Below are 45,729 nucleotides of genomic sequence, written 5' to 3' on the forward strand. Positions count from 1 at the left end.
CATTGGAGAGCACGGTCAAGCGCCATGTAAATTCTCTTCTCGGCTTTGGTCGTTGGCTCTTTGATAATAACAGGCCGGGATTTGCTGCTCGGCTTCACGAGGAGTCGCTGGATCCGGATCTCAAGGAGTACGAGAGCAAGAGCGGCTCCTCGGACGTGGCTAGAGCAGTGGGTCATCTCAAGACGTGGGCGGGCGGAGCGCCAGTGCTGGACCGCGCCGCTGTCCGGAATCCCGACCCTGCCGACGCCGCGCTCATCAGAGATTACACAGCGGCTCCCATCAGAGAGTACAAGGCAGCGCCGACCGGGCCGAATCCCGGTACCATTCAGACCTATGGATCTGCTCCTAGACGTTTCAGTGAATACCTGCATGAAAACAACAAGCCGGGGATTGCGGATCGGCTTCACGAGGGGTCGCTGGATGAAGATGCCAAGCGCTATGTGAACTCCGGTGGGATCAGTGCACTAGCTCATCTCCGGAAGCCCGAACTCGGGCGCGAAATTGCCCTTGCTGCTCGTCCGGAAGACGCAGTCGGCATGGAGGCTCGTGCCATTGGGGACGCCGCTGCGCAGCGCAGCGGGCCGCAGGAGGCATTGGGTCGGCCAGAGAAGCCCCCTGGGAAAGCTAAAGACGGGCGGGTGCTCGGCGCATTGGAATTGCTAGGCGACGAACATATCCAGAGGGATTACCAGCTCCTGGAGCAGGAGTTGCAGGGGAACAATCCAGATCTCGCCGCCCGGACGCGGTTCGTGGATCCCCTCGTAGCCAATTATCATCTGCGCTTGGGCTCCGAGAGCGACAGGCTAACCGCATTCCAGCGCATCGTCCATAATCAGAACGGTAACGACACAGCCGACTTCCTGTTCGTGCCAGTGAGCGATGGCGGTAAGACTCTTGCGGAGCGCGGCAAACATTGGTCGCTGCTGTTCGTTGATCGCAGCGACCGGGAACGGCCGGTTGCCTATCATTATGACTCCGTCAGCGGATGGCATGACCCGCTTGCAAAAAAGCTCGCAAAAAATCTGGGCGTCAGCCTGGAGACCCGCGTGGACTCACCCCGCATCGCCCAGCAGAGAAACGAGGTGGATTGCGGAGTCCACGTGGTGGACGGCACGCGGGCGCTGGTTGGGCGATTGCAAAGATGGCAGCCAGACCTGCCAGACGTGAACCTCAACAACCTCGTCGTCAATCGGCAGGCACTACAAACCCGCCTCAGGGGTGACGATACATTCGGAACGGCAAATAATCTCACGAACTTTGAACTCATGGACCGACAGGCCCGAGACGCGGTTAAGGAAAGCCCCGTTGGGACGTTTCCCCAGCAGATCAAGCGGCTCGGCCAGTCAGCGCCAGACGTTGCTCCCGGGGACCCATTTAAATTTCAAAGTCTTGAGAGCAAGGGGGACGCCGCTGCGCAGCGCAGCGGGCCGCAGGAGACATTCAGTTGGCCGAAGAATCTCCCCCCTGGGGAAGCTAATGAAGACGCCGCTGTTCTGCCATCGTCTTTCGTGCCAACTGGGCCCCATCACCAAGCCTCGGATCCCGCAGGGTCCTTTCGTCCCCTGAGCGGGCGCCACGGCGACCAGCGCGCGCTGGACGAGCGGATCGCTGCACAGGACAGGAGCAACCGGCTACCAAGCGAGGAGGTCCTCATCAACCGTGAGCATGATACAGCGGAGTTGAGACCAGCGAAGAGGCAAAGGACCCCGAACAGTCGTCTGCAGGACGTTGCCACTGAGCCGCAGCTGAGCGAGATCGGCAATTCAGGCGCTCGCGTGCTGATGCAGGCCCCCACCCATCAAGTGGGTGCATTGCCATGGGAAGCGCAGCCCATGATGCAAGGGAGCGGACAAGAACACGCCGCGGCGCCGTACGCCGGAGGCAGTGGGTCGATGCTAGGTGCCTCGGTGCTGCAGCCGGGTCACTCAACGGCGCGCCATCATCATGCACCGGATTCGTCAGTGGTTGATCTGAATCCCGCACCGGTCGAGTTGCGTGACCATGCTCGTTCTGTGCCGGCGGCGGTGCAGCCAGATCCTCCAATAGTGGTCTCCGGTCACGACAAGCGTCCTCTTTATTCCAACGATGCGACCGTTGTCGAAGGGCTGAGGTCAGCACTCTATGCCGGTAAGGTCCAGGAGAGCACGGTCAAGCGCCATGTAGATTCTCTTCTCGGCTTTGGTCATTGGCTCTTTAAAAACAACAAGCCGGGATTTGCCGCTCGGCTTCACGAGGAGTCGCTGGATCCGGATCTCAAGGAGTACCAGCGCAAGAGTGGCTCCTCGGACGTGGCTGGGTCACTGGGTCGTCTCAAAACGTGGGCGGGCGGAGCGCCAGTGCTGGGCCGCGCTGTCCTGAATCCCGACCCTGCCGACGCCGCGCTCATCAGAGAGTACACAGCGGCTCTCATCAAAGAGTACAAGGGAGCGCCTGCGACCGGGCCGAATCCCAGTACCATTCAGGTCTATGGGTCTGCTCTTAGACGTTTCAGTCAATGCCTGGTTGAAAACAAAAAGCCGCGGATTGCGGATCGGCTTCACGAGGGGTCGCTGGATGAAGATGCCAAGCGCTATATGAACTCCGCTGGGATCAGTGCACTAGCTCATCTCCGGAAGTTCGCACCCGGGCGCAAAATTGCCCTTGCTGCTCGTCGGGAAGACGCAGTCGGCATGGAGGCTCGTGCCATTGGGGACGCCGCTGCGCAGACCGCGGCACAAGCTCATGGCCAAGCAGGAGAGCAGGGACCCATCTCTCGAGCTCAACAAGTCGCGCCAGCGCCGTTTGAACGGCACTTGGGCAAGAAGCGCGAGGCCCAGGACGGACTGACGAGTACACTTGACAGGAGCAACCTCGTGAACAGCGGGGGCGTCATCATAAACAATGAACATTACACAGCGCTGTTGAGACCGGCGAAGAGGCAGAGGACTGATAATCCGCAAAGCCGCGCCATGGGTCGGCAACTGAGCGAAGCAACCACGACGTCCATCAGCCAAGCCTCCGATCAAGCCCGAGCGGACCTAATGGCTTCCTTCAGAAGCAGGGAGCGCTCCGACGCGGGGCGTTGAGCTCCATGGCTGGGGTCAAATCGCAAACCGACGCAAATTGTCGGACAGGGGAGGCCGCTGAGCCTCCTCCGCTTCGATGAGAGCGGCGTCGGCGGGTTCTGTCGCAAACTTTTCGGAAAGTCATTTGCCGCGAAAAAATCGCTTGCGGCATCGCGACGAGCACTGAAGTCGATCAGCATCCGCAAGAGCCAGTATGTCAGCAACCGGGCTCGAACACATCTCAACCGGTGAAAAGGTTCTCGAAGTCCGCGAGGCCCCCGCGGCGGCCATCATCATGTACGGGCTGCGGCACCTCGAAACCGCTTCCCTTGACGTCGGATCAATCGTGTTGAATCAGCAAGCCTGGCCCCAGGAGGCGGTTTCAGGTGCATGGCGCAGTACTATTCACAAGAGGGTGCGAACGGGGCATAGCGTGCGCACTCGAAGGCGTCAGCGGGAGCGTCAGCTACATAGTCGATAACACGCGCTTTTTACCTCGGTCTCGGCTCGCAACGATGGATTGCTAACGGCGAACTCATGCTGGTCGGCAAGGCGATACTGGCTGGAGCATCAACTCGGCCGACGAGAGTGGCCACACCATCCTAGACAGGATCGGCCAATATGCCCGGCATCGCCGCTCTGCAAAAAGCACAGCGGGCATCCAGACGTTGCCGGGTTGACTATGGGTGTCCGAACCGCGAAAAGAGGCCGCTCTTTCTGAGTGGCGTGCGCCGGCAGTCTAACCCCAAGCCCCCCGCCCGGGCTGCCGGCGCGCTTCTAGGAACATCGAGGTAGATGACGAGACTCCGAACTACATTTCCAAAGCTATCGGTGGATTCACATTTCAAGCCCAATCGATTTCCTACAGCCAGGCGTTGCGGCTGCTCAATGACGAGTAATCTCATCAAGGTCTGCCACCATTAAAATTGAGGAAGGTGCGATATTTTTCGGATCGCATTCTGAAACGCATCTTTGAAAGCCAGACAGGCGCCCTCCCGGAGCCGACGCCCTTGACGAAAGCAGACGGGGGGCTCTCCACAGAATCAACTCGATGAGCCGCTGCGTGGATTGGCGCAGGACTTTGTGAGGCTAGGTATGAACCCGCGAAATAGTAATCCATCCCGTGTAACAGCTTTGTCGCAGGTGCAGGACGCCGGCTTGGAAGACGGGCAAGCGGTCCAGGCCCGGCGAGTGGGCTTTGAGCAACACGTGTCCGAGGCGCTCCGGCCGCTGTTCGATGGTCGAGCTGACGAGCCGCCTACCGGTCCAGAGGAGCTTCTGCGACTGGAACAGGGGTTTCGCGAGGTGCTTCAGCGAGGGCAGGATCATCAAGCCGCCTCGTCTTTTTTCAGCAATCCAAGGATGCCCGCTGGACGGGATGACCCCAAGGGAAGCGTGTCGGACGCTTTCGCAGCAGCCGGCTCTAGGCACGCCGGAGTTGAGGCCGCCGCCTCGCCAGTGTTAGCTGCCAGCCAACAGCAGATCCGGCCCTCGCCAGTTGCGTTTGACCGACCGGTATCATCCTCGGCTGCTGCAGGCGTGCGCTTGTATGCCCCTTCGATGATCTCTCGGAAGACCAGTTCCGAAAACTGCGATCAGTTGCCCGCCTTGTGCTGCCGCCTCGCCGTCGAGGTCGAAACGCCCGCGAATCAATGGAAGGTCAGCGGGCCATGGGGGCAGAGTGCAACGGTGTCTACACCGCCTATTTGAGGGGAGAGGTACACTTGGCTTTCCTGTTCCAGCAGCATCCGGCCGCACACCGACGCGATGGGGAGCTAGAATTCAAATCGGACCTTCGCAAGGCACGCACCGCGGATCAAACGCCGTTCGTTTGGGAAAAATGGCTCAGTACTGACAAAGCTTCTGTAATGGCCCTAGTGGCCTCGGTTGCGCTCTTGGTCGCGATACAGTGGCAAGACCCCCAGATCAACGAGGCGGTCCTAAGCGAACTGCGGACGATTCAGATCAACTACGCATTGCTCCAGCGAGACGTCGCCCGCGCCGACATGGTATTGGACTTCCGTTCCGTTGCTTCTACCGGGCAAGCATTAAAAAAGAACCTTCAAAACTACCAACGCCTTGTTGAGATTTCGCCCAATGAGAGCTCCGGGGTGCACTCCAGGTTGGTTGCACAGCTCAAAAAGTCCCTCGAAAACACAGAAGCTGCCATCTCGGCCTCGGCCGCGCAAAATGAGCTTCTGCAAAGCTCTCTCGTACGCTTTGCTCGCTCGGCTAATCGCCTTCGGGGGGGAGTGTCGAACAGGCCTGAATTTTCCAATCTGATCCTTCAATTTTCGGCCAGACCGGGATTCAGCCTCGCATTACAAATCGATCAGTCTCTCCGCCGACTTCCTCCTAGCCAGGACCAAGTCACGGAGGATGTTGCCCGCGAGGGCCGCGCTATCCTGTCCTCAATGTTGAGGTTGGACCGCGCTGTCAATCGGATCCCATCCTTCGACACGTTCGCCAAGGCTGCCGAATTGGAGCGAGAACACCTGAAAGCCTACAGCTTCGCTAGCGCGCAAGCGCAGCGTACACGACTTTTCTTTGGCTTGGTGTCCATATGCCTCTGCTTGTTTGCGACCATTCGAGCCTCCACGCTGCATGTGCGGACGAACCGGTTGGAAAGGCGGTTAGAGCTTGAAGCGGCGATGAGTGAGATCGAAGCTTGTTTCATCGACAGTCAAGCAACGAAGGCTTCGCGGCGCTTCTCCACCGAAGCAGCGCTTAGACTCATTCAATGCGTTTTCGATGCGGATCAATGCGCGCTTGCTCTGGTGGATCCGAGTATCAGCAGGAATACCGAGTACTTTGTCGCCAACAAGCGCATGCGCGTCTGGAACGCCACGCTAATCCATGAAGTCGTCTCACTTGTACACCCGGAACAGCCAGTGTTTCGCGTCGTTCCGGCGTCGGAAGTGGTTCGGACTGCCGTAGGCACTACCGGTGTTTGTCAAATTGTTGGTTGCAGGGCCTCCGATCAGCAGGCTGCGGTTTGTATCCTTGTTTTTGAAGGAGATCGCTCACCACCCTCCACAGACGACCTCCTGGTTCTGGCGAGCGCTACTGTGCGTTTAGGCAACCATCTTGAAATGCAACGTGTACACACGGAACGTAACCTTTTTGAGAGTCGATGGGAGCATGCGGAAAGGCTGACGGCTGTCGGCACAATCGCAAGCGGCGTTACACATGAATTCAATAATGTTCTAGGAGCAATAGTCGGCTACGCAGAGATGGCTAAAGGTCTTGTGCGCCGCCCCTCGAGAATTCGGGGCCACATCGGCCAAATTATCTTGGCCAGCAACCGAGCCAAACTGATTATTGATCAAATTTTGTCACTAAGCCGAAATCGGAAGCGGGTGACGATGCCTTTCGACGTCTCGGAGAGTGTAATGGATCTCGCGCCATTGCTGCGGGTTACACTTCGTGCGGATGTTCAGTTGAACTTCAAGATCAACGAGTGGCAAACGGTGATCGAGGGCAGCCCGACCGAGATACAGCAGATCCTTATGAATCTATGCAAGAACGCGTCGGAGGCTCTCTTGAATGAGGGCCGTGTCGAGATTAGCGTTTCTCGCGCTCACGTCTGTCAAACGAAGCCCGTGGCTAAGGGCACCTTGAAACCGGGAGATTACGTTCTCCTCTCCATCAGCGACGATGGCCAAGGAATCGCAAGTTCGGTGCTTCCGCATATCTTTGAGCCCTTTTTTACCACGCGCTCTCGCGTCGGCGGGACCGGACTGGGTCTTGCTGCAGTGGACCGCCATGTGAGCGCGCTCGCAGGATGCCTTGACGTCACCTCGGCTGTTGGCCGAGGTACACGCTTCGATCTCTACTTACCGGCCTGCGCTGAGGAGCAGGTCAGAGCTGATAGCGCTTTCGGCCCATGCGATGGATCACTTGGCAACGGAGAAATCATTGCAGTCGTTGACCCCGATCCAGCAGCGTTGGAGATCTACAAGGATAAGATCGCCGCGCTGGGTTATAAGCCTGTCGGCTTCGCGACCTTCGAAAGTCTTTGCGACTGGATCGAGAGCGGGAAGGCAGCCGACCTCCTAATTTTCGATAAAGCGACTTTCCTCGGGCCAGGACAGCCCGAAGCCGTACGTACCACCCTGATGACGGTGCCCATCATCGTCGTTGGTGGAAGCGACCCCATGCCGATCACATCTGGTAATCAGACCTTCGTCCTTTGGCTAGCCAAACCGGTCTCGTCCAGGACGATGGAGCATGCAATTCGTAGGATGATAATGGCATGATGCCGCCGACGCGCTCAGGATACCGAGCTACCGAGGCAGTCGGAGGCGGAGCCGGCTGGGATCCAGCAAATACAAGAGCGTCGGACGATCTCTGCGCACCCGGCTCATGGCGAGTTCCCCTCGAACACTGTCGTCGGCTTCCGCCCAAGGAAGGGCTCCCCGACCACGGCAAACCTGCCGCCGTGCTCGTGACCGTCAAGGACAAGTCGCCGCTCGATGGGGTCTGCGGGCCTCCATGCTTGAAAAGTCACTGCGCGCTGGCGGCGACAGGCGACGGGTAATATAAGGTCGGGACGAGGAGATGGTCGCCAATCGGTCACGCAAGCTGGTTGACGAAATGACTCGAGAGCAAAGCTTGACAATCATCGCCCCATTCACGCCAGACTTCTCCAGTGCGTTCATCATCGGCTACGGCTCCTCGCCTGCCCCGACAAGGCTATCGCCGCCCGGCCGGGCAAGCGATATCCCAGGTTCCGACGTGTTCCTTTCATGCTTGATGGACCTAGGCCCCGGCAGGGCGGGAGCATGAGGCTGGGTTCTCGGTCGCGGATCTGTGAGGCAAGCACGGGGTAAGCGACGGCTCGACCCACCATTGGGAAGGCCGGCTTCGGCACGGAGGTGCGGCCTCGGCGTTGAGAGGCATCGGATCGGGTGTAGCAAGACTTTCGAACTAACTGCCGACAACACACTGGATAGGCTGTTCTCGTCGTTCGGTCCAGTTCACCAACGCCTATGTCGACATTTTACGGCGCTTCACTACTAACCGGGCACCGCACGATGGCAGCTCGTTCTCTCCGGCAAAACACTCCCTGTGTTAGCTTCCGTGTTGGGTGCTTGCCCTCACCTGCGGGATACGTAAGGCCATCCCTAAAAGCATCGAATGCGGCAGCAACAGCGCGAATCCCAAAGCGATGCTCCCGCCGTACGCGGACAAGACCGTTTTCGAAGTCCACTATCCCGTCCTTGGCCAGCATCGCCAAACGCTCATCTGAAGACGGATCAAATCAGATCCGTGGGCGACACAGATTGCCGGCACGTCAGCCTCGAAATCGCACATTAATCGCTCGATGATTGCGGCTCGCACGCGGTCGTCGTCTGTGAGGCGATGGCCCTTCGATGTCGCCAGTCGGCCAGCTGCGATGTGCCGGATGTAGAAATCCCGTGTAACTTCGTTTTGAACGTACCCCTGGCCGATGCGGCCGATAGCCGACGCGCCGAAACCGATCAGGGTTCTGCAGGTATCGGCAGAGTAGCCCAACGAGTTACGTGTTTAAACCTGCCTGTTTTCCACCTCGAACCTGTCTGAGTCCGGCCGATCGTCATAGATCGGCCAAAGCATCGGCCAGATGGCTGCCCCAATTACGGTTTGTGCATAGTTGTCAGTGCGATAGGCCTGCCGAACATCGGCCATGATCATCATCGGCAGCATCGATTTGTGTCCAAGCCTGGCAGCGGTGGCAGTGCCGAGGCCCGCAAGTCCGCATGCCGACGATCGGCCAGAAGATCGGCCAAACAATATGGTCAACTGAAAATTTATGTTTATAATCGCGCATTTGGCGGAACCCAAGATCGGCCAATATGGAAGAGAGCGTACAGCGCATCGAACCGGCACGCCTACCCGATGTATCCGAAACTATCTCGGATGCGCTGGTAGAGCTGTCGGCGACGTCGGCTGTTTTGGGCAAAAGCCTGCACTCGCGTACCGCAGCCAACCTCGCCGATCTCGTGCGCATCATGAACACCTACTACAGCAACCTGATCGAAGGCCACGATACGCGCCCGCGCGACATCGAACGGGCGCTGGTCGGAAATTTCGATCGAGACGTGGCGTGAAAAGCCGAACGGATTACAAGAGCATGATGGATCATGCCGATATGCCCCGCCAGGGTGATCTCGACGGACGTGGCAACCTCTCCGAACGCGCACTCGGCGATTTTACCTTATGGTTCCTGCAGGTGTGTATCGATCAGGTGAGCTTCATGACCGGACTGTTCGATCTCGACACGTTGGCCAAGCGGCTGTATCGGCATGTGGAGCGCAGTGGTCTGAAGCCCGAAGCCGGCCGCCTCGTGGAGGAAGCGCTCACGCGCGGTGAGTTTGACCGCGGCGAGGCATCCCGTATTAGCGGACTACCCGAACGTACGGCGCGTCGAGTGTTCAATGACGTAATCGCGCTCGGACTATTGGCGTCGGAAACGCCAAAGGGCCCAGTGTCCCTACGCTTTCCGGCGGACGCTCTGGACGCGCTGTTTCCGAAGCTTTTTCCGGAAACGTAAGAGCATAGGGCGCTCACGATCTTAGGTCACTTCTCCTCGGAACCGGAAAGATTTCACCGGATCACCGGCGGGTTCGTCATTCCGCGTCTGAGACGCGGGAAAAGCCGGCGCACTAGAGCCGAGGCCGCCGATGCAGACATATTTGGTATCGAGGTAATCCTCGATGCCCTGATGTCCGCCTTCCTTGCCGAGGCCGGATTCCTTGACGCCGCCAAACGGTGCCTCCGGCGTGGAGATGAGGCCTTCATTGACCCCGACCATGCCGTATTTCAGTCCTTCCATCACGCGGAAGGAGCGGCCGAGATCACCGGTGTAGAAATAGCAGGCGAGGCCGAACTCAGTGTCGTTGGCGAGCGCGATGGCTTCCTCTTCGGTCTCGAACTTGAACACCGGTGCGACCGGGCCAAAGATCTCTTCCTTCATGAAGCGCATCTTGGGCGTCGCATTGGCAATGACGGTCGGCTGGAAGAACGAACCGCCGAGTGCATGGCGCTTGCCGCCGGCGACGATCTTGCCGCCCTTGGATGTGGCGTCGGCGATCAGTTCTTCGACCTTCTCGACCGCCTTCTCGTCGATCAGCGGTCCCTGCTGCACGCCGTCCTCGAGGCCGGAGCCGACCTTCAGCCCATTGCTGGCGGCAGCGAGCTTCTCGACGAACTTGTCATAGACACCAGCCTGGACAAGGAAGCGGTTGGTGCAGACGCAGGTCTGGCCGGAATTGCGATACTTAGCGGTGATCGCACCGGCGACCGCACGCCCGAGGTCGGCGTCATCGAAGACAATGAACGGCGCGTTGCCGCCGAGTTCCATCGACACTTTCTTGACGGTGACCGACGACTTCTGGATGAGAAGCTTGCCGACTTCGGTCGATCCGGTGAAGGTGATCTTCGACACCAGCGGATTGGCGCAGATCTCGTCGCCGATCTCGCTTGCCGAACCGGTCAGGATGTTGACGACGCCCTTGGGGAAGCCGACCTCCTCTGCGAGCGCACCCCAGGCGAGGCCCGAATATGGCGTCTGCGAGGCCGGCTTGACCACTGCGGTGCAGCCGGCGGCGAGCGCCGGGCCGAGTTTGCGGGCCAGCATCGAGGACGGTAAATTCCATGGCGTGATGGCGGCAATGACGCCGACGGGCTCCTTGGTCACCAGGATGCGGCGGTCCGCCCATGGTGAGGGCACGACATCGCCGTAGGTGCGGCGGCCTTCCTCGGCGAACCAGAGGATATAGGCCGCGGCCGAGCCGATCTCGCCCTTCGATTCGAACAGCGACTTGCCCTGCTCGATGGTGAGCAGTTCGGCCAACACGTCCTGATTGTCCATCATCGCGTCATGCAGCTTGCGCAGCAGCTTCGAGCGCTCGAGCGCGGTCGTCTTGCGCCAGGTCTTGAAAGCTTCTGCGGCGGCTTCGATGGCGCGGCGGGTCTCGGCCTTGCCCGACTTCGGCACGGTGCCGATCTTGAGGCCGGTGGCCGGATTGTTGACGTCGACCGTCTGGCCGCTATCGGCCTGCACCCACTCGCCGTTTATGAGATTGGCCTGGCGCATGAAATGGCTGGTTTTCTGAAGCATGGTCTGGCCTCCGTTCGGATAAGACAATCAGGATCCTGTATGCTGGCTGCGGCTCCCGCTTGCCCAAGCGCCTTTCGCGCGGCCGGCCGCTCCAGCGATGTCTCGCCGCCTCGCCGGGCGGGTTCATGCCGACTGGTCAGTCCGCGCATGGGCCGCCGCGGTATCATCAAGAGCCGCGCGAATGCCATCAACCATGTAATCGATCTCTTTAGGGGCGATGACGTAGGGCGGGCAGATTGCCAGCACGTCGCCCATGTTGCGGATCATGACTCCGTGCTCGCGGCACCGCCGCTCGACATCGGTGCCAATTCGCAGCTCCGGCGCAAAGGCGCGACGGGTGGCGCGATCCTCGACGATCTGGATCCCCGCTATAAAACCGCGGCCGCGGACCTCGCCGACCAGTGTATGGTCGTTGAGCGCGTCCGCGAGCGCTGCATGCAGATAATCGCCGAGACGGCGCGCCTGGCTCACGAGATCGATCTCGCGGTAGATCCTGATCGCCTCGGCGGCGACGGCGGCTGTCACCGGATGGCCGGAATAGGTGAAACCGTGGCCGAACACGCCGACCTTGTGGGCCTCATCGGCGACGCACTGGTAGACCTTGTCGGAGATAATGACGCCGCCAATGGGCAGATGACCGGATGAAAGCCCCTTGGCGACCGACAGCATGTCCGGTTCCATGCCAAAAGTCTGGCTACCGAACCAGTTTCCGGTGCGTCCGAAGCCGCAGACCACTTCGTCGGACAGCATGAGGATGTCGTATTTGCGCAGCACCGCCTGAACCTTTGGAAAATAACCCTCCGGCGGTACCAGCACGCCGCCGGCGCCCATGATCGGCTCGGCGATCATCGCGGCGATGGTCTCTGGCCCCTCACAAAGGATCAGGGCCTCAAGTTCCCGGGCCAGGCGCGTGGCGTAGTCATGCTCCGCCTCGCCCGGCAGACCATCGAGATAATGGAACGGTCGCGCCGCGAATATGACGGGAAGCGGCGGCAGGTTGAAGGACTTGTGCATGTGCGGCAGGCCACTCAGCGCCGCGCCCATGATTGTACTGCCGTGGAAGGCGCCAAACCTACTGATGATCTTGCGTTTCTCCGGACGCCCCCGCGCCGCCTGGTAATACCAGGCGAGCTTGATCATCGTATCATTGGCTTCCGAACCGGAGCCGACCAGAAAGACGCGCGCGTGGTCGAACGGCGCCAACGCGGTAAGCTGCTCGACGAGTTCGACGGTGGGCTCGTTCGAGCGGTGGTTGAAGGTGTGGTAGACGGCGAGCTTGCGCATCTGGCGGTCAGCAGCGACAGCCAGCCGGCTGTCGCTGAAGCCAAGCGAGGCGCACCAGAGTCCGCCCATGCCCTCGATGTAGCGGTTGCCCGCGTCATCCGTGACGGTCGCGCCTTCGCCGGCCACGATCGTCAACGGACCATGATCCTCATGCAGGCGTGGATCGGTTTGGGAATGAAAGTGCCTGGCCATGTCCAGCACGCGCGATTCGTTGTTCATCAAAATCTCCTTGCGACCAGATAGGCGGTTGCTTCGGCGAGGAATATCTTATAACTTATAAGTTGTCGAGAAAAAATGATCCTCGGAGTCGCGCTCAATGCCCAAGCCACCCACCCCATCAGATATGGCCTTACGACCCGACGCGGAGCGGATCGCCCTGTTGCGCGACAGGGCAGAGTTCGTACGGCTCGAGACGCTGCGCCTCATCCAGATCGCCAAGGTTGGGCATTATTCGTCAGTGTTTTCCTGTGCGGAAATATTCGCCACGCTCTACTACGATGCGATGCGGCTGAGGCGCGGCGAGCCGCAATGGCCGGACCGCGACCGCTTCCTGATGGGCAAGGGACACGCCGCGGTCGGCCTTTACCCGCTGCTGGTCGACTGGGGCTTTTTCTCCAAGGACGTCCTTGATGGCTATACCCGGCTCGGCAATCCGCTCGGCGATCATCCCGACATGCGCAAGGTGCCCGGCGTCGACTTCAGCTCCGGGTCGATCGGTCATGCCTTGTCCGGCGGTCTCGGTATGGTGCTCGGCGCCCGTGCGGCAGACCGGCGCTTCGACGTCTATGTCCTGCTCGGCGACGGCGAGATGCAGGAGGGCCAGGTCTGGGAAGCGGCGCTGTCCGCCGCCCACCATAAGGCCGGCAATCTGATCGCCATCGTCGACCGCAACGGATACCAGCTCGACGGTCAGGTCGAGGACATCATCGGCATCGAGCCGTTGGCCGACAAATGGGCGGCGTTCGGCTGGCAGGTGCACGAGGTCGACGGTCATGACGTCGTCGCGCTCGCGACGCTGCTGCGACAGTTGAAGGCCGAGGCTGATCGCACCCGGCCCGTCTGCATCATTGCCAAGACCTCCAAAGGCAAGGGCGTTGGCTACATGGAAACCGAACCCGGCTGGCATCTGGGCTATCTCGCACCATCGGACGAGGCCTTGGCCGCCAAAGAGATCAAGCGGGGAGGCAAAACACAATGAATGGCCCGATCGATACCAACTCCTGGCAGTACCGCCAGATCAACGCGCGCGCGCCTGGCCTGAGTTATCTGGCCAATGCGCTCATCGAGCTCGTCGAAGAGGGTCATCCGGTCGTGGCCGGTACGGCCGACCTGCAATATTCGAACGGGCTGGTGCGGTTCGCGCAGCGCTTTCCCGAACGCTTCACGCAATTTGGCATTTCCGAGCAGAACATGGTTTCGGCTGCTGCCGGCATGGCCAGCACCGGCGCCATGCCGTTCGTCGCTACATTCGCTTCTTTCCTGGCGCTGCTGTGCTGCGAACAGATCAGAACCGACGTCGCCTATTCGGCGCTGCCGGTGCGGCTGATCGGTCATCATGCCGGTATTTCACTCGGCTTCTACGGGACCTCCCACCATGCGACGGAAGATCTTGCCATCATGCGAAGCATCGCCGACCTCACGGTCGTCGCGCCGGCTGACGGCCCGCAACTGGCGGCCGCCGTCAAGGCGTCTGTCAATCATGCCCAGCCAATCTACTTCCGCATTGGCCGCGGCCAGGAACCGCTGGTCTATGAAGACGACGGCGTCGACTTCCAGTTCGGCAAGGCGATCGTTCACGGCGAAGGATCGGACCTGACCATCATCGCCTGTGGCTCGATGGTTCATCCCTCAAGGGAGGCTTACCGCGCGCTGCGCGCGGCGGGCAAATCCGTCGGACTGATCGACATGCATACGGTGAAGCCACTGGATACGAAGGCAGTGCTCTCGGCCGCGGCTCACTCCCGCTTCATTCTAACCATCGAGGAACACAATATCCTGGGCGGTCTGGGCGGCGCCGTGGCGGAAATCCTGGCGGAGGCGGGCAGCCCGGCACGGTTGATACGCCATGGCATCCGCGACGAATACAGCCTGATTGCGCCGCCAACGCATCTCTACAAGCACTACCGGCTGGACGCGGCGGGAATCGAGGCCACCGTTCTTGAAGCCCTCGGCTGAGCCGGCGGACAACCATAGCCATGCACGGACATTGCGATGACCGATCAGAATAACACCGCCCGACTCATTGAGCGCGCCGGTGCGGTGATGCCGGGCGGATTGCTCAGCCCGAGCCGCAGGCTCGGCGCGCCGCATGTATTTGCCCGGGCGCAGGGTGCGTTTCTCTACGACGTCGATGGACACCAGTACACCGACTTCCACTGCGGCTTCGGCGCCAATGTGCTTGGCCACTGTCATCCGGCGGTGCGTGAACGCATCGGTGCGGTCTCCCAGGACATCGATCTTGTCGGCGCGGGAACGATGCGGCTAGAGATCGAGGTGGCGGAGGCGCTGGTCGACTGCATCCCTTGCGCGGATCTCGTCGCCTTCTGCAATTCCGGATCGGAGGCGACCTATCACGCCCTGCGCCTTGCCCGTGCCGCCACCGGTCGCAAGCGCATCATCAAGTTCCAAGGCGGCTATCACGGCTGGCACGACTATGTCGCCATGAACGTGCAGTCGCACGCGCAGGCGATCGGCAAGTACGATCCCATCAGTGCTGGCATCCTCGATGATGCCGCCCGTCACACCATCGTGCTGCCTTACAACGATGCCGGCGCCGTCGAGGATTATCTCAAGGCCAATCCGGGCGAGGTCGCGGCGATCATCATCGAGCCAATCGCTCACAATATGGGGTCGGTGATGGCGACGGATGTTTTCCTGCGCGACCTGCGTCGCCTGGCCAACGATCATGGCGTCGTGCTGATCTTCGACGAGGTCATCACCGGCTTTCGCCACGCGCTCGGCGGATATCAATCGATCGCCGGCGTCACGCCTGATCTCGCCACCTTCGGCAAGGCGGCTTCCTCAGGCTATCCCGTTGGCGTGGTGGCCGGTCGTCGCGATCTCATGGAGCTTGTCGGTAGGACCGGCGAAGGATCCGTATTCATGGGCGGTACATTCAACGGGACACCGTCGACGCTCGCCGCCATGCAGGCGACGATCGACGAATTGTCGAAACCAGGCTTCTACGACCGTCTTTTCGCCCTTGGCGCTTTCATGCGGACGGAGCTGGATGACATTATCGATCGCCTCGGCCTGCCCGCGCAGAGCGCCGGGTTTGGCTCGGTCTGGCTGATCTATTTCCTCAGCGGTCCGTACCGCGACTACCAGGACTTGCTGCGCAACGACGATGTCTTCGATCTCGCATTCCGCAAGGAGATGGTGGCGAACCGGCTGATCGCTCAGCCGCTTCCGCTCAAGCGTCTCTACCTGTCAGGGAGCCATGACCGGGCCACGATTGAGAAGTCACTGGATGTCATCGAGACAATCCTGCGCAAGCTCTCCGCTGGGAAACCCGCCAGCTCCTAGCCATGTTTCGCAACGGACTTATAGGATATAAGAGCGTCTCGCACTATCCGTTGCCGATTCGGTGCGGCCAAGATTGCAGCGGTGGACCATGAGCACGATGCAGCCAATCGAGCAAGGCAGTCTGTCGGCGAGAACCTATATTTCGCTGCGCGAAGCCCTGATCGCGGGCAATTTCCGGCCCGGTGAAAGGCTGTTGATGCAGGATCTGGCGCAACGGCTGGGCACCAGCGTCACGCCTGTGCGCGAGGCCTGTTTCAGGCTCGTCAGCGAGCAGGCGCTGGAACTGCGGTCAGGGCGGTTCATCACCGTTCCAGAGCTGACCCGGTCGCGTTACTGGCAGGTCCGGCTCATTCGCATCGCGCTCGAGGGACTAGCCGCCGAACTCGCTGTCGAGCATGTTTCGGAGAAGGACATTGCAAAACTGGTCGAGATCCATCGCGATTTCGTGGCCGGCGAAACGTCCGGCGATGCTGACCGCGCCCGTCGCGCCAATCGTGAATTCCACTTCGGCGTCTACCGCCTGTCCAAGATGGATATGCTGATCGCCCAGATCGAAAGCCTGTGGGTCTCGATGGGCCCTATCCTTAACGTGTATTATCTGCAGGCCGAGAACGATTACATCGGCGCGGAGGAGCACGAGACGCTGATCGAAGCGTTCCGGACCCGCAACAAGAAGGTGGCGCGTAAGGCGATCGAACGCGACATCGTGCGCGGTGGCATGAACCTGTTGCGGTATTTCGACGAGCAGGACGCGGCCGCCAAGCGGGCGTGATCCAAGCCGCCGGTCATTTGCTGGCGACCTCTCTTCGCGCTGGCTCAGGCCGCCCGAAGGCGCGCGGTGGCATCCTGGTCGACGACCCAGACGCCCTGCTCGGCGTCCAGCACCAGGGCCACCTTGTAGGATTGGCGAGCCGCTTCGCTCGTCAGCCAGCCGCGACCAACGCTGGCCGCGACACGGCGGACATCGCGCTTGGTCGGGTCGCCATAGCCGCCGCCGCCGCAGGCGACGAACTCAATGCGCTCGCCGGCGCGACACGCCTCCTCATGGAACGCCGGCAATTCCACCAGCTTGCCGTCCGTGCCGCGCTTGGCGCTGCGACTGGCTTTGGCGTCACCGCCGCCGAGCACGCCACGCGGCGGAAAGGTTGTGCCATCGGCCGAATAGACCAGTGTCATCTCGTGGTCGACGGGATAGAAGACACCGCCCACCGCGGGAGCGCCCTCGAACTCGCCAATGCCTTGCGTGTCCGCCACCACACCGCGCGATTCAATGATGATGGGATACATGGATTCGTCCACCTCGACGGAATCCAGCGCAATCAGGCCGCCATTCGCCGGCCCGCAATATGTCAACCAGCCGTCATAGCCGTGACGCGCGCCGCCGCCGGCGTAGCCAATGAAGACCTGGTTGACGTAGGGCTGCCCATCCTTGAACGGGTCCTTGCCTGAAATCACGCCGATCCCCGCCGGCAGGTGCGAGCCGCTCTCGGCCTGGCCATAGGGTTCTCCCATGGTCGAGAACACGCAATTGCCGGCGATGATCAAGCGGTCGTTGACATTGGTGGTCGCCACCGAGGTGCCTACGGGGTAGCGGGGTTTGCCGACCACGCTTCCCTCCCGCATCAACACCTTGATCCGGCTCTTGGCGCCCTCGTTGTGCGGGATGCCGTCGTCGAGATTGTTGAAGACGCCAATGCGGCACGAGCCCGTGCAGGTGTTTTCCGACAGGTTGAGACCGCCAGGGACATTATCCATGTTGTCACGCACGTCGACCGTGATCTCGCCGGCTTCAGGGTCGACATCGATGGTGATCCGGACCGGGATGCCCTCCTCCGCCACGCCGGGGACCGGGTCATGGCGGACCTCGTAGGAGAACTTGCCCTTCGGCAATTTGGCGATTTCGGCCATGGCGCGACGCGCACCGTAGTCGAACCAGTCCTCGACAAAATCCAGCAGCGTGTCGCGGCCGTATTTTTCAAGCAGTTCCAAGAGACGGCGTCGACCGGTCCTGCAGGCGCCGATCTGGGCTCTCACGTCGCCCAGCCAGATGTCTGGAACACGGTTGCGCATCATGCCGATGCGCAGGATGTCCTGCTTCTCCCGGTGCTGTTCGACCACACGCACGCAGGGAAAGTGGATCCCTTCCTCATAAACGTTCTTGGCAAATGGCAGATAGGTCGAAGGTGTCGGCGCGCCAGTATCGGCGTGATGGGAAAGCGCCACGGCCCAGAACAGCGGCTTGCCGTCGAAAAAGATCGGCATCGCCATGATCAGGTCGGCATGATGGGTGCCGCCAGTGTATGGGCAGTTGTTGAGGAAGATGTCGCCGTCGGCGATATCGTCGAACAACTCCGTTATCGGACGGGTCGCCAGATCCATCGACATGACGTGGATCGGCAGCGCGTCCTCGGTGGAAACGAGGCGGTGATCATAGGTCAGGATCGCACAGCTCAGGTCGCGGGCGTTCTTGATCACCGCTGAGCGGCTGGCCCGCATCACGACCAGCGTCATTTCCCGCACCACCGCCTCGAACCGGCTTTTGAGAACCGACATCAGGAACGGATCGACGCGGCGCGTTGGCGTCTCCAGGCGAATGACAGGTGAATTCATTTTACGATGCCTTGTTCGGGAAGGTTTGAGTCTCAATCGACTGTCACGACAATGTTGCCTTGCGGGTCGACGCGCCCGCGATGTCCGTCCTTCAGGAAGGCGGTGAACGTCGTCGCCTCCACCAGGCATGGCCCATCAAGCGCCGCCCCCGCGCCCAGCTGGTCCATGTCGTAGACAGGCAGAGAGCTCGTCCGCCGGGTTTCGTGCAAATAAGCTGACCGATGGGTCTTGGCGACCGGCGCCGTCGCCTGGTCGGCCAGCCTGAAATCCTTCCAAGCATCCTGATTGGCCCGCTTGCCCACCGCGCGCAGCTTCCAGTTGGTGAATTCGACAATGTCGCGGTCGGATCTGATCGAATAGATGCGTTCGTGCATCTGATGAAACGCTTCGACGAGACTTGGGAGTTTTTCCGCTTCGAGGCGCGCCTCATTGGCCTCGAAATGGACCTCGATTTCCCAGGATTGGTACTCGTAGCGACCAAGAAAGGAGAACTCGAAACGCCGGAGATCTGGCTCTACGCCGGCCTGTTCGAGGAATGCCTCGCCCGACACCTTCAACCGCGCCAGGATGTCGGAGACGCCCGCGGCGTCGAAGCGCCGGGTCGAGGTCAGAAAAACCGCGCTTTCCTCGCGCGTGATATCCGAGATCAACCCGCCGAACGCGCTCAGCCCGGCCATGAAGCGCGGGATCATGTAGCGTTTCAAGCCCAATATGTCGGCCATCTCGGCGATGTGGATGGCGGTCGCGCCGCCGCCGCAGACAAAGAAACTGTCGCGTGGGTTTATGCCCTCGCGAATGGTGATTTCCTCGATGGCCCCGACCATGTTGTGGTTGCTGGTGGTCTGGATGGCGTAAGCCGCGTCGAGCAGCGGGATGCCGAGCCGCGTCGCGATGCTCGCGACCGCTTTCTCGGCCAGATCGCGGCTGATCTTGATCCGGCCGCCGAGAAAATAATCCGGGTCAATGATGCCGAGCACGACATTGGCGTCGGTGACCGTCGGCGCGGTGCCGCCCGCTCCGTAGCATGCCGGCCCCGGCCGCGCGCCAGCGCTTTGCGGCCCGACACGAAGCAGGCCGCCATCGTCGACCCAGGCAATCGACCCGCCGCCGGCGCCAACCGATCTCACATCGACTTTCGCGATCCCCAGCGAGTCGTCGTGGATCATGCTGTCCGGGGTGACGATGATCTGGTGGTCACGCAAAGCCGAGACGTCGAAGGTGGTGCCGCCCATGTCACCGACGATGACGTTGGCTTCGTCGCTCAGCGCCAGCGCGGCCATCGGCGCCAGCGTCGGCCCCGACATGACGCTGTAGATTGGCCGCCGCAGCATCTCGGCGGGAGGCATCATTCCACCGACGCAGTTGGCGAGCAGCAGCTCGCCCTGGAAACCCGCCTGCGAAAGTGCTTGCCGCAAGTCCTCGATGTAGGTGCGCACGATCGGATTGATCGACGCGTCGATAGCGGCCGCGATGATGCGCTTGTACTCGCGCGACATCGGATTGACTTCATGGCTAAGCGTCACCGGGATCTCCGGCCATGCCTGCGCGATGATATCGCGCACCGTTGTTTCATGGATGGGATTGACGACCGACCAAAGCAGACCGACCGCTATCGCTTCGACCCCATAGCGCCGGAAGTCGGCTATCGCCGCCTCGACATCGGATCTCGACAGAGGCGTGAGCTCCCGCCCGCGCGCATCGACGCGGCCCCGCGCCGTCTTCGTCAGGTGGCGCGGGACATAGGGCTCGGGATAGTCGAGCCGCCACTGGAAGGCGCCCTTGCGCGGCCCCTCGCGCAGGACGAGGATGTCCTGATGTCCTTCGTTGAGGATCAATCCGACCTTGACGGTCTTGCGCTCGACCAGCGCGTTGGTCGAGACGGTCGAGCCGTGTACGATCAAGTCGATCTTGGTCATGAACGTCGCGGGATCGAGCCCGTATCCGGCCGCCGCCACGTGCAGCACGTTGATGAATCCCTTCTCGAATTCGCCGGGCGTGGTGGGCGATTTGAAGATCGAGATTTTCCCACCGGGCTCGGAAATCAGGCAATCGGTGAAGGTTCCGCCGATGTCGATGCAGACTTGATAAGCCATTTAAGGTCCGAAGCTGTTAGCGTTTCTTGTAATCGCGGCCCAGTATCAGGCTGGCCAGAATGATGAGGCCCAAAAGAACCTGCTGCAGATAGCCGTCGACCTGCATGAGGTTCATGGCGTTGGAAATGACCGTGATGAACAGGGCACCGAGCAGAGCCGCGGTGACGCCTCCCTCTCCGCCGGTGAGGCGCACGCCACCGACCACCGCCGCCGCTATCGATTCCAGGGTCAGGTTGCCGCCGAGATTGGGCTCGCCCGATCCGGTCCGCGCGGTGAGCAGCATGGCGCCAATCGCGGCCAGCAGCGAGCAGACCACGTAGTCGATCGCAACGACGCGTCCGGTGCGAACGCCCGCCGCCTTCGCCGCGCGAGGGTTGGCGCCGATGAGATACAGGCCGCGCCCGAACACGGTGAAGCGCAGGACCAGGAACAGCAGTGCGAAACACAGCGCGGCGAAGAGGATAGGCACCGGAATGCCGATCAGCCGTCCCTCCGCCAAGGCGTCCGTAAAGGCTTCGGGAACGCCCGGCACGGGAAAGCCGCCGCTGACGGTTGACGCCAGTGCCATGACAATGTTGGCCATGCCGAGCGTCGTCACCAGTGGATTGATGCCGATACCGGCGATGAGGACGCCGTTCAGCCCGCCGATCAGCAGCCCGACGCCAAGGCCAGCGGCGATCCCCCACAGGATGGGCATATCGCCGCTTCCGGTCATCACCATCGCCGATATGACGCTGACGAGCGAGACGGTAAAGCCAAGCGACAGGTCGAAGCCGCGCGTCAGCAGCACCATGGTCTGCGCCATGGCAAACAGTGCGAGATAACTCGTCTGGATCGCGACGTTCCAGAGATTGCCGCTTGAAACAATGCGCGGGTCGAGCAGACCGAGACCCAGCAGGGCCAGGAATACGAGCCCCGGCAGCTTGGCCTGCGACGCGAACTGGCGGATGTCCGGGCGAGCGCGGTCAAGAACAACCGGAGCCGCCATGTCTGGACGATCAGACATTGGCCCGCCTCCCCTGAACAATTCGGTCGAAAGCCAGTGCGCCGATGAGCACCGAACCAAGCACCAGCGTCTGGAATTTGCTGTCGATCTGCGTGAGGTTCATCGCATTGGCGATGATCGCCAGGCACAGCGCCGCCATGGCGACGTTCTCGGCGCGGCCTGAGCCGCCGCGCAATGAAACGCCGCCGATCACCGCCGCGGCGATCGTCTCCAGTCCGAGCGTCCCGCCGATCGTCGACTGGCCGGAACCGATACGGGCGGTGATCAGCACGCCGGTGAGTGCGGCCAGGAGACCGGAGAGCACATAGGCGGTAATCAACACACGGTGTGTGCGCACTCCCGACAGTCGGGCGGCGCCGACGTTGCCGCCGACGGCGTAGAAGTGGCGCCCGAGCGCGGTCCGACGCTGCAGAATGATGGCGATGGCGATCACCACGATCGCCAGCAGCAAGGCCGGCGGCAGGCCAAGCACCTGCCCTCGCCCGATGGCATAGACGAAGGCGTCGGAAACGCCATAGATCGGGATACCCTGCGTGTAATAGAGCGTAAGTCCCGCGACGATCGACAACGATGCCAATGTCACCATGAAAGGTGATAGGGAAAGGCGCGCCACCAGCGTGCCGTTTACCAGGCCAACACAGGCGCCGCAGGCCAAGGCCAGCGCTACCGGCATCAGCAGCTGGAGCCCATGCGCATCGGGCATCGCGGCCATCGCCGCGGCCGTGACCACGGACGCCAAGGCCATGGTGGCGCCGACCGACAGATCAAAACCGCCGGTGGTCATGACGATCATCTGACCGATCGCCGGAACCGCCAGGAGGGAGAAATTGCGCAGGACGTTGAGGATGTTCAGGCGGTTCAGAAAACGCGGTTCGATGATCGCGGCCGCGGCCGCAACCGCGACCAGAAGCAGGATGACGATCCCGCCGGTTTCCAGAAAACGGCGCCGCAGCGTGTCAGGGCTCATGCTGCCTCCGTGGCGCCGGTTTCGGCGTCGAAATAGTGACGCAGCACAGTGGCCTCGGTGATGCCGTCGGCTTTGAGTTCGGCGACTATGCGCCCTTCGCGCATGACATAGACGCGGTTGGCCAGGTGAACGAGCTCTGGCAGTTCGGACGATGACAGCAGAATAGCCGCGCCATTCTCGACCAGGCTTTTCATAAGCCTGTAGACCTCGCTTTTAGCGCCCACGTCGATGCCGACCGTCGGTTCATCGAAAATATGGACCGAGACAGGACGCATCAGACCGCGCGCCAGCACGAGTTTCTGCTGGTTTCCTCCCGAAAACGACGACGCCGCGCGTTCCGGCGCCATCGGTCGTAGACCCAGTGTCTTCAACGGCGCGGCTATCGCCCGGCGCTCGCGCCAGAACTTGAGCAGTCCGGCCTGGGACAGTCTCGGGTCGTCGAGCGCGGCCATGGTCACATTCTCGCGGCCTGGCCGGCCAAGCGCCAGTCCCTCGGCGCCGCGATCGGCCGGGTAGTAACAAAGTCCAGCACGCAACATGCTGTGCGGCACTGGCGCTCTGACCACCTCGCCATGGAGTTCGATCTCACCGGACGTCACACGCTCCAGGCCGAATACGGCTCGGCAAAGTTCGCTACGACCGCAGCCAACCAGGCCCGCCAGGCCGACGATTTCGCCAGCTCTGACCACGATGGAGGCATCGGATAGGGTGCCGGAGACACTGATCCCCCTGGTCGCCAGCACGATTTCGGCGGGGCGCTGGCTAATTGATGGATAAAGTCGTTCGACCGGCTGGCCGACCATCATCTCGATCAGGGTCGCGTCCGATGCCGCGGCGATGGCCACTGTGTCGATCTTGCGCCCTCCTCGCAAGACCGTGACACGGTCCGCGAGCCGACGGATCTCGGCCATGCGATGCGACACATAGATGATGCCGACGCCCCGCGCCTTGAGGCCCGCGATTGCGGCGAACAGTTTTTCTGCTTCACCGTCGGTAAGCGACGCGGTCGGTTCGTCGAGGATGAGTATCTTGGCATCCGAAAGCATGCCCTTGGCAATCTCGACCATCTGCTTTTGCGCCCGGGTCAGCGTTTCGATCTTGCTGTCCAGCTCGACGTGAAAGCCAACGTCGCGGAAGCGTTCTTCCGCGCGGGCACGCATCGCGCGCCGATTTAGGAAAAGCCTTCCCTTGATCTCGCGTCCAAGAAACAGGTTCTCCTCGACCGTGAGGTCGGGGACAAGACTGAATTCCTGGAACACAGCCGCCACCCCGGCATCGCGGGATTTCTGTGGGGTCAGCGCGGAAACGGTTTGGCCGTCGATACGGCAAGAGCCTTCGGTCCAGCCGTAGGTTCCAGCTATCAGATTGATGAGCGTCGACTTTCCGGCGCCGTTTTCGCCGAGAAGGGCATGGACCTCACCGCTCAGCAGCGTGAAATCGACGCCGTCAAGCGCCACCACCCCCCCGAAACGCTTCGTCATACCCGTAAGTTCAAGCATCGCTGACACCACCGAACTCGAAGCAAAACGGGCGGCAGGCCAAGGCCGAGGTCTACCGCCCATCGAAGATGCGACTATTGTACCGAAAATTCAGGCTTCCACCCATCGGGCGCGAAAATCTGCGTCGGGTCGATTTTGTCGACGTTGTCCTTGGTCACGATACCCGGCGCGACCAGCAGAACCTTCTCATAGTCCTTCTTTTCCAAGGCGCGCACCGCGAGGTCGACGCTGATGCGGCCCATCATCACCGGATACTCGGCGGCAAAGCCAAGCACCTTGCCTTCCTTGACCAGCTTCAGCATCGTCTGGTTCTCGTAAGACGACATGATCACGACATCGTCGCGGCCAGCGTCGGCGACGGCGCTGACGGCCGCTTCCGCCGCAGCAGCCCCGCCCCAGATGACATTGAGATCCGGATAGGTCTGCAGGGCGTCCTCAACGAGCCGCAGGCTTTGCGGAACGCCGGGCTCACCATAGAGCTCGGCCGCGAGCTTGATGTTGCCGGTTTTGATGCTGTCGCGAAAGCCCGCCATATAGCTCTCCGCCCAACCCGATCCCTGCGGACCCGGCAGGCCGATTGCGGTCGTCTTTTTGTCGCCGAGATACTTCTTGAGGTACTCACCCTCCTGAAAACCCTTCTGGTAGGTATCGGGCGTGATGCGCGCGGTGATCGGAGTTTCCAGGATGGGATTGGCGACGGCGATCTGGACAAGACCCTTGGCGTCGCCCTCCTTCAGCTTGGCCGCCAGGCCGGCTTCCGAGATGGCGGCGACGAGGATGCCCTGGGCACCGGATGCGACGCAATCGTCATATTGCGACAGCTGCTTGGGCAGCGCGTCATAGCCGCCAGCCTGCAGGACCGTCACTTTGACACCCAGGCGCTTTGCTTCCTCAACGATACCGTAGTCGACCGAGACCCAGTAGCTGTCCTTGAGGTGCGGAAACAAGACGCACAGGTTCCAAGGCTTCTCGGCCTTTTCCAGCGGCACATAGTCGAGTGCCTCGACTTTTTTCAGATCGCCGCCCTTGGCCGAGTTGATCTTGAAGGGCCACCAATCCTTGGCCTGGGCGGCGTTGGGCAGGACGGCCACGCCGGTGACGAAAGCCGCCGCGAGGATGGATCGGAAAGCGTGATTCTTGGTCATGTGATTCCCCATTTTCGTGTGTTCCCGGGTCCGGAGCCGGCGATTTCGCCGGCTCCGCGGTCTGCCTTGGGAGCAGAGGCTTGCTGGCGGATCGTAGTACCGTCTAGGCGAGTCCGCCTTCAGGGCCATCCGCGCCGTTGTTCATTTTCACAGTGCTACCGTACTACTTATAAGTTATAAGTCAATAGGGTTTTCATTAGCCGGTGCTCAGCCGGGAAGGTGTCTTCAATCGCGGTTTCGCTGCCTCGACCGGGATCACAATCCATTTGACGAAAGGCGAGGTCGGAGACAGCAGCCATGCAACTGGCCTCGGCGATGTGGGCTTCCTCGCGACCGACCGGTATGCGGCTTGTCGATCGAGTTGCCTGACATCAAGCGCCGGCGAATAAGTCAAAGCGATCAGCGTGGCCTTCGAATACAGAGCCATTGGTCAGCAGCCGCACTTCGCTATCGACCAAATCGTCATAGGGTCTTTAGGGAGGAGATGTGCCCAGTGCATTCGCGTGCTGCAACAGCCGCGCTGAACCGCACCGCAGCGTGCCATAACACGCTGCGGTCGGATGATTGTTGAAATGACGGTTCCCGCGCACGACCGTGCCGCTTTCCAACTTCTCTCGTCTGGCGCTTGCCAGCCTGAGTTCTTCCTAGAGGTCGGCGCCCGGATTGCGGGTGTTGTCTTGCGACTTCATTCTCCCGGCAGCCGGGCAAAGGCCCGCAACGTGGAGGCTTCTAAATGGAACGCGGGTCCCGATGCTTAGTGGGTGGTGCTGCTGAGCAGGGGCAGGGCAGCACAGCCTCCGCCGGCAAGCCGTCGCGGCCGGTTCCCTTGATGGCGTGCCGGCGCAAGTCCCGCGTCACCAGGCTCGCAAATCGCGATGCACGTCCAGCCATTGCGACATGGTTTTGCCAGCTGAGAGGCCGATCCCGTGTGCGGCGAACAGTCGAAACACTGATTGGTCGGTGTGCGTTCTTGGCGTATTGTGCAGCACTTCTGGCATTACTGGCCTTGCGGGGGTGACGAGTCGGTCATGCGACAGTATGGATGTCCCTATCGGAATAGCCGGTCCGCCTTATCGGTCGTCACACCCGCATATTGCTCCGCTTCTAGGGAACACCCCATCACGCGAGGAAAGACATGGCCACATGCGCAGTATCGCCAATCTAGCCGTTGGGCCCACGGCCCGGCGCTTGGGCCAGTCCACCGGCTATAACCCGCGTCACAACTTGATCCACTGATCCTAGGTGACGACAACGTTGTTCGTCATGATTTGATGGGGCGGGGATTGGCCCAAAAGCGAGCCCCCCAAACTGTGCGGTTGCCAAATACGCAATGGAGTGAATTGCAATGATCATCGTAACAGGCGCCACGCACGGGATTGGGCGGGCCTGCGTGGAGAAACTTGCGTCTGCCGGTTCCAGAGTGGTGGCGACCGGCCGAGATGCAGAAGCGGGCGCGGCGCTCGAACGCGCCAATCACGGTGTCACGTTCGTTGCCGGTGACATCGTCCGTGAAGACGATTGCCGCCGTGTCGTCGACCGTGCGCTTGAACTTGGCAACGGCCGGCTCGCGGGGCTCGTGAACAATGCCGGCATGTCGAAGCGCATTGCCTTCGCCACCGCCACCCAGGACGATTGGGATGAGGTCCTTGCGGTTAATGCACGCAGCGTCTTTTTCTTCATCCGTCATGCGCTGGACGGCTTGCGGCTCGGGAGGGGTTCAGTCGTCAACATGGCCAGCATCGCCGGAAAGACGGGCGAAGAAGGGCTCGCTGCCTACTGCGCCTCAAAGGCCGCGGTCATCGGGCTGACGCAGGCACTCGCGCTGGAGTTCGGCGAGGAGATCCGCTTCAACGCTGTCTGCCCCGGCCAGATCGAAACACGCATGATGGGCAACATCATAAGCGATGCACTGCGCAAGAAGCAGCTCGAACTGCGGATCCCTGCCAACCGCTTCGGTGCCCCTGAAGAGATCGCTGATGTGGTCGCTTGGTTACTTTCGAATCAATCGAGCTATGTCAACGGCACGGTGGTGACTGTAGACGGCGGGGAAACAGCCGGCCTGCGCACACCGCGCGTCGCGCAGATCGATGGTGCTTAGGGCAATTCAGCTCAGCCGGAGCCGCGCTCGTCGAAATAGCGCAGAAAACCATGTGAGCCTCGCTGGATGTCGTTCTCGATCGCCTCGCGGGCCCTCTTCCTGTCGCCAGCCCTCAAGGCCTCGATGAGATGGTCATGTTCTTCCGCGCCGGTGTACCCGCGCGGAATTTCCCGATCGTAAACGTTAAGGATTGGACCCATCGAGGCCCACATGCTTTCGATCTGTCCGATCAGCATCGGCATACGCGACAGGCGGTAGACGCCGAAGTGGAAAGCGCGATTGGAGGATCGCGCTTCCTTGATATTACCGGCCTTATGGCTCTCTACAAATGAGGCGCGGAAGGACTCAAGCTGTTCGAGATCGGCGGGGGCAAAATGGTCGGCAGCGTGTTCTGCCGCAAGCCCTTCAAGTGCCACGCGGATCAGCTTGATCTGAATGTAGCGGGCGCGGCTGAGGTCTGGCACCGCGGCGAACCTGCCGGAGCGCAACTCGAGCGCCTGCTCGCTGACGAGCCGCAGACAGGCTTCGCGCACCGGCGTAATGCTGGTTCCGAGCTGCTCGGCAAGATCCTGCATAAGCAGACGATCGCCCGGCGCGAAATTGCCGATGATCAATCCATCCCGCACCTTGCTGTAAATCCGCGCGGACAGGCTGCCCATCTCCTCGGGCTGCATCTTCATAGGGCCCATGGGACTCCCCTCGTCTCTGCTGCAGCTCTACGGAAATGTCGATTGACGCGTTTCACTACGTTTATAAGTTATAATTGCTGCCTATATTTTGTTATTCAGCGGCAGACAAGTACGTGCACGTTAATTGTCTGCAGCAAACATGTCCGTTTTCATAATTATTTGTGAAATTTTGTTTTTATAAAAAACAAGGAGACCCTTCTTTTCCGATTCTGACAATGGAATGTGACGACAGAAAAAGGCGCGATCTCATCTGCGTGGCATGAGTTGGTGTGCGAGAGATGATGACATCTGAAGGAGCCGGGAAGCTTACGTGTCAATTTCCAGTCTGATTGGCAGAAATTTCCGATTCTGAGGCGACTCCGAACCGGCTGGACCGACGATGACGTCGGCACCGTCAAGATGATCCGGCAGGCCAGCACGTCCAAAAGCTGCGTATGGCGTTTGCAGAGCGTTTCGCCGCCGAAGGGCTTCAAGGGCTGTTGCGCGACAAGACGCGGCCCTCGCGCATTGCGGCTCTCGGGCCCGAAAGCCCGCCGAGCGCAGCTCTGACAAGGCCGCGACAGGAATCGAACGACGACTGGCCAGAATTATGAAATCCCTTGCGACACTACAATTTCAGACATTTCAGTAACAAAATAGATTTAACATTCTCTTCACTTGCACTTTGGGGCGCGTTACCCGATTAGCTGGAGCGGCCGAAACCCCCGCAGGATCAAGCGCGTAGTCGAAATCCAATCTTGCTGGTGCTTGTCGAGGGATGCGACGCGATGGGCCGGCGCAGGTGCGCTGTGAAGCAGCACTGAGCGCGCCGAAAAGCGGCTTCCCAACAGGAGATTGATTTGGATTATGTGCAGTATTTCGCCGGAAGAATCGAGCAACTCAAAGGCCGTGGCGGGTATCGTGAATTTGCCGATCTGGAGCGTCAGTCTGGCAACTTCCCAAAGGCCTGGCTCAATAGGCCCGACGGCCGAAAAGAGATAACCATTTGGTGCACTAATGATTATCTCGGTATGGGGCAGCACCCCAAAGTGCTATCGGCAATGAAGCGCGCCATCGATGCCAACGGCGCAGGATCGGGAGGATCCCGCAACATTGGTGGCACCAACCATTACCACGTGTTGCTCGAGCGGGAGCTTGCAGATTTCCACAATAAGGAAGCAGGATTGATTTTTGTTTCCGGCTTCAGCTCAAACGATTCATCCTTGAGTACATTGGCATCTTTGATGCCGGACACAATTATTTTTTCTGACGAGCACAACCACGCTTCAATTATTAGTGGATGCCGCAACAGCCGGGCCGAAAAGCGCGTCTTCCGGCATAACGACGTTGCGCATTTGCGGGAGCTTCTGCGCAGTGTAAATCCTGCAAGACCCAAGATCATTGTTTTTGAATCGGTATATTCAATGGACGGTGACATTTCACCGATCAAAGAAATCTGTGACATGGCGGACGAATTTGGCGCAATGACGTTTCTGGATGAAGTTCATGCATCGGGAATGTACGGTCCGAAAGGCGCCGGCATTGCCGCGGAACTTGGCATCATGGATCGTCCAACCATCATCGAAGGGACGCTAGGTAAGGCGTTCGGCTCGATGGGGGGTTATGTGACCGGACCTGCCTCCATTGTTGACAGCATACGAAGCTTCTCGATCGGTTTCATTTTCACCACGGCGCTTGCGCCAGCGCTGGCGGCTGGTGCGCTGGCAGCGCTGCGCCATCTTCGCGATTCAGATTCAGAACGAATTGATCTGCACCGGAAAACGAAACTTTTAATCGGATTGCTGAAAGAGGCGGGCATCCCCGTCATGCCGACCCGAAGCCACATCATTCCTGTGCTTATTGGTGATCCATTCCGTTGCAAGGAAGCGTCCCGCCAGCTTCTGGATCAGCATGGAATATACGTTCAGCCAATTCTGGCGCCGAGTGTTCCGGTGGGAACCGAGCGGTTCAGGGTGACGGTTACGCCTGCCCATAGTACGACAGATATTCGGACGTTCGTCGATGCGCTCAGGCAGGTTCTGCTGCGGGACAATCTTGGCAAGGCTGCCTAATGTAAATGCTGGGAACGACAGGGCGCGCAGCCTCAGACCTGATTATATCAGCCGGGCTCGCCGAGGTGGAAGCGGCGGTCAGCGATCCGGTTCTGACGCCCGATCGCATCTTCGAATGTCATCGGAAAGCAGTTCCGTAACCCGCAATGACAGCTTTCGCGATCTTAAATGATGTGACTCCATGATTGAATGGGGCCGTTTGACGGCTCGCAGCTTACACATCGGGCCGGTTCCAGATTCAGGGCTCACCATGAGCCAGTATGACCAGAGCGCATGTTCTTGTGCTGCGAGTTTGATGTAGCTTGGCGTGCCCTACCCGAGGGGCAGGTCACGCCCAGGCCCACGGGATCACACACCAACCCCAGCTAACCTGGTTTGAACGGAGCAAGCCTCCGACGCCGCCCTAATCAAAAACGCTGCAACAGATCCTTCAAATCAATTTACAAGATTTTTACAACCGTCAGTCGTTGACAATGGTACGGCACCCCGAGTCTGAGGTCCGGCACGGCCACAAAAGTGACACCGGTACCCTCGGACCGCCGCCAGCACGCAACATCGGGATTAACAGCAATGGTAAGAAGAAGAGCGCTCATATTGGTCGAAGGCCATAGGGGTACTGGTCAGCTATACGTCCAAGCGGCTCAGTGTCTTGGTCTTCATCCAATTACTCTGACGGCTGATCCACCTCGGTACGACTATCTTTCGGCGGAAAACGTTGAGGCAATCCGTGTCGACACTGGCAATCTCGAAGCGTTGGTCCGCGAAAGTTCGCGGCTGCGTGCTACCCACGACATTGTTGGCATTACTGGCTTTGCCGGGGACCATGAATCGATCTATGCGACAGTTGGCAAGCTTTGCCGGCATTTCGATCTACCGGGACCGAACCCTGAATCGATTGAACGAAGCTGCGACAAATTCAAGCAACGCCAACTCCTCGCGCAGGCCGGCGTTCCAATACCGGCTTATCGGTTGGCAACGAATGCGGCGGAGGTAGAAAGCTCGGCTGCAGAGATCGGCCTGCCCGTGATTCTTAAGCCGGCAGTAGGCAGCGGCAGCATAGGTGTCCGATTGTGCCGCAGCCTCGAAGACGTAGCCGAACATACGACCTATCTATTGGGCGGAAAGCACATATGGCGGTCTACACCGAAAATACTCGTCGAAGAATTCGCACAGGGCCCGTTCTATAGCATTAATGTTATGGGGAATGAGGTCGTTGCGATTTGCGCCAATGACTTTGGTCCCCTCCCCCATTTCGTCATACGTGAGGTGACGTATCCGGCCCTGCTAACCGATCAGGAGCGTGAGCGCATCGCCGATGTTTCGCTGAGCTGTTTGCGGGCTCTCGGCCTTGGCTGGGGGCCAACTAACGTTGAACTCCGGTGCACGAAACGCGGCCCAGTTGTCATTGAAGTCAATCCGCGTCTTAGTGGCGCGCCCGACCCTCAACTGGTCCAGTTAGCTTACGGTGTCGACCTCGTCACCGAGCACATCAAGCTTGTCATTGGCGAGGAATGGGATCTGCGCAAAAAGCATTCGCATACTGCGGCCGCGCGATTCCTGCTTCCTGGTCAAGATGGCACCCTGGACTGGATTGGTGGCGACACTCAGGCAGCTGCTATATCAGGTGTGGCCGAGGTCAAATTGAATGTTGAACCCAAGACACCGATCGTCAGGAAGGGGGATTTCCGAGACTGGATTGGACATGTCATTGCCACTTCGCCCAGCCGTGCTGAAACCGAGGGCGCCCTTCAGCGAGCGGTCGACTTGATCGATTGGTCGATCACCCCTTTTCCGGCGACAATAGGAGGTGATCGAGAGCACGATGTTTGTGGGGCGTTCGGGCGGCCCACCAGTTCTGTTCCGATCAGGCATTGACGGCTTAAGATCCTTGAAACGCAGCAGTTCCGTCTACGTCAATGTCATTTGACGAGGCAAATGCAGCTTTGGCCACACCTGCCCTATCTGCCGCGGAACTTCTCCGCGACCCGTGGCGAGGCCATCGGCCCAATTTGGGCCCAATTTGATTGCCGCCCACCGCCGCCGCAGGACGAACATGCGCTTGACAAGACAACCCCGGCCCGTTCAACTTGAGGCATTCACCAGGGGAGTCCCGGCAAGGGGCTGAGATACTGCTGGCTTTCGCGGCGCAGTGACCCGTTGAACCTGATCCAGTTCATACTGGCGTAGGGACGGTGCAAGCGCTTTGCGGGAGTTCACGCCCGAAGTCCTGTTTCGGCAGGTCGACAGAAGCGTCTTTTCATCCTTCCGGCACAGAACTGGGTCTCCAATGCATGAGCAAAGGAGCCTCAAGATGAATGCCCTCACCCCCGCCGTGTCGACGGGACCACTGCCCGCCTCGCGGAAAATCCACAAGCCCGGCGTCCTCTACCCGCAGATCAGGGTGCCGATGCGCGAGATTTCCGTCCATCCCACGGCCGGCGAGCCGCCCGTCACCGTCTACGATCCGTCGGGCCCCTATACCGATCCGGCTGTCGAAACCAGCATCGAAAAAGGCCTGGCCCGGCTTCGCCACGAATGGATCTTGGCGCGCGGCGATGTCGAGGGCTGCGACGGCCGCCATGTCCGGCCGGAGGACAACGGATTCGCGACGGGCGAACGCCTGACGCCAGAATTTCCCATCCGCCACCGACCGCTCAGGGCCAAAGCAGGCAAGGCGGTGACGCAGCTTGCCTACGCGCGCGCCGGCATCATCACACCCGAAATGGAGTTCGTCGCCATCCGCGAGAACCTTGGTCGCGAGATCCTGCGCGGCAAGCTTGAGCGCGACGGCGAGGCTTTCGGCGCGACGCTGCCCGATTTCGTCACGCCCGAATTCGCCCGCGACGAGGTGGCGCGCGGACGGGCGATCATTCCCGCCAACATCAACCATCCCGAAAGCGAGCCGATGATCATCGGCCGTAATTTCCTGGTGAAGATCAACGCCAATATCGGTAACTCCGCCGTCACATCGTCGATGGCTGAAGAGGTCGAAAAGATGGTGTGGGCGATCCGCTGGGGCGCCGATACGGTGATGGACCTGTCGACCGGCCGCAACATCCACAACATCCGCGACTGGATCGTGCGCAACGCGCCGGTACCGATCGGCACGGTGCCGCTCTACCAGGCGCTCGAGAAGGTTGGCGGCATTGCCGAGGATCTGACCTGGGAGGTGTACCGCGACACGCTGATCGAACAGGCCGAGCAAGGCGTCGACTATTTCACCATCCACGCCGGCGTGCGGCTGCATTACATCCCGCTGACCGTCGACCGGGTCACGGGTATCGTCTCGCGCGGCGGCTCGATCATGGCCAAATGGTGCCTGCACCATCACCGGGAAAGCTTCCTCTACGAGCACTTCGCGGAGATCTGCGACATCGCCAGAGCCTACGACGTCTCCTTCTCGCTCGGCGACGGCCTTCGTCCGGGCTCGATCGCCGATGCCAACGACGCGGCGCAGTTCGCCGAGTTGGAAACGCTCGGCGAGCTGACGCAGATCGCCTGGGCGAAGGATTGCCAGGTGATGATCGAGGGGCCTGGCCACGTGCCGATGCACAAAATCAAGGCGAACATGGACAAGCAACTCGCCGTCTGCGGCGAGGCGCCGTTCTATACGCTTGGACCGCTGACGACCGACATCGCGCCGGGCTATGACCACATCACCTCAGGCATTGGCGCCGCGATGATCGGCTGGTTCGGCACCGCCATGCTCTGCTACGTCACGCCCAAGGAGCATCTCGGCCTTCCCGATCGCAACGACGTCAAGATCGGCGTGATCACCTACAAGATCGCCGCCCACGCCGCCGACCTGGCGAAGGGCCATCCGGCAGCGAAAGTCAGGGATGATGCGCTTTCCCGCGCGCGCTTCGAGTTCCGCTGGGAGGACCAGTTCAACCTGTCGCTCGATCCGGAAACGGCGCGGTCCTTCCACGACCAGACTTTGCCCAAGGAAGCGCACAAGGTGGCGCATTTCTGCTCGATGTGCGGACCGAAATTCTGCTCGATGCGTATCTCTCACGACATCCGTGCCGAGGCGCAGAAAGAGGGCATGGCGGCGATGGCGGCGAAATACCGCGAGGGCGGCGATCTCTACCTGCCGGCGGACGAGACCGGCGCACCGCTCATACCTCAGCCACGTGAGCCATCATGAAGGTCTTGGTCAAAGGGGCCGGCGTTGCCGGCCTCACCGTCGCCTTCGAGTTCGCCGCACGCGGCGCGGTGGTTACCGTTGCCGAGACAAGGCCTGCCCTTGGCGGCAATGCGTCGTGGTTCGCCGGTGGCATGTTGGCGCCGTGGTGCGAGCGTGAAAGCGCCGAGCAGCCGGTGCTGGATCTCGGACGCGACGCCGCCGACTGGTGGGACGCCGCAACGCCCGGCTTGGTAGCACGACGGGGAACGCTGGTCTTGGCCGCGCCGCGCGATGCGGGCGAGCTCGACCGGTTCGCCAGCCGCACGACGGGCTATCGGCGCGTCGAGGAAGATGAAATTGCCTTGCTGGAGCCCGACTTAGCCGGCCGCTTCCGCCGCGGATTGCTCTTCCCCGACGAGGCTCACCTCGACCCACGCCCGGCGATGGCGGCACTTCATGACAAGCTTGCGACCATGGGTGTCAAATTCCACTTCGGCTGCGACGCCCGGCCTGTTTCGGGTTCCGCCCGTCAGATAGACTGCATCGGAATGGCAGCGGCCGATGACAGGCTGCGCGGTGTTCGCGGCGAAATGCTGATTCTTCGCACGCCTGATGTCTCGCTGTCGCGGCCGGTCCGTTTGCTTCATCTACGCTTTCCGCTTTATGCCGTGCCGCGCACCGATCACCGTTTCATGATCGGAGCGACGATGATTGAAAGCCAGAGCGCCGGACCGGTGACGGCGCGTTCCATGATGGAGCTGCTGGGTACCGCCTATGCCCTCCACCCGGCCTTTGGCGAGGCCGAGATCGTTGAAACCGGTGTCGGCGTCCGCCCAGCCTTTCCCGACAATTTGCCGCGCGTCGAAACGAAGGGTGAAATCATCGCGATCAACGGCCTCTATCGTCACGGTTTTCTCCTGGCTCCCGCCATGGCGCGCCAGGCTGCCGACCTGGTTTTCAGTCAAGACAGAACCAAGGAGCTTGCTCATGAAACTGATGGTCAACGGCGAAGCGCATGAGGTTGCCGCCACCACGCTGGCCGGGCTGCTTGCCGCGCTTGACTATGAGGGCGATTGGCTCGCGACCGCCGTCAACAACGACCTGGTGCAGAAAGCCAACCGGGCGGAATTCCAGTTGAACGACGGCGACCGGATTGAAATCCTCTCGCCCATGCAGGGCGGCTAGCATGTTCGACCTTCTTGGAACGACGCTTCCCTCCCGACTGCTTCTCGGCACGGCTCAGTATCCTTCGCCGGCCATCCTTGCCGATGCGGTCAGGGCATCGGGCACGGCGGTGGTGACCGTCTCGTTGCGCCGTGAGATGGCAGGCGGAAGGGCCGGCGAAAAATTCTGGTCGTTGATCCGATCGCTCGGCGTCAGAATCCTGCCCAACACTGCTGGCTGCCACTCCGTCAAGGAAGCTGTCACGACTGCGAAGATGGCGCGCGAAGTTTTCGGTATCAACTGGATCAAGCTCGAAGTGATCGGCAACCATGACACGCTGCAGCCGGATGTTTTCGGTTTGGTCGAAGCCGCCCGCATCCTGTGCGAGGACGGTTTTGCGGTATTTCCCTATACCACAGATGACCTTGTCGTCGCCGAGCGGCTGCTGGAGGCGGGCTGCAAGGTCTTGATGCCCTGGTGTGCGCCGATCGGTTCCGCCCTCGGGCCGGTCAACATTCCGGCCCTGCGCTCAATGCGCGGACATTTCCCTGAGGTACCTCTGATTGTGGATGCAGGGCTCGGGCGGCCGTCGCACGCGGCGACTGTCATGGAACTCGGCTTTGACGCCGTGCTCCTGAACACGGCGGTCGCCAGGGCGGCCGATCCGGTCGGCATGGCGCGCGCGTTCGGCAAGGCGGTCGAGGCCGGTCGTGAAGCTTTCAGCTCCGGAATGCTCGAACCGCGCGACGTCGCCATACCATCGACACCGACCATCGGCAGGGCAGTATTTTCATGAAGCTCGATCCCTTCTACCTGATCCTCGACAGCGCCGCCTGGATCGAACGGCTGGTGCCGCTTGGCGTTAAGATGGTTCAGTTGCGCATCAAGGATAGGGACGAGGCCACGCTGCGGACGGAAATCCGCCGCGCGAACGGCGTCTGCGCGGTCCATGGTTGCCAACTGATCGTCAACGACTATTGGCGCACGGCAATCGAGGAAGGCTGCGACTTCGTCCATCTCGGCCAGGAGGATTTGGCTGCGGCCGACCTGCTGGCGATTAAGTACGCCGGATTGAAGCTCGGGCTTTCCACGCACGATCATCTCGAACTGGAAACGGCCATCGCTGCCGAGCCCGACTATATCGCGCTCGGCCCCATCTATCCCACCATCCTGAAGCAGATGAGATGGGCGCCGCAAGGGCTCGAGCGGATCAGCGAGTGGAAGCATAGGGTGGCGCCGATCCCATTGGTCGCCATCGGCGGCCTCAACCCCGACCGGCTCGACGGTGTCTTCGAGGCCGGTGCGGACACCGCGGCGGTGGTCACCGACATCACATTGAATGCCGATCCCGAAGCGCGCACGCGAGAATGGATCGAAAAGACAAAGCCATGGCGCTGAGGCGAGAACCGCATGTGCTCGTGGTCGGCGGATCAGACTCCAGCGGTGGGGCTGGAATTGCACGCGATATCGAGATGATCTCTTCCATTGGCGTGCGCACCTGCCTTGCTGTCACCGCGCTAACGGTGCAGACGCACCATGCGGTCATGGAAATCCACTCTATGCAACCCGGTCTGGTGGCCGGTCAGATGCGTGCGGGGTTGCAGGCCAACAAAGTGGCGGCCATCAAGATCGGCATGCTCGCCACGGTGGAGATCGTCATTGCGGTTGCCGGAGTGCTGCGCGAAAATCCGCAGGTGCCGGCAGTGCTCGACCCGGTGCTGGCGTCGACGTCAGGCCGGGCGCTCCTGGAAGCCGGCGCCATCGCCGCCCTGAAATGCGATCTGATGCCATTTTGCCGTCTGGTCACCCCCAATCTCTTCGAGCTGGCACTCCTTGTTGGCTCGGAGCGGGCAGTGGATGAGGACGGCGTAGTGTGGCAAGGCCAAGAATTGCTGGCAGCCGGCGCGCGGGCTCTGCTGATCAAGGGCGGCCATGCATCGGGACCGCAATCAACCGATATTCTGTTGCGCCCCGATCACGAACCAGTCCGCTTTGACACGCCGCGTCTTGCCGCATCGATGCGCGGGACGGGCTGCATGCTGGCCAGCTCGATTGCGGCACATCTGACGAAGGCGCAATCAATCGAGTACGCCGTGCGCCAGGGCAAGCTCTTTGTGTTAGAAAAGCTTCGGAAAACCCCAGCCGAATAGCCGTAGAGCCGGCTCAAGCGTTCAGCGGCTGACGCTGAAATGGAAGCCGTAGCCCTCCTGCCCTTTTATCACAGGGGCAGCAACGCGCCGCCGTCAGGCGGGATGCGGAACGGACGGCCCCCGCGAAGGGCGCCGTTCTCTTTGAGCTGCGCCCCTGGTGAGCGCCTTCGTGCCTAAAGCTGTGCCGTCGGGCTAAGCTTCAGCTTAAGATCGTTCTGAAAAGCCGAACATGGTTCGTCGAGGTAACCCTTGAGGGAAGGATCCTTGTCGGGTTCCCTGTTTTTCGACAAAATCGCCCTGCAGAATTTATATTGCGATTTGGCGGCATCGCACTGCTGGGTGTCCGCCTTATAGCAAGCGTGGACCAAAACGGCTCCCACGTAACCATGCTCGACGTTGTTGGAAGACAGGTGGGTCTGAATGTCTTGGAGAATGGCAACTCCATGGGACATCCCATCTGCTCCGGAGTAGGTCATTACGAGTTGACCGGGTCGTTCAAAGCCGCTTACCGAGCCGCTCCCTGCAACATTCTCGTAGGTGCCAGACAAATCCGGGGCCGACGTGAATGTCACCTTCAAGGGGTGCCCCAGGCCGACAGGGGTGACATCCGTAAAGTCGGGATCGTAGTATACCGAGAGATACCATTCGCCCTCTGTAAGAGCGTTGGGGGCTTGCCCGAGCCCAAGGCGCTGCATGCTCTTGTCGATGACAGTCCGAACGACGTTGGACGTGCCCTGCTGGATGCCTTCCCGAAGCTGGTCCAGATGAAGGCGCCTACGGCCAACACAGCCACACCCAGCAGGCCGAACCTCGCACCTGTTGACTTCGTTTCACGCCCGGGCTCGATTTCCGGCTGGTCCTGCATCCGCCCCTCGCAACGCTCGTCGGGAACAACTTGGGACCCGATTATGGGCCCCAAGGGATCGGTCAGCAGGCTTCCAGATGAACTTTCTTCTTCATGCGTTCCTCCTCGACTCAAGGGCACTTGCCGTGCGGAGCCGAACACGCGCAGTATGGAGATGATAACCCGATTGCGGCTTTCAAGTGTCCTCGCATCCCCCGAGGGCGCCACCTGATCTCTCGGGCAACCTTCGGCGCCGCAGTTATTGAGGCGGCCGGCTTGGAAGCAGTTCCTTATGGCCCTCATGCATAAACCAGAGCACCCGTTTGAGATGACTGCGAAGGACGGGCGCGGATTGGCTCTTTGACCGGATCGATACCCAGTACATCCAGCGCCATCTCCTCTTCGCTGGCACTGTCGGCGCAAGCGTTCATGAGCTTCAAATAGAGCTCGATATGCTTGTCATCATATGCGGTTAGGCTTTCCGACCAGGGGACTTCCGTTGCAATGGTTGGATCAGGCGTTGGGCGCGATCTGCTTTTCATCCATGTCTCGCTTTGGCGATGAACCAGGCCCCCGTTCCAATTCAGAATATCTCCATCTAGCGCACTTTCAACCGTTCTCGGCCTTCTTCGGACAGTGCCCAATCGTTGCATATGGTCGTGGGTTCCAAATTGGCGCGCGGCTGCTCGCGACCAATACATCCTCAACTTGGCGAGGCGATGTAACGCCCGGCCGAACCAGAATGGCGCGGCTATTGAGCATCGCCGATTGGATCGAACTTCTTATTTTAGCTTCGCGATAGTCTTGTCTGGATGCTTGCAAGCGTCCATCATGCCGCCGTACATACGCTTAAGGATCTCGCCCATCACCGTACGAGCAGCAAACATTTCCAAACTCGATCTTGCAATTTGAGGCTTTGCGTTACTGCATAGCTGCATTGCACAAAGTGTGTTTGCGCATTGCACAACTTTTAGCCATTAAGCTTACAGCTGATGCACGCGATGGTTTCCTCCCATTCCATCGTATCAGCTGTTCCCCTCTGAAGATTTTGACTTTACATACCTCGGTTTTCCGATGGCCCTCTTTTTGGCGGTCGCCACGTCGTTAATTGGAACGCGGCGTCGTTAATTGGAACGCGGCTCGATCGCCGGTTCAGCCATCAGGCTTTGGAACCCGTTCTGCCCGGCCGACCCCTCCCGACAACAGTCTGACCTTCGCCAGCCTTCTACGGGCAAGCGTTCGCGCCAAAAGTTCAAAGCCGCGTCCGTAACATTCGACGATGAAAGCCAATGTCATCAGGTCGAGCAGAAACTCGTCGATCGCATGTGTGAGGGCATCAGACTTTTGTCCGAACTGAAGGAGCAGGGCGCGCGCGTCTTCGATCGCGGCCTGGCAATCGTCTGCATCTATCAGGGAACTGATCCTGTCAAAGATCTGCAAGCGTCCTCACTTTTCGGAAGCCACACTCAGCATCGAACGCCGCTGATGAGTGAGTTTCCAACAAAAGAACAGGGTAACGTTTCGCGAAAAATCGCTCGGCAGCGCGTCGATCGAAAATGGTGCCTCAAATGACATGTGAATCCCGGCTCACCAAGATGTCGTCGAAGGCGAGTGAGCCGGCCCATGTCTGCGTCCCGGCCGCCTGACAACTGGTCAGGAGGAACTGTGGCCACATTCGTCGTAGGCAAATGGGCCATCTATTCTTAAGCCGCCACGGTTCAGCCTAGATTACATGGGAAGCGACAATAACGGAAAGAAAAGGTTCGCAAAATGAGTAGGGTGGCTGGATCAAACGAAGATTTGGCTGCACCAACGACCTTTGGGCCACTTCTGCAGCCCACCTTTCGCTCGATCTGGCTCGCCACGCAGGTTTCAAGCCTCGGCTGGTTGATGCAGACTGTCGCCATCAGCTGGCTGATGGCAACGATCTCGACTTCCGATCTGATGGTTGCGTTGGTTCAGGCTTCATCGAACCTGCCCGCCTTCGTCTTGTCTGTCTTCGCCGGGGCTCTCGCTGACAATTTCAGCCGGCGCCGGGTCATGTTCGCCGGTCGGTGCCTTATGGTGATAGCCTCCGCGATGCTGACCGCATCGGTGGCGCTGGGCTTTGTCAGTCCGTGGATGATCCTCGGCTTCAGCTTCTTGATCGCAAGCGGCGGTGCTCTCAATGATCCGGCCTGGCAAGCGTCGGTTGGCGATATTGTGGATCGACGCGATGTTCCCGCTGCCGTCACCCTGCTTTCTGTTGGATTCAACACCGTCCGGACTGTGGGCCCGGCGCTCGGCGGCATTGTAGTTGCCTCGTTTGGCCTTATGGCGGCATTCGCGGTGACCACGCTCACCTATTTCGTACCCTTGGCCACTATTTGGCGCTGCAAGTGGAAGGTTCGTTCTTCCCCTCTTCCACGCGAGTCGATCAGGACGGCGATCTATGACGGGCTGCGCTTCACGGCGATGTCATCGGAAATCAAGGCAGCGATCGCGCGCGGAACCCTCTTTGGCTTGGCGAGCATCGCCATACTCGCGCTGCTGCCGGTGGTTGTCCGCGATCAGCTGGGAGGAGGCCCGCTCGCCTATGGCGCGCTCATGGCCGGCTTCGGGACCGGAGCCGTCTTCGCTGGCCTCTCCAACAGCCTGTTCAGACGGAGCTTGTCACAGGAGCGGCTGATGAGGCTCTCCTGCGTCGCCTGCGCGGCGTGCTCACTTTCGCTGGCACTGACAACTTCGATCGGGGTGGCGGCAATTGCACTCGCTTTGGGCGGCGCGGGCTGGGTCACCGCCTGGTCAGGGGTCGGTGTGAGCGTGCAGCTGGCAAGCCCGCGCTGGGTCGTGGGGCGCACCATCTCGATCTACTATGCTTTGATAGATGGTGGCATCGCGCTCGGCAGCTGGGTGTGGGGCACGGTGGCCGAAAACCATTCGCTGGCCCTGGCGCTGGAGGGTTCCGCTGCCTCCCTGATGTTCGTCGCTGCAGCCGGCGTTCTGTTTCCTCTTCGCGAGCGCCGCGACTCAGAGCCCGATCCTCTGGAGGAATTCGATGCCCCGGCTGTCGCGCTCAACCTGAAGCCGAGAAGCGGCCCGATCGTGGTCAAGGTCGAATATCTGATAGCCGAGAGAGATCTCGAGGCTTTCCTCGACCTCATGCGGCAGCGGCGTCATGTACACAGCCGGGTCGGTGCTCGGAATTGGACGCTCCAGCGGAACTTGCAGAAGCCTATGCATTGGACGGAAACGTTCCGCACGCCGACCTGGACGGACTACCTTCGCCTCAATCATCGTCTGACGGAAGTGGACAAGGAACTGGACGAGCGTGTCTTCCAGTTGCACGCGGGAGAGGAAGCGCCTCAGATGACACTTTCCATCGAGCGACCGACAAGCTCGGCCCGCAAGCCCGAGCACTCAGCTTTTCGCCATCCCCGTCATTGAAGCCCGGCCGGCACAGAAACGCGATTCTTGTCTATCGCGCTCAAACCGGTGCGGGAGACGGACAATCCACCAAAATTCGATGTGGGTGGCAGAGAAGAACCACAGGCTGAGAGTGCGGCCGATCGGTCCCACCGTGAAGCGGAGCCTGGGGCTGCAGCGGCACGCGACTATTGCCGCGTGTCACCTTTTGAATTTAAAGGTGTTCCTCAGCCCGCCTCGCTGATCCGGGCCAAGGCTATCTTGAGGTTGGCATTTTGTCCCGCCAGCTCGCTGAGACGATCACGTTCGGCGGCGACCACATCCGGACTGGCGTTGGCAACGATGCACCCGCGCGGAGCGTGCTGTTGCTGGAAGCAGGAAGGCATGATCGGCCAAAGCCGGGAGAGGTGCTGCCGGCAGTAGCGAATGGGCTGCTGCGTCAGCCTGGTGTCTGGACGCCGTTCGCCGAGGCCGGCTTCGTTGAAAATCGTGCGCTTGTTTCGGTGTGGGCCAATGAAGTTCCCAGCGAGCGGCACGGCATGTTTTCCGCTCAAGGTGCCGGCTGGCAGCTCGACCTACGCGATTCGACCGGCTGATGGTGCAGGCGGCCAAGGCGGCAGGTATGGACACGCGGTTTGGCTCGGCCGTGGGTTCGGCAGTGCGCGACGATCAAGGCTGGCTGCTCAAACTGGCCGATGAAGCTATCGTTGCCCGCGCCGTGGTTTTGGCGACCGGTCGCAGTTGGAGGCTGGAGCGATGTTTCGGCGCCAAGCTCACCGTGCACGGACATCTTGCCGCCTACACACGCTTGTTCGACCGCGCACCGGGGCGATTGCAGCATGGTCGTCGAGGCGCGTCCCGCAGGCTGGTGGTACAGCCCCGACTTCCCGGACGAACGCCGTGTGGTCGCGTGCCTCACCGATCCGGATCTGGGCAGCGAACTGCGCAAAGCCGGACATTGGTACCGCGCTTTAGCCGCAACGCAGTCCATCGCGCCGCTCGTGCCACCCAACGCAATCGAGACCGCCAGCATGATCAAGGCGGCGGGAACCGCAACGATCTATCCCGCCGCCGGTGACCGCTGGGTCGCGGCGGGCGACTGCCTGTTCTGTGCCGATCCACTGTCATCACGCGGGATCGTGCATGCACTCCGCTCAGGCATCCTGGCGGCCTAACGCGGCATCGGACATGCTGGACGGGCGTGGCGATTTCGCCTGCGCCTGCTATGCAACGATCGCCACACGCGGCTTTGCCGATTACCTCCCAGCGCTGGCTGCCCACTATGCAGCCGCCGCGCGATGGGACACGCCTTTCTGGCAGCGGCGGCGCAGCCATGTCTTCCACGCGTCTAGCATCGAAGGAGGGAGATCAGAGGTGGTCTCGCGACGGGGTGCTCGGCATTTATGAACCGACCGAGCGCCAGCGAGTGGTCGTCGGTGACCTCCATGATCACACCGACTTAATTCAAATTTGTGTGTATATATTGACGATTGAACTACCTTCACCTCGTAGACGGCAATGCGGGCGGGTAGAGAGGGTTCTATGATATGACAAGCGATTTTTCCGCCGCCCGAGTGCATTTAGATCGAGCGTATGACTACCTTTGTGGGGATGACCCGATGAGTCAAAGGGGCCGCGAAGCCTTGGACCTGCTAATTGAGGCGGTTGCCGTCGAAGAGTTCAAGCAGCCACGCCAAAGCGCGGAGGTGCTAAGGTTTCCGATCGGGCGCCGCTGCTGAGGTAATCTCCACGGCCGCCATGTAGCCTGGCAGGTGAGGCGCTCACGGCAGGGACTCGCTGCCCCGTGAGGGCCGGGAACGAACGCATTGGCAAACGGAAAGCCCACTTGCCAGACCAGCGCCCGGCCGGCATGGCAAGAGAGCTGGCGGGTTCCCAGGCGGAGACATTGATGCCGGACTATGACGTGCTTTGCATCGGCAATGCCATTGTCGACATCATTGCCTAGTGCGACGAGGCTTTTCTCGAGACCAACGGCGTCATCAAGGGTGCGATGACCCTCATCGACACGCAACGAACAGAGCTGCTGTACAGCCGCATGGGTCCGGCGATCGAAGCCTCGGGCGGCAGCGCCGGCAACACCGCCACCGGCGTAGCCAGCTTCGGCGGGCGCGCCGCCTTCTTCGGCAAGGTGTCGAACGATGCGCTCGGCGAGATCTACGCCCACGACATCCACGCCCAGGGCGTCGCCTTCGACACCAAACCCCTAGTGGGACAACCACCGACGGCGCGCTCGATGATCTTCGTCACGGCCGATGGCGAGCGCTATATCGGCCTGCGTCGAACTCGGGACGGAAGACATCGAGCCCGACAAGGCGTCGGGCGCCAAGGTGAAATTCGAGGGCTATCTGTGGGACCCGCCGCGCGCCAAGGAAGCGATCCGGCAGATCGCGCGCCTGGCGCATGCCGCCGGACGCGAAGTCGATGACGCTGTCGGATTCGTTTTGCGTCGACCCCTACCGCGACGAGTTCCTCGAGCTGATGCGCTCCGGCACGGCAGCAGCAGGTCGTCTGGATGGCCGGAACTATCCGGGTGAGTACGTCGGCGATTGGCCGAGTGGTCGAGGCCATTGAGCTTGCAGGTTCGATCAGCGACGCAATGATCGCCAGCGCTCGGCGCCTTCATCCGAGCCTGCAAGAGCGGATTCTCGCCTTTAGGGCGAAGATTGCTTCATTATGCTCCTCCCCAAATGGCGAAAACAGCGATCCTAGTTTAGTTGTCGTGGAGGCAACGCGGAGTATTCGCGCCAGTTCGGTCATGATCCCCTCGTCTTCGAGGTCGCTGGGGCGGTTCTGACAGGGCGCGCCGCGCATGATCTGCGGCGGGCAAGAGGACAGATGCCGCTCCTGAAGGTGGGGCCGGATACCCGCTGCGAAAGAACCACGGCCGGTTCACGTTAGCCGCGCCCAATTCGCTCTCACCTGGAAAAAGACGGGCGAGGTTTGCCTTGAGCTGACCGTGTTAGCCTGCGGCCCAGGTCGGGGGCTAGGGTCTCGAACTTTTCGCGCAGTTCCTCCGTCAGGGCCCTTGCGTCGGCGCCACTGTCAACCACCCGGGTATTGAGCAATATCAAGAGCTCCGTCCGTTCCTTGGCGTATTCCGTTCTGCGGAACAATCCCCCCAAAAGCGGAATATCTTTCAGCACAGGAACCCCAGAATTGGCACGGTTGGTGCTGTCTTGCATCAATCCGCCGATAGCGACCGTGTCGCCGCTTTGGGTGGATACGGTACTCTGGAGGCGGCGCACCGAAATCACCGGGGATTGAACATTGGTTAGCGTGTTCCTGTTGGCGGTGCTGACCTCCTCGAATGTATCGAGTGTTATACTACCCCCGGCACCTATTCTGGGCGTAACAGCCAAGATCGCACCTGTGTCGCGCATTTCGACGTCGCTCACGATCGGAGAGTTCTCGCTTAGGACAGATTGCGATGATCGCGCTAGGACGGGGACCTGATCGCCCACCTGGATCGTGGCCGTTTGATTGTCGACCGCAAGAATGCGCGGCGCGGACACAACCTTTACCTCCCCAAGCGCTCTTAGCCCGTGTAACACAATGTTGGCGTCTTTGCCGGGAAATACATACGATAAACCATTTGGAACTGCGCCTAAGCCCCTGGTGGAGAGAAGATAGTCCACGCCGTAACTTAGACCATCATCCAGCCGAACCTCGGCGATGATGGCTTGGATGAGGACCTGTCGAGGCTTGAGATCGAGTTGACGGATCGCGGCCTCCACGATCTTGTAGTCGTGTGGTGCTGCGAGTACTACCAGCGCGTTCTGTCCGGGGTCCGCCCGAATCCGAACCGGCGCCGAGAGGCCGAGACGGTTCGCTGACACGACCGTTTCGTCCACCGAATCCGTTGTGGAGACGGTCGCATCTGGCATTTCGGCCGGCGAAGCTGACA

General features: G+C 60.6%; 34 protein-coding genes, 5 pseudogenes and 1 riboswitch. Of the genes and pseudogenes, 24 read left to right on the top strand and 15 right to left on the bottom strand.

Annotated elements, in window-relative coordinates; genetic code table 11:
• Window positions 1-2: 2 nt before the first annotated feature.
• From NKH73_RS30805 to NKH73_RS30815, 3 genes and pseudogenes are all read left to right on the top strand, one after another.
• Entirely contained in the window at window positions 3-3,065 is a 3,063-nt protein-coding gene (locus tag NKH73_RS30805) for a Ulp1 family isopeptidase (RefSeq protein WP_502894152.1), read from the top strand.
• Window positions 3,066-3,838: 773 nt separating this feature from the next.
• Window positions 3,839-4,069: pseudogene (locus tag NKH73_RS30810) on the top strand (type IV secretion system ATPase VirD4); the annotation flags it as partial.
• Between the two features lie 699 nt (window positions 4,070-4,768).
• Complete coding sequence (locus NKH73_RS30815; protein ID WP_352843058.1) at window positions 4,769-7,303, top strand: two-component system VirA-like sensor kinase; 2,535 nt, start codon at window positions 4,769-4,771, stop codon at window positions 7,301-7,303.
• An 863-nt stretch (window positions 7,304-8,166) separates the two neighbouring features.
• Here NKH73_RS30815 and NKH73_RS30820 read toward each other — a convergent pair.
• Window positions 8,167-8,570: pseudogene (locus NKH73_RS30820) on the bottom strand (coproporphyrinogen III oxidase); the annotation flags it as partial.
• A gap of 3 nt (window positions 8,571-8,573) precedes the next feature.
• Window positions 8,574-8,732, bottom strand: coding sequence for a hypothetical protein (locus tag NKH73_RS30825; RefSeq protein ID WP_352938927.1), 159 nt, complete (start codon window positions 8,730-8,732; stop codon window positions 8,574-8,576).
• A 149-nt stretch (window positions 8,733-8,881) separates the two neighbouring features.
• Between NKH73_RS30825 and NKH73_RS30830 the strand changes: the two genes are divergently transcribed.
• Complete coding sequence (locus tag NKH73_RS30830) at window positions 8,882-9,136, top strand: Fic family protein (protein WP_352622003.1); 255 nt, start codon at window positions 8,882-8,884, stop codon at window positions 9,134-9,136.
• A 23-nt stretch (window positions 9,137-9,159) separates the two neighbouring features.
• Entirely contained in the window at window positions 9,160-9,579 is a 420-nt protein-coding gene (locus NKH73_RS30835) for a Fic family protein (RefSeq protein ID WP_352938929.1), read from the top strand.
• 117 nt (window positions 9,580-9,696) lie between these two features.
• On the opposite strand, the pseudogene NKH73_RS30840 reads toward NKH73_RS30835, so the two are convergent.
• Together NKH73_RS30840 and NKH73_RS30845 are read right to left on the bottom strand one after the other, a co-directional pair.
• Window positions 9,697-11,148 (bottom strand): annotated as a pseudogene (locus tag NKH73_RS30840) (NAD-dependent succinate-semialdehyde dehydrogenase); the annotation flags it as partial.
• Between the two features lie 123 nt (window positions 11,149-11,271).
• A complete protein-coding gene (locus NKH73_RS30845) occupies window positions 11,272-12,651 on the bottom strand; it encodes an aminotransferase (protein WP_352842079.1) in 1,380 nt (459 codons plus the stop codon).
• A gap of 97 nt (window positions 12,652-12,748) precedes the next feature.
• On the opposite strand from NKH73_RS30845, the gene NKH73_RS30850 reads away from it, so the two are divergent.
• The 4 genes from NKH73_RS30850 to NKH73_RS30865 all read left to right on the top strand — a co-directional run bounded on the left by NKH73_RS30850 (window position 12,749) and on the right by NKH73_RS30865 (window position 16,729).
• The gene (locus NKH73_RS30850; protein ID WP_352842081.1) at window positions 12,749-13,630 is read left to right on the top strand and encodes a transketolase; all 882 of its coding nucleotides are present in this window, start codon (window positions 12,749-12,751) and stop codon (window positions 13,628-13,630) included.
• Window positions 13,627-14,607: a transketolase family protein gene (locus NKH73_RS30855; RefSeq protein ID WP_352621993.1), complete on the top strand. Its 981-nt coding sequence runs from the start codon at window positions 13,627-13,629 to the stop codon at window positions 14,605-14,607. Before NKH73_RS30850 ends, NKH73_RS30855 begins: the two co-directional genes overlap by 4 nt.
• Before the next feature lie 36 nt (window positions 14,608-14,643).
• Window positions 14,644-15,957, top strand: coding sequence for an aspartate aminotransferase family protein (locus NKH73_RS30860; RefSeq protein ID WP_352938932.1), 1,314 nt, complete (start codon window positions 14,644-14,646; stop codon window positions 15,955-15,957).
• Window positions 15,958-16,045: 88 nt separating this feature from the next.
• A complete protein-coding gene (locus NKH73_RS30865; RefSeq protein WP_023737066.1) occupies window positions 16,046-16,729 on the top strand; it encodes a GntR family transcriptional regulator in 684 nt (227 codons plus the stop codon).
• 44 nt (window positions 16,730-16,773) lie between these two features.
• On the opposite strand, the gene NKH73_RS30870 is transcribed toward NKH73_RS30865, so the two are convergent.
• From NKH73_RS30870 to NKH73_RS32650, 7 genes and pseudogenes are all read right to left on the bottom strand, one after another.
• On the bottom strand, window positions 16,774-18,567 hold the full coding sequence (locus NKH73_RS30870; protein ID WP_352842087.1) for a hydantoinase B/oxoprolinase family protein: 1,794 nt from the start codon (window positions 18,565-18,567) through the stop codon (window positions 16,774-16,776).
• Window positions 18,568-18,599: 32 nt separating this feature from the next.
• A complete protein-coding gene (locus NKH73_RS30875) occupies window positions 18,600-20,660 on the bottom strand; it encodes a hydantoinase/oxoprolinase family protein (RefSeq protein ID WP_352938935.1) in 2,061 nt (686 codons plus the stop codon).
• 16 nt (window positions 20,661-20,676) lie between these two features.
• Window positions 20,677-21,666: an ABC transporter permease gene (locus NKH73_RS30880; RefSeq protein ID WP_352938938.1), complete on the bottom strand. Its 990-nt coding sequence runs from the start codon at window positions 21,664-21,666 to the stop codon at window positions 20,677-20,679.
• Window positions 21,659-22,633 carry an ABC transporter permease gene (locus NKH73_RS30885; RefSeq protein ID WP_352938940.1) on the bottom strand — a complete coding sequence of 325 codons (975 nt, stop codon included), beginning with the start codon at window positions 22,631-22,633 and terminating at the stop codon, window positions 21,659-21,661. The genes NKH73_RS30880 and NKH73_RS30885 overlap by 8 nt, the downstream gene beginning before the upstream one ends.
• Window positions 22,630-24,132: a sugar ABC transporter ATP-binding protein gene (locus NKH73_RS30890; RefSeq protein ID WP_031214256.1), complete on the bottom strand. Its 1,503-nt coding sequence runs from the start codon at window positions 24,130-24,132 to the stop codon at window positions 22,630-22,632. Before NKH73_RS30890 ends, NKH73_RS30885 begins: the two co-directional genes overlap by 4 nt.
• A gap of 74 nt (window positions 24,133-24,206) precedes the next feature.
• Complete coding sequence (gene torT, locus NKH73_RS30895; protein WP_023707089.1) at window positions 24,207-25,277, bottom strand: TMAO reductase system periplasmic protein TorT; 1,071 nt, start codon at window positions 25,275-25,277, stop codon at window positions 24,207-24,209.
• 476 nt (window positions 25,278-25,753) lie between these two features.
• Window positions 25,754-26,256 (bottom strand): annotated as a pseudogene (locus tag NKH73_RS32650) (ISNCY family transposase); the annotation flags it as partial.
• Between the two features lie 366 nt (window positions 26,257-26,622).
• Here NKH73_RS32650 and NKH73_RS30905 point away from each other — a divergent pair.
• Window positions 26,623-27,375, top strand: coding sequence for an SDR family NAD(P)-dependent oxidoreductase (locus NKH73_RS30905; protein WP_352938943.1), 753 nt, complete (start codon window positions 26,623-26,625; stop codon window positions 27,373-27,375).
• Between the two features lie 11 nt (window positions 27,376-27,386).
• Here NKH73_RS30905 and NKH73_RS30910 read toward each other — a convergent pair whose 3' ends face one another.
• Window positions 27,387-28,064 (bottom strand): GntR family transcriptional regulator, encoded by a 678-nt coding sequence (locus NKH73_RS30910; protein ID WP_352938945.1) that lies wholly within the window; start codon window positions 28,062-28,064, stop codon window positions 27,387-27,389.
• A gap of 839 nt (window positions 28,065-28,903) precedes the next feature.
• Here NKH73_RS30910 and hemA point away from each other — a divergent pair.
• The 8 genes from hemA (at window position 28,904) to NKH73_RS30950 (ending at window position 37,555) form a co-directional block, all read left to right on the top strand.
• The gene (gene hemA, locus NKH73_RS30915) at window positions 28,904-30,115 is read left to right on the top strand and encodes a 5-aminolevulinate synthase (protein ID WP_352938947.1); all 1,212 of its coding nucleotides are present in this window, start codon (window positions 28,904-28,906) and stop codon (window positions 30,113-30,115) included.
• A 570-nt stretch (window positions 30,116-30,685) separates the two neighbouring features.
• Window positions 30,686-31,990 (top strand): ATP-grasp domain-containing protein, encoded by a 1,305-nt coding sequence (locus NKH73_RS30920; RefSeq protein WP_352938949.1) that lies wholly within the window; start codon window positions 30,686-30,688, stop codon window positions 31,988-31,990.
• Between the two features lie 216 nt (window positions 31,991-32,206).
• A riboswitch (TPP riboswitch) is annotated at window positions 32,207-32,323 on the top strand.
• 103 nt (window positions 32,324-32,426) lie between these two features.
• Window positions 32,427-34,262, top strand: coding sequence for a phosphomethylpyrimidine synthase ThiC (thiC, locus tag NKH73_RS30925; protein ID WP_352938951.1), 1,836 nt, complete (start codon window positions 32,427-32,429; stop codon window positions 34,260-34,262).
• Window positions 34,259-35,260, top strand: a complete 1,002-nt coding sequence (gene thiO, locus NKH73_RS30930) for a glycine oxidase ThiO (RefSeq protein WP_352938953.1) — start codon at window positions 34,259-34,261, stop codon at window positions 35,258-35,260. The genes thiC and thiO overlap by 4 nt, the downstream gene beginning before the upstream one ends.
• Window positions 35,229-35,426, top strand: coding sequence for a sulfur carrier protein ThiS (gene thiS, locus NKH73_RS30935; protein WP_352678404.1), 198 nt, complete (start codon window positions 35,229-35,231; stop codon window positions 35,424-35,426). Before thiO ends, thiS begins: the two co-directional genes overlap by 32 nt.
• A gap of 1 nt (window position 35,427) precedes the next feature.
• A complete protein-coding gene (locus NKH73_RS30940) occupies window positions 35,428-36,201 on the top strand; it encodes a thiazole synthase (RefSeq protein ID WP_352938956.1) in 774 nt (257 codons plus the stop codon).
• Window positions 36,198-36,803 carry a thiamine phosphate synthase gene (locus NKH73_RS30945; RefSeq protein ID WP_352938959.1) on the top strand — a complete coding sequence of 202 codons (606 nt, stop codon included), beginning with the start codon at window positions 36,198-36,200 and terminating at the stop codon, window positions 36,801-36,803. The genes NKH73_RS30940 and NKH73_RS30945 overlap by 4 nt, the downstream gene beginning before the upstream one ends.
• On the top strand, window positions 36,794-37,555 hold the full coding sequence (locus tag NKH73_RS30950; RefSeq protein ID WP_352938977.1) for a hydroxymethylpyrimidine/phosphomethylpyrimidine kinase: 762 nt from the start codon (window positions 36,794-36,796) through the stop codon (window positions 37,553-37,555). The genes NKH73_RS30945 and NKH73_RS30950 overlap by 10 nt, the downstream gene beginning before the upstream one ends.
• A gap of 173 nt (window positions 37,556-37,728) precedes the next feature.
• Here the strand turns inward: NKH73_RS30950 and NKH73_RS30955 are convergent, their stop codons facing one another.
• Together NKH73_RS30955 and NKH73_RS30960 are read right to left on the bottom strand one after the other, a co-directional pair.
• Window positions 37,729-38,250, bottom strand: coding sequence for a hypothetical protein (locus NKH73_RS30955; RefSeq protein ID WP_352938962.1), 522 nt, complete (start codon window positions 38,248-38,250; stop codon window positions 37,729-37,731).
• Window positions 38,251-38,698: 448 nt separating this feature from the next.
• A complete protein-coding gene (locus tag NKH73_RS30960) occupies window positions 38,699-38,941 on the bottom strand; it encodes a hypothetical protein (RefSeq protein ID WP_352938965.1) in 243 nt (80 codons plus the stop codon).
• 586 nt (window positions 38,942-39,527) lie between these two features.
• Here NKH73_RS30960 and NKH73_RS30965 point away from each other — a divergent pair.
• From NKH73_RS30965 to NKH73_RS30990, 6 genes and pseudogenes are all read left to right on the top strand, one after another.
• Window positions 39,528-39,971: a hypothetical protein gene (locus tag NKH73_RS30965; protein ID WP_352938968.1), complete on the top strand. Its 444-nt coding sequence runs from the start codon at window positions 39,528-39,530 to the stop codon at window positions 39,969-39,971.
• Window positions 39,972-40,169: 198 nt separating this feature from the next.
• Window positions 40,170-41,825: an MFS transporter gene (locus NKH73_RS30970; RefSeq protein WP_352938971.1), complete on the top strand. Its 1,656-nt coding sequence runs from the start codon at window positions 40,170-40,172 to the stop codon at window positions 41,823-41,825.
• Between the two features lie 254 nt (window positions 41,826-42,079).
• Window positions 42,080-42,400: a hypothetical protein gene (locus NKH73_RS30975; RefSeq protein ID WP_352938974.1), complete on the top strand. Its 321-nt coding sequence runs from the start codon at window positions 42,080-42,082 to the stop codon at window positions 42,398-42,400.
• A 243-nt stretch (window positions 42,401-42,643) separates the two neighbouring features.
• Window positions 42,644-42,979: an NAD(P)/FAD-dependent oxidoreductase gene (locus NKH73_RS30980; protein WP_352799644.1), complete on the top strand. Its 336-nt coding sequence runs from the start codon at window positions 42,644-42,646 to the stop codon at window positions 42,977-42,979.
• A gap of 372 nt (window positions 42,980-43,351) precedes the next feature.
• Window positions 43,352-43,543 carry a hypothetical protein gene (locus NKH73_RS30985; RefSeq protein ID WP_023727257.1) on the top strand — a complete coding sequence of 64 codons (192 nt, stop codon included), beginning with the start codon at window positions 43,352-43,354 and terminating at the stop codon, window positions 43,541-43,543.
• Window positions 43,544-43,713: 170 nt separating this feature from the next.
• Window positions 43,714-44,318 (top strand): annotated as a pseudogene (locus tag NKH73_RS30990) (adenosine kinase); the annotation flags it as partial.
• Window positions 44,319-44,740: 422 nt separating this feature from the next.
• Here NKH73_RS30990 and NKH73_RS30995 read toward each other — a convergent pair.
• On the bottom strand, window positions 44,741-45,729 hold a 989-nt coding region (locus NKH73_RS30995), incomplete at its 5' end, for a type II secretion system protein GspD (protein WP_502894151.1).

The sequence above is a fragment of the Mesorhizobium sp. M0938 genome (assembly GCF_040319125.1).
Lineage (GTDB): Bacteria > Pseudomonadota > Alphaproteobacteria > Rhizobiales > Rhizobiaceae > Mesorhizobium > Mesorhizobium robiniae.

Bases quoted from the DNA above. Each gene is read 5' to 3' on its own strand.
- NKH73_RS30825 (WP_352938927.1), bottom strand. From the start codon at position 8,732: ATGCTGCCGATGATGATCATGGCCGATGTTCGGCAGGCCTATCGCACT.
- NKH73_RS30830 (WP_352622003.1), top strand. From the start codon at position 8,882: ATGGAAGAGAGCGTACAGCGCATCGAACCGGCACGCCTACCCGATGTA.
- NKH73_RS30835 (WP_352938929.1), top strand. From the start codon at position 9,160: ATGATGGATCATGCCGATATGCCCCGCCAGGGTGATCTCGACGGACGT.
- NKH73_RS30845 (WP_352842079.1), bottom strand. From the start codon at position 12,651: ATGAACAACGAATCGCGCGTGCTGGACATGGCCAGGCACTTTCATTCC.
- NKH73_RS30850 (WP_352842081.1), top strand. From the start codon at position 12,749: ATGCCCAAGCCACCCACCCCATCAGATATGGCCTTACGACCCGACGCG.
- NKH73_RS30855 (WP_352621993.1), top strand. From the start codon at position 13,627: ATGAATGGCCCGATCGATACCAACTCCTGGCAGTACCGCCAGATCAAC.
- NKH73_RS30860 (WP_352938932.1), top strand. From the start codon at position 14,644: ATGACCGATCAGAATAACACCGCCCGACTCATTGAGCGCGCCGGTGCG.
- NKH73_RS30865 (WP_023737066.1), top strand. From the start codon at position 16,046: ATGAGCACGATGCAGCCAATCGAGCAAGGCAGTCTGTCGGCGAGAACC.
- NKH73_RS30870 (WP_352842087.1), bottom strand. From the start codon at position 18,567: ATGAATTCACCTGTCATTCGCCTGGAGACGCCAACGCGCCGCGTCGAT.
- NKH73_RS30875 (WP_352938935.1), bottom strand. From the start codon at position 20,660: ATGGCTTATCAAGTCTGCATCGACATCGGCGGAACCTTCACCGATTGC.
- NKH73_RS30880 (WP_352938938.1), bottom strand. From the start codon at position 21,666: ATGTCTGATCGTCCAGACATGGCGGCTCCGGTTGTTCTTGACCGCGCT.
- NKH73_RS30885 (WP_352938940.1), bottom strand. From the start codon at position 22,633: ATGAGCCCTGACACGCTGCGGCGCCGTTTTCTGGAAACCGGCGGGATC.
- NKH73_RS30890 (WP_031214256.1), bottom strand. From the start codon at position 24,132: ATGCTTGAACTTACGGGTATGACGAAGCGTTTCGGGGGGGTGGTGGCG.
- torT (WP_023707089.1), bottom strand. From the start codon at position 25,277: ATGACCAAGAATCACGCTTTCCGATCCATCCTCGCGGCGGCTTTCGTC.
- NKH73_RS30905 (WP_352938943.1), top strand. From the start codon at position 26,623: ATGATCATCGTAACAGGCGCCACGCACGGGATTGGGCGGGCCTGCGTG.
- NKH73_RS30910 (WP_352938945.1), bottom strand. From the start codon at position 28,064: ATGGGCCCTATGAAGATGCAGCCCGAGGAGATGGGCAGCCTGTCCGCG.
- NKH73_RS30920 (WP_352938949.1), top strand. From the start codon at position 30,686: ATGGTAAGAAGAAGAGCGCTCATATTGGTCGAAGGCCATAGGGGTACT.
- thiC (WP_352938951.1), top strand. From the start codon at position 32,427: ATGAATGCCCTCACCCCCGCCGTGTCGACGGGACCACTGCCCGCCTCG.
- thiO (WP_352938953.1), top strand. From the start codon at position 34,259: ATGAAGGTCTTGGTCAAAGGGGCCGGCGTTGCCGGCCTCACCGTCGCC.
- thiS (WP_352678404.1), top strand. From the start codon at position 35,229: ATGAAACTGATGGTCAACGGCGAAGCGCATGAGGTTGCCGCCACCACG.
- NKH73_RS30940 (WP_352938956.1), top strand. From the start codon at position 35,428: ATGTTCGACCTTCTTGGAACGACGCTTCCCTCCCGACTGCTTCTCGGC.
- NKH73_RS30945 (WP_352938959.1), top strand. From the start codon at position 36,198: ATGAAGCTCGATCCCTTCTACCTGATCCTCGACAGCGCCGCCTGGATC.
- NKH73_RS30950 (WP_352938977.1), top strand. From the start codon at position 36,794: ATGGCGCTGAGGCGAGAACCGCATGTGCTCGTGGTCGGCGGATCAGAC.
- NKH73_RS30955 (WP_352938962.1), bottom strand. From the start codon at position 38,250: ATGCAGCGCCTTGGGCTCGGGCAAGCCCCCAACGCTCTTACAGAGGGC.
- NKH73_RS30960 (WP_352938965.1), bottom strand. From the start codon at position 38,941: ATGAAAAGCAGATCGCGCCCAACGCCTGATCCAACCATTGCAACGGAA.
- NKH73_RS30970 (WP_352938971.1), top strand. From the start codon at position 40,170: ATGAGTAGGGTGGCTGGATCAAACGAAGATTTGGCTGCACCAACGACC.
- NKH73_RS30980 (WP_352799644.1), top strand. From the start codon at position 42,644: ATGGTCGTCGAGGCGCGTCCCGCAGGCTGGTGGTACAGCCCCGACTTC.
- NKH73_RS30985 (WP_023727257.1), top strand. From the start codon at position 43,352: ATGACAAGCGATTTTTCCGCCGCCCGAGTGCATTTAGATCGAGCGTAT.